Genomic DNA, 57671 nt, shown 5'->3' with positions numbered 1-57671 from the left:
AAACGATAGAACAGACATCTGGAGTAGAGTTAGCAATTACTCCAGCAGAAAGTATAGAAGTATTTAAAAGAATATTTTCTCTAGAAAAAGGAACTCAAATTGTTGTTTCTACAGTAGATATAGAGGCTCGGCATAATTATGCATTTAACCTTGATTATTTAGCAAATTCACAATCTTCTAATCAATTAAATTTATCCTTGCGCTATTGCAGACCTCAACTGAGTAATCCCTATGTTGCTCCGACAAATGAATTGGAAAAACAAATTACAGAAATATGGCAAGAGGTACTTGGGATTGCAGAAGTTGGCATTTACGACAACTTCTATGAGTTAGGAGGAGACTCTCTCATTGCAACTCAACTGGTTTCTCGATTACGAGCAAAATTTCCCGTAGATTTACCACTACGTGACCTTTTATTGCAAGCAATGATACCAGCCAAACAAGCAGAAATGATTGAGCAACTTCTGTTGGAAAAAATAGAAGAATTATCCGAAGAAGAGGTAGAAGCTCTTTTGGTTAACAGATATTGACTTACATTCTTAACTAAATCGGCGCAATTAAAGCTAACTGGCTAAGGCTGTCATTTGTCATTTGTCCTTCATTATTTACAAGGGTTTTAAGCCTATTTATGTTTCGTAACATATTTAGTTTTTTTCGCGCTAACTTACTTATCCAACTTATAAACATACTAAAGAAATAGTACCAAAACTATTTGATTGAAAACCTTCATTTTACAACAGGAAAAATAGTCTATGTCTCTGCTAAACAATCTTCCCAACTATGAACCCATCGCTCGTTTACAGAACGAATTCAAGAATACACCTGAAGATTTGCTAGCAGGCATAATACCTGCTTTAGAGCAAATTTTCTTATCACAACTTCCTGCGGGAGCGCATATTCTTGAACTTGGTTGTGGTTCTGGATATTTAGCGCAACAGCTTAACACTAGGGGATATAAAGTTACTGGAATAGACGCTTCTGAAGCGCTGCTAAACTACGCTAGAAAAAACGCACCTGAAAGTGAATTTATCCTTAGTGATATACGTAACTTTGAGTTCCCATCCATCTTTGATGCAGCTCTGGGAAATGATGTTCTCCATTTTATTCAAAACAATGAAGAGTTGAAAATGGTATTCAAAAACGTATATGCTACACTGAAAGATGGGGGCATTTTTGTGTTCAACATCCCAATAACAGATTGGCTACATGAAGCTGCTCAGAAAAACAATTTTAATATTGTCAGTGTCAATGATGAATGCTCATTGATAGAGTTATTCTACTACAAACCAGAAGAGAGAATGTGGGAAATCAAAGTCACAGGATTTGAATTAGTAGAAAAGGCTTGGAAGCGCTCAGATACTATTTGGTTAAGAAAAGACCATTTTTTAGAAGAAGTTGAGTCAGCCTTAAAAGATGCAGGTTTTACACAATTTAATTATTATAATACCAGAGACTTTGGAGAGAGCGAAGACATAGCTTGTTTTGTTTGTCAGAAAGCTTCTCTTCAGTAATATAAAAATCCTATTTTTTTTTGTGAACGCTCAAGATTTATCTGATCTCTCCTTTCTGCGGCTTTGCGTAAAATTAAATATTTTTTTATTTCAGGTAGGGACGCAGAGAAAGAGTTTCAAAGCATAAATAAATTTTGTAAAATTCTCCTGTTACCTGTATTTAACAGTACGTTCATAAATTAAATAGGATTGCGATCGCAACTAACAATTTTTAATTACATATTAACAATGGATAAACCTCGTTCTAATTTATCACCTGCAAAAAAAGCTCTCTTGGAAAAATGGAAGGGAGGAAAGTTTCTAGCTGATACTATTGCCAAACGACAAAAATTGAATAATATTCCCTTATCTTTCTCTCAACAAAGATTATGGTTTATTGACCAACTTTACCACGGCAGTTCTTTCTACAATATCCCTATTGCTTTTCATATAAAAGGACAACTGAATATTACAGCACTTCAACAAAGTCTGAATGAAATTCTCAAGCGCCACGAAATCTGGCGCACAAATTTTACACTTGTTAATGGAGAGCCAGTACAGGAAATTTCACCAAACTTAACTTGGGATTTACCTATTATTAATATTGAGCATTTGTCTGGTAAAAATTGGGAAGGAGAAGTTCAACAACTTGTAGCCGAATCAGCAACAAAACCCTTTAATTTAGCTAAAGGACTTTTAGTTAGAGCAACTTTACTACGCTTGAGTGAAGAAGAACACGTTTTGCTTGTTACCATGCACCACATCATTACGGATGGATGGTCTTGTAGTGTGTTCTTGCGGGAATTGTCAACACTATATGCGGCTTTCTCTACAAATCAGCCTTCTTCCTTACCTGAACTCCCGATTCAGTATGCAGATTTTGCAATTTGGCAACGCGATCGCATCCAAGGTGAATTCCTCGCGACCAAATTAAATTACTGGAAGCAACAACTAAGTGGTGAGCTTCCTGTACTACAATTACCCACAGACCGTCCGCGACCTAGCGTTACAACTTTTGCTGGTGCCAAGCAATATTTTACATTCTCAAAAGTGCTAACTGATGCGCTCAAACAATTCAGCCAGCGAGAAGATGCCACTTTATTTATGAGTTTGCTGGCAGCATTTAACATACTATTATATCGCTACACAAACCAAGAAGATATTGTGATTGGTTCTCCAATTGCCAACCGCAACCGAGCCGAATTAGAAGGAATGTTAGGATTATTTGTTAATACTTTGGTATTGCGTAATAACCTCAGTGGTAATCCCAATTTTCGCCAACTTTTACATCAAGTTCGTGAGATGACTCTCAATGCTTATGCACATCAAGATTTGCCTTTTGAGATGCTTGTAGAAGAATTACAGCCTGAACGAAATTTAAGCCGAAATCCACTTTATGAAGTCATGTTTGTCCTGCAAAATACTCCAACATCTGTGCAGGAAGTATCTGGATTAAGCTTACGTGCTTTAGATTTTGATAGTGGTACATCTCAACTTGATATTTTTCTGTCAATGTTTGAATCCCAAGAGGGATTAACAGGGTGTTTGGAGTACAATACAGATATTTTTGATTCAACAACAATTATCCAATTTATTAACAATTTCCAGACTTTATTAGAAAATATCCTTACTAATCCAGAGCAACACATCTGTGAATTATCGCTACTAACTGCTTCTGATCAAGAACAATTATTATTTAAATTTAATCAAACTCATGCAGATTATCAAGATGCACCTCTGCATCAATTATTTGAGCAACAAGTTGAACTAACACCTGACTCTTTAGCATTAATTAGCCAGACAGAAAAAGTTTCCTATCGTCAACTTAACTATAAAGTGAATCAGCTGGCACATTATTTGCAAAAACAGGGTGTTACAAAAGAAACACTGGTTGCTTTATGTCTTGAACGTTCTGAAGACATGGTGATAGGAATTTTAGCTATTCTCAAAGCTGGGGGTGTATACATTCCACTTGATCCAAGTTATCCAGTTGAGCGTCTGAATTTTATGCTCTCTGATTCTCAAGCTTCAGTATTAATTAGTCACCAAGAAATATCAGAAAAACTATCATTATCTTCCGCTAAAACTGTTTGCTTGGATATCTACAAAGACGAAATTGCTCAAGAAAGTCCAGAAAATCTCATTAATATCTCAAAAGCTGATAATCTTGCCTATATTATTTACACTTCTGGCTCAACTGGAACTCCTAAAGGTGTTCTTGGCACTCATCGGGGTACAGTCAATGGGTTACACTGGCTATGGAAAACTTATCCTTTCACCCCAGGAGAAGTTTGTTGTCAGAAAACAGCTATTAGCTTTGTAGATTCTGTATGGGAAATTTTTGCTCCTTTACTCAAAGGAATTCCTACTGTAATTATTAGCAATGCAACTGTATTAGATCCGCAGCTATTTATAGAAGCTTTGGCGCATTACAAAGTTACCCGTATTATACTTGTGCCGTCACTACTGCGTTTACTTCTAGATAATTACAGTCATTTGACCAAAAAACTATCGCCAGTAAAACTTTGGATAACTAGCGGAGAAGCACTATCTATTAAGTTAGCTAAAAATTTCCAAGAGTTAATGCCATTTGCAAAATTAATCAACCTCTACGGTTCATCAGAAGTTTCCGCCAACGCCACTTACTACGACACCAGTTTATTATCAGACCAAGCAAACAGCGTACCTATCGGTCGTCCTATTGATAATAGTCAAGTTTATGTGTTGAATCACGATTTACAACCAACACCTATAGGAGTTTTTGGCGAACTTTATATTGGTGGTGACGGATTGGCAAAGGGTTATTTACATCGTCTTGAATTAACTCAAGAAAGATTTATTGATAATCCCTTTGTCTACCAAACAAAGATTTACAAAACAGGGGATTTAGGGCGTTATCTTAATGATGGTAATATTGAATATTTGGGGCGCTATGATGAACAAGTAAAAATCAGGGGTTTTCGCGTCGAATTAAGTGAAATTACTACAGCTATTACACAACATTCAGATGTGCAAGAATCAGTTGTAATTGCCAACAATGATACCCAAGAAAATCAATCTTTAATTGCCTATATTGTCACAGATAAACACGACATCACTGCACAATTGTGGACTTATTTGCAACAAAAATTACCTACTTATATGCTACCATCTGCATTTGTGGTATTAAATGCACTCCCACTTACACCTAATGGTAAAGTAGACAAGCGTTCTCTTTGCACAGATGAAGTTATTCAGACAAATACTACTAAATCCTTAATTGCTCCTCGGAATTTTGCAGAATTATCATTAGTAAAGTTGTGGGAAAATCTCCTAAAGACTAACCACATTGGGGTGACAGAGAACTTTTTTGACTTAGGTGGTCACTCATTTTTAGCTGTACGCTTAATGGCTCAAATCCAAGATAAATTCGGGCATAATCTTAGCTTATCTACTCTTTTTGAAAATCCTACAATTGAGAAACTAGCTGTTATTGTCAGTCAGCGATCGCACGAAATTTACAATTCACCTATTGTAGCAATTAACTCTTCTGGTTCCAAGACACCTTTCTTTTGTATGCATGGTGCTGGTGGAGGCATTAATAATTACTTTAAGTTATCCAGAAGGCTTGGTGAAGATTATCCATTTTATGCCCTAGAACATACCCCTGACAAAGAAAACACTAAAATTCTCTCATTAGAAGAGACAGCAAATAATTACCTCCAAGAAATTCGGAAAGTGCAACCAAATGGCCCTTATCTTTTAGGTGGACATTGTTACGGCGGTGTACTTGCTTTTGAAATGGCGCAGCAATTACAAAGACAGGGTGAAACGGTAGATCTGCTAGTTGTTATCGATGCCATACTCTCAGAAACACGCATTGAATCGACAAAAGATGATGATGCAAAATTTTTACTCCGCATGGCTGAATCGATAAAAACCGATAATAATATAGATTTTTCAATTCCTTTTGAAGAACTTCGAGATTTGTCACTAAATGAGCAACTCGATTTGATTAATCAAAAAGCAAACTTCATCTTTAGCGATACAGAAATTAAAGATTTTATCAACTATTACAAACTTTTTAAAGCTGATGTTCAAGCCATGCGAGATTATGTTCCGCGACTTTATCCTGAGCCTATAACTCTATTTCGAGCCAAAGAAGAGATTATTCATGACTTTGACAATCCAGAATGGAATACTGATGATCCCTTACTAGGTTGGGGTAAATATTCTAATCAACCCATTCAAGTAATTGAAGTTCCTGGCGATCATTTCTCGATTTTCATTGAGCCTCATATTCAAGAATTAGCTAAACATCTGAGAAATTGTATCGATCATGCTGCGTGCAATGTCATAAATAATGGGAGTAAAAAATCATAATGAAACTTCCCCCAGAACTGAAAACACCCTTGTGGTTCCTAGGTCTACAATTCGAGCTTAATCCCTTTAGTTATTTAGATACTATTTCCAAACGTTATGGTGACATAGTTACTGTAATGTCTGGTTCTACACCAATTGTTTATATCAGCAATCCTTCAGGGATAAAAGAAGTTTTTACAAATACCAAAGAAATTACAGCTAGCGGTGCATTAAACCAAGATTTCGCCTTCATAACCGGAGATAAAGGAGTCTTGCAACTTGATGGTTTAATTCATAAAAATCGCCGTAAGCTCCTAATGCAGGCTTTTCATGGAGCGCGGATGCAAGCCTGTGGTCGAGGTATCTGTGAACTCACAGAAAAGATGATGAATAAACAGGTGATTGGAAAACCTTTTCTTGCATACCCGGTGATTGAAGAGATTACCTTTCAAGTGGGTATAGAAAGGGTAATTGGTTTGGATGGAGGAGAACGCCATGAAAAAATTAAGCATTTATTTGCATCTTTGCTTAAACTCGATAGACAATCTCTTATAGTTAAGATTTTTAGCAAGATTTTCCTAGAAAAAGATTTAGGCCGATGGAGTCCACAGGGATATCTCCTTCACCTCCGGCGAGAACTTTTTCAATTGCTATCTACCGAGGTTAAAGAACGTCGCCAGCAAACAGATTTATCACACACTGATATACTTAGCGATTTGATATTTGCTTGTGATGAAACAGGTGAAACATTAAGCAATGAAGAGGTGCGTGACCTGCTACTATCACCTATATTTGCAGCTGGTGATGCTTCCGGAACTGCGATTAGTTGGTCTTTATATTGGATTCATCGGTTAAAAAATGTTCGAGAGAAACTACTGGAAGAACTTGATAGTCTTGGTCAAAATCCAGACCCAATTAGCATTGTTGCACTCCCTTATCTAAGTGCTGTTTGTAACGAAGTTTTGCGAATTTACCCAACTCAGTTGTTTACATTTCCCAGGTTGGTAGAATCGCCAATTGAATTAATGGGCTATAAACTAAATCCCGGTACGATACTTATTGGTAATATTTATTCGACCCATCAACGTGATGATTTATATCCAAATCCAAAAGAATTTCAGCCAGAACGCTTTTTAGAAAAACAATTTTCTCCCTACGAATTTCTGCCATTTGGTGGCGGTTCTCGTGTATGCATTGGTGCGACTTTTGCCCTCTTTGAAATGAAACTTATATTAGCAACCATTCTTTCACACTATCAATTAGAGTTGGTCAGTCAGCGCCCAGAACGTCCCAAATTTGCAGGTTTAATTTCTTCTCCTGCAAGTGGCGTGAAAATGGTTATGCGTGGTCAGCGTCAAGATCAAGGAAAGTCGCAGCCATTAGCTGTTGGTCTAGTTTAGCCAGTGAATTTGATGTTTGATTCTGTTGATATATTTTTCTGAAAAATTTGATTGATGAGTTTGTTTTTTTCTAGCTAAATATCTATAAATCATCGGAGTGAATCAGATTTATGACACTACCACCAGGGCCGAAAATCCCATTATGGCTACTAAGTCAGCAACTAGACACTAATCCCCTTGGCTGCTTGGATGCTATTTACCAACGCTATGGCGATATTATCACCATAATGGCTGGTTCTACACCAATAGTTTACGTCAGCAATCCATCAGGAATAAAGCAGTATTTAACTAATACTAAAGAAATTACAATCTCTACTATTCCCCCAGGAGATTCCCCGATTACAGTCGGACAGATGGGACAGCAAGGAATCCTTCATATTGATGGCTTAGTTCACAAACATCGTCGTCCTCTGTTAATGAAGGCTTACCACGGGGAGCGGATGAACGCTACTGGAAAAAGTATTTGTGAACTCACAGAAAAAATTATTAGTCAACAGACGATCGCAAAAACTTTCATTGCCAATGAAATGTTATCAAAAATCACCTTACAAGTAGCTATAGAAGTTGTGATTGGATTACGAGAAGGAGAGCGCTATGAAAAAATCAAACATCTATATACCTCTTGCATGAAATATGAAAAATCTCCCCTGTTTGAGATCATAAAGAAATTGCCTTTTGCACAATTGGATTTAGGTCGGCTAAGTCCGTGGGGATACCATAAATATCTGCTGAAAGAAATTTTCCAATTTTTATATGATGAAGTCAAAGAACGCCGTAAACAAGCAGATTCTTCACGCACTGATATGCTCAACGATCTGATATTTGCTTGTGATGAAACAGGTAAACCGCTAAGTGATGAAGAGGTGCGCGATCTTTTGTTTTTGCCTATATCAGCAAGTAATAATGGTGCAACAGATTCTCTTACCTGGCTATTATACTGGGTTCACAGTTTAACAGATGTGCGTGAGCAACTACTTGATGAACTCGATAGCCTTGGTGAAAACCCAGATCCGATGAAGATTGTAGCATTGCCTTACCTTAATGCTGTTTGCAACGAGGCTTTACGAATTTACCCAAGTTCGATGTTCTCGCTGGCAAGGGTGGTAGTTTCTCCAGTGGAAATCATGGGGTATGAATTAATTCCAGGTACGATCCTCTTTACTAATATTTATTCAACACATCAACGTGAAGATGTGTATCCAGAACCGAAACAATTTAAACCAGAGCGCTTTCTAGAAAACAAATTCTCTCCCTATGAATTTATTCCCTTCGGTGGCGGCGCTCGTAGTTGTATTGCAGGAGCTTTTTCGAGCTTTCAAATGAAGCTTGTGTTAGCAACAATTCTTTCAAACTATAAATTAACGCTGGTTAATAAGCGACCAGAACAAGCAAAGCATTCCAATGATCAATGTTACGCCAAGAGTGGCGTGAAAATGGTTATGCATGGTCGGCGTCAGCATCAAGGAAAGTCAAGACCACTTGTTTCTGACTTTGTTTAAATATTGGATTTAGTTGATATACGCCATATTTTTAGTTTTACCCTTTTCAAGTATAAAAATACATTTCATCTTGGAGACAATAAGTATGAATCAGAGTAATAAAGGCGCAGTTGTCATCACAGGAACATCCACCGGCTTAGGTCGAGTAACTGCGCTTTCACTTGCCAAGGAAGGATATCGAGTTTTTGCTGGAGTCCGCACTGAGAAAGATTCACAGTCGCTAAAACAGGCGGCATCTGGTAATTTAACACCTATTATTATGGACATCACCAAAGCGGAAGAAATTAAATCTGCTTTAGAATTTGTCTCACTAGCGGTTCGAGAAGAAGGATTATTCGCATTAATTAATAATGCAGTTGTAGCAGTAGATGGCCCACTAGAATGTCTTAAAATAGATGATATCAGATGGAATTTTGAAGTAAATGTTATTGGGCAAATTACAGTTACCCAAGCATTCTTGCCATTGATTCGGAAAGCTAAAGGTCGAATCATCAATATCAGTGCAATTTGTGGGAGATTAGCTCTACCTTATAGAAGTCTTTTGTGTGCTTCTAAATTTGCGATCGAGGCAATTACAGATTGTTTAAGAATGGAATTATGCTCTAGTGGCATTGAGGTTATTTCCATCTTGCCAGGAGGAATAGTAACTCCAGAACAGGCTGACAAAGTAGAAGTTAGTTATCAGGAAACATTAGCTAATATGTCTCCCGAAACTAAAGCTATATATGGCAATAATTACAAAATATATATGCAAGGAGCAGTAGAAGACAATCGCAGCACAGGGTTACCACCTGAAAAAGTGGCAAGTACGATTTTGAAAGCTCTGCACGCTAGAAAGCCTAAAAGACAATATTTTGTCACACAATCATCATGGGAACTTAATCTATATGCCTTGTATAAAAGATTGGTGCCACATCAATATTTTTATGACACCTTGTATAAGGGTATGCAAAAAGGAATGGGATTTGATTAATCATTTATCACTATTTCATTCTTTTTGAATAACAGCTACAGAGATAGTAAATATGCCAACTCAACATACTCACCAAGTTATCACAAGTGACTGTCGTTTTTGTTCCTTAGTTTCTAAAACCAATGGAGAAGATCCTATTGGGACAGCAGGTACTTGCGAACATTGGTTGATTATGGAAGTTCCGCAACCTTGGCCGCAAGAAATATTTCAAGAAAATCCAACGATTAAATCATTGATGGGTTTATTTGAAGAGTTAATTTTTAAGCATGGGGTCAAGTTGAAACCGATGCTAATTGCTCCTGATGGCGAGTATTCTCATCCTGGCTTTACCCGCGTGTTCTACTACTATCGTCCTGCAAGGCTTTTTTCTCAGTTTGAGAAACAAGAATTTGTTGTTCCAGAAAGCGAAACTGCTGCTTTGGTGACAGCAATATTCAAGCAATTAATGCAACAACCCAACGATTTATCGGAATTTCAGCAATATCTACAACAAACGAGTCACATTCGTGAACTCATGGTTTGTACCCATGCTCAAGTTGACCTTGCTTGTGGCAGATTTGGGACTTCCATCTACCGACAATTACGTAAAGCTTATGCTCCTGCTTCTAATGGAAAATTAAGAGTCTGGCAAACAACTCATTTTGGTGGTCATCAATTTGCTCCTACCTTAGTTGATTTACCCCAAGGCTGCTTATGGGGACATTTAGAGCCAGATGTATTGGATTTATTGGTGCAGCGAAATGGTTCAGTTTCTGGTTTGCGTCAACACTATCGAGGATGGACTGGTTTAAGCAAATTTGAGCAAAGTGCTGAACGCGAAATTTGGATGCAGTGTGGTTGGAGTTGGCTAGATTACTTGAAAGCAGGCAAAGTGCTGGCGATGGAAGAGGTTGCTGAAGGAGAGGATGCTGAGTGGGCAGAAGTTCGTATTGATTTTGTAGTTCCAGATGGTAGTACATCAGGGGCCTATGAAGCCAGAGTAGAAGTTTGTGGTGAGGTCATGAGTGCATTTAACTCAGCAAAAGAGATGGAGTTAGAAGCAGTGAGGCAGTATCGCGTTAGCCGTTTGATTAAGGTTGAGTCAACAGAAATGAGCCAAAAATGAAAAAATGATTTCACAAAAACAATCTCAAATTACACATGAAATACTTCAAGGTAATCTTGTTAAGCTGATGTTCAAGTTATCAATTCCCAGTACTCTGGGAATACTGATGTTTAGCTTGAATAATTTTCTTGATGCTTTATTTGCAGGGCAATTTCTTGGTGAAACAGATCTGGCTGGTATTACCCTTGCACTACCGCTCACTGGTATAGCTGAGGGATTTTCTGCCTTAGTTGGGGTCGGTTCTGGTTCTGCTCTGAGTCAAGCCATTGGTTCTGGAAATATCAAAATTCAGTCGAAAATATTTGGTAACTTAGTGGTTATGGGTGTAGCGATCGCTTTTGTGATCACAACCCTTGGCTATAGCTTTAGTGAAAAATTAATTGTGTTCATGGGAGGAAGTGGCGAAGTAGCCTCTGCTGGTGTGGCATATTTTAAGACTTATATACTGGGTTCAGTATTTTATATACTAGCGGGAGCTTCTAGCCAGATCATTAAATCAGAAGGCAAAATTAGACTATCAACTATATTTGACTTAATTTTTATTATCCTTAATATTGTCTTAAATTTAATATTTATAAGTGTCTTTCGTTGGGGTATTCAAGGAATTGCCCTGGCTACAGTTATTGCAATGGCTGTTTCTACTTTTATCAACTTAACTTATTTCCTTTCTGGCAAAAGTTCTATTCTAGTCAATCTTAAAAAAATAGCGATCGCAATAGATTTATTACGTACAATCTTATCCGTCGGCATATCACAATTATTTTATCCAATTACGATATTAATTCAAGACTTTGTGATTTTCAATTTAATTTCTTACTACGGCACAGATAGCGATATTGCTTTTTTTGGAGCAACAGTCAAAGTCTCTTCATTTGTATTTATCCCTATCATTGGTTTCGCACAAGCATTACAACCTATAATCGGCATAAATTATGGCGCACAAAATTATGAAAGGATAAAAAAAGCCTACTTAACTTTTGCCATCATTGGCACTATTTTAGCAATATTAATTTGGCTGCCTTTACAATTATTCCCGAAGTCATTTTTAGGGATAATTCTCCCAGGTGCTAATTTTACAGAAGGTGATATATTTAATTTTATAATTCTCAGTATATTAATACCAGTATGGCCTTTAGCATACTTTAGCAATACTCTTTTTCTATCTATAGGCAAAGGTAAAACTGTGTTAGTAGTAATTTTATTAAGAAGTATAATTTTAACAGTGCCAATGATCCTCTTCTTTTCAAGAATATCAGGTGTAAGGGGCATATATTATGGAATGTTGTTTGCAGACATTTTATTTATGTTAATTGTATTTCTATTAACAGTTTGGGAATTTAAATATTTAAGTTTACTCAAAGCTGAAGTGAGTAAATAGGGAGAGATAACTATTAAAATACTGGAGTTTTTCTGCACAAATTAACTAAATTGTTACCAAATTGTGAGACATATTTAATCAAATATCAAGAGGTAAGTTATGTATCAAAATGACAAAGAAGACACAACAATTTACAAAGTTGTAGTTAATCACGAAGAACAGTATTCGATTTGGCCATCTGAGCGGGAAAACCCCGTTGGTTGGCAGGATGCTGGAAAAAATGGTTTAAAGCAAGAATGTCTGGATTACATCAAAGAAGTCTGGACTGATATGAGGCCGCTTAGTCTGCGGAAAAAGATGCAGGAAACGTTTGGCAATATTTAGGCAGATGGGCATTTAAATTGCCTTCCTTGATAAACCTGATCTAAGTTGAGAACCGTAGTTTTCGCCCTCACCCTAAATCCCTTTCCCAGATATGAGAGCTACGGTGTATACACAAGTATGAAATAGTTTTAAATTTGGGTTTGAACTCTGGTTTTACCCCACCCTAACCCTCCCCTTATAAAGGGTCTACGGTGTACACAGAAGTCCCAAAAGCCTCTACCCACGTTTTTGTGAGAGTGAAACTGTTACACTCACCGACATCCCGCCCAGAAATAAATTTCTGGGCTGATAGGGAAAGTCCACTGAAAGTGGACTGACATTAATTATTTAGTCCACTTTCAGTGGACTTGGGCTATGAGACTCGGAATTGATTCCGAGGCGGGATAGAACACACAGCGAGATTCATTGGCTGCGGCAAAAATTGTGTGTACCCCGTAGCCGATATATTGGGGAGGGAACAAGATAGACGTGGTTTATATGCATTCTTCTACTGCTGAAATTTCAACTTTCTTTACCTTAGTAACGCTTGTTAAAAATGGAGAGTTTATATGATCAATTCCTCAGCTTCTCAGACACGGATATGGTTTATTACTGGTTGCTCAAAAGGTTTAGGTCGAGCATTAGCAGAAACAGTGCTTGAGCGGGGTGAAACTGTGGTGCTAACAGCACGGAATCTACAGCAGATAGAAGATTTAGTAACAAAATTTCCGAATCGGACATTAGCGGTGCAACTTGATGTCACGAAACCCAAAGAAATTCAGGAAGCAGTGAAACAGGCAATTGCCAAGTTTGGACGCATTGATGTACTTGTGAATAATGCTGGATATGGGGTTTTAGGAGCAATAGAAGAAGTCAGCAATGAAGAAGTTCGTCGTCAGTTTGAAACCAACTTTTTTGGTGTCTTGGAAGTGCTACGGAATGTATTACCTCAGATGCGACAACAACGCAGTGGACACATTCTTAATATTTCATCAGTGGGTGGCTTTGTGTCTTATGCTGGTACGGGAATCTATAATGGGGCAAAATTTGCGATCGAAGGAATTTCTGAAGCATTAGCTCAAGAAGTTACACCTCTCGGTATCAAAATCACAATAGTTGAACCTGGCGCATTTCGGACAAATTTTGTTACACGTTCTCTTGTCATCACTGATAGCGAAATCAATGACTATGAATCAGTGATTGGTGAGATGCGTCAAGGTGCGCGAGATATTCTGGATATGAAATTGGAATTTTTGGAACCAGGTGATCCGAAGAAAGCAGCTTTGGCGATGATTCAAGTAGTTGATAGCGAAAATCCGCCACTGAGATTGCTGCTAGGAGAAGATGCAATTTATGCTATTAATGCCAAGCTGGAGGCGGTCAAAACAGAACTAGATGCTTGGAGAGAAGTTTCTCTAAATACTGCGTTTGATGAGGTTCTAGTAACCAAATAGCGTGATTTTTTGCGGTTTACTATAACAGCTGTACGTTCGCTCATTTTTGAAGGTAAGAGGAATTAATACCTTACCTCAGATCTTGCAACAGTCACGAAGCGTGACGCGAACAAGATTGGTAGTGCAATTCGACACCATTGGGGAATCGAAAACTCTGTTCATTGGACATTGGATGTCACATTCGGTGAGGATGAATGTCGGATTCGTTCTCTGCACAGTCCACAGAATAATGCTAAAGCTAGGTCGTATTGCTCTCAATGCCTTAGAGCGAGAATCATCTTTTCGTCGCAGTATTCGACAAAAGTCACGCCGAGCCGCTATGAATGATCAGTATATGATTTCTGTGTTGGCGGCGGCTCTTCCAAACTCAACACTCTCCTAGAATCCACTTGTCAATAGGGTTTGAGACGCGCTAACCCTGGTTTACCCTTGTCTTCAAAACTAAGTATTTAGCTAAATTTGATGCTCAAAATTCTCGTTGATTTATCGCTTAATTACTGTTGACAAAAATATTTTTCCCTTAACTTGTCACGAATGGAGCGCGATGGAGTGTGGCGTACATTTTGGTTCCAATGCCACTCGCACGCGGCTTCCGGCTTCCGGCTTTTTGAGAATCAACTGAGCAAATTACGTAATTATCTTGAGGCTTTTTCCCTAGCTAACAATTATATTTGAATCTCTAGCTCAAAGTTTCCAAAATCTTGAGCAATTTTTATCATTTTTTAGTAATATTCATTTTTTGAGCTTACTATGTACACTGCCATTCAAAATGTTTATTCCAAAACCTTTAATTACTTTCATAAAACACACGCATATTTAACCAAGAATCCCAGATTGTTTTTGGTACGTAAGTTAGCTCGTTTTGAGGTATTACGTAATGGGATTCATTATTTATTTAAAAATCAAAAAGAATCGGAAGAAATTAGCCAATTTAATCATTATTTTTTTGAAAATATTGATTTAGATATAATCAACTCATCTTTAAAAGAGAATGGTTATTACTCAGGTCTTAATTTGCCTCAATATATTGTACAAGAAATATTAGAATTTGCTGAGTCTAATATTTGTTATGGGAACAGAGATCCGAAACTTTACTTTTATTTAAGTAATAAAAAACAAGCAGAAATCTCCAATGGTAAGCAATTTATTGTAGGTAGTTACTTACACAATATTGAAAAGTGTCCAGCTATTAATAAGATGAAAACTGAGCCAGGATTATTAGCGATCGCAGCTAAATTTTTAGAGGCTCGACCTGTACATATAGCTAGTGAGCTAGTTTGGAGTTTTCCAGTTTCAACAGAATGGATTGAGCAACTGAACTTAGCTCAAGTATTTCACTATGATATAGATGACTATAAATTTCTGAAATTCTTTTTTTATTTAACAAATGTAGATATGTTTAACGGCCCTCATGTTTGTATTCGTGGAAGTCACAAAAATAAAAAGTTTTTACACCAGTTGATAGGTTTACGCTGCGCTAATTTAGATGATAAAAAAATTGTTGATTACTATGGTGCTGAGAATTTAGTCAATTTTTATGGCCCAGCAGGTTTTGGGTTTGTAGAAGATCCATTCTGTTTCCACAAAGGTACTCCACCCACCGATAAAGCGCGCTTGTTTCTTCAGCTAGAATTTGCCATCAATAACTATAAAGATATTAGAAGTTTCAAATAGCGAATTGCCCTCAGACTAGAAATCCTTTGAATCTTTTTTAAGTAGTTTTTAAAGATAGCGATCGCATTAATCTTTCTCATCGAACCCTAAAATTCCATTTACCTTTCTACCAAGCCCACCTGTCCGCCAATTAGCCCTAAAAATCCTGTTTCCGAGTGCTGAATCTCCAAAAAACTTGCTTGCTCCGGTGAGGTTTTATAAATTCGGAATGTCTTCATTATTCCCAAAGTAGCAGCACTTTCTAGAGGCCCAACAAAACTAATATCCCGGTCAAGAAAATAAGTTTGATTAGCCCAATGAATCATCTGATTTGAATTTAAAAAGTAGCAGCCGGAGTGGGGATTCAGGGCGCGACGAAAGGTAATTGGTGTATTCATAATTGTACCTTTGAGTTCTTGTTGCTCTTGCACATTTTGAAAGGGAGCAGTTACTCGCAAAGCCAAGTCTCCATCAATGTAAGCTTTATTAACCAAACCATAAAGAGAGACTTCATAACGATTTGGCTGGAGTAAATTTAAATCACCAGCTTGTTGGGTAAACCAGTCTAATTTGATAAAAAACCAAGGGTCATAGATAATTAGATCATCTTCAAGAAAGCAGTAGTAATCATACTGACCGAGACAATTTTGTAGAACAGCTTGGCACTCAAACCCTAAAAGCAGAGGTTCTACATTAGTAGAATGATGCTTATATAAATGTGATGGTAAGGCAAGCTGATTCAGAAGATGATTATCTTGGGTTGTACAAATAACAATATCTATTTCATGAGACTGAGGTTGATTAGCAGGGTAAGCTAGTCGTTGAGCAATATTGATGATACTTTGAGATTTGCCAAATAATTGGTGTAAGGCGGTAAGGCTTTGAGTTAACGCCTGTAAGCGGGGTTGCGGGTCTTTGCGTTGGGAAGCATGACGACCCTCACTGCTAGGTTTGAAATAATGGGCAATGGTAAGAATAATTCGCATTTTAAATATCGTTTTTATTTGTCATTGGTCATTGGGGAGTGACAAGAAATAAATTACTCAAATAAACGAACCACAGAGGCACAAAGAGCGCAGAGGAATCAGGAGAAGAGAGTTTTTTGGGTATTTTTTTATTCGCGGCTTTGTTTGAGACAAAAAATATTTATTCATGATGCTAATGATCAATGACAATAGTTACTTAATTTCTGCCAAATCCTTTAGAATTTGGGGTTTTTTTCAAACTATTAGAACTTTTACCAGCGAACATCCATTGCAAATGCTGTGGTAACAGTTTCGCCAAATCATAACGCTTCAGAATTGTCTCTCGCGCATTGGCACGAATTTCATTCATCTCTTGAGGATTATTTAGTGCTTCTTCAACCCTATCAGCAATATTCTGGGGAGAAAAGAAGTCTACCAGCAGTCCATTTACCCCATCCTGTACAACTTCCAAGACTGGCGCAGTCTTAGAAGCTACTAATAAACACCCTGCTGCCATTACTTCTAACATTGACCAGGATAAAACAAAAGGACGGGTTAAATAAATATGAGCAGAAGAAGCTTGCAAAACCTGAAGGTACTCATTGTAAGGTAGCCTATCTGTAAAGTGCAGCCTCGATAAATCCAAAGATAATTTTTCTAACATTAATTGTTTATAAGTCTGGTCATCGGGGAGATTTTTCCCATAAGCAACTCTATCTTCTCCCACAACTACCACATGACACTTAGGTCTTCGCTGCTGAATTAGCGCCACCGTTTCCATAAACTGCGGAAAACCTCTATAAGGTTCCATCCCCCGTCCCACATAAGTTATCAACTCTTCCACATGAGAAAGATCAAGATTTATTCTTGGTAAAACTAACTTTGCGCCTGGTTTGGGAACAAAATATTTGGTATCAATACCATCGTGAAGTACAGTAATTTTGCTATGATATTCTTTGGGAAACTGCTGGCGCTGCCAATTCGTTGGAGAAAGACCGCGATCGCAAGTATATAAATCAGTCAAAATCGGGGTATTTTTGACGCGGATGCGGCATTCATCATCAGCAGTCAGTGGATCATCGGGATCAAAATCTGCATCGGAACCGTGAGCATGGTAAAACCACTCGAAATAACACAATAATTCTGCTTTCGGGAAAACATCTTTCATGAATAAAGTCGGCCCCCAACCAGAATGACCATAAACTATATCAGGAACGAAACCCTCGGCTTTTAATTTTTCTGCTACCCGATAGACAGCCTGAGCAGTGAGAACAGCGTTTTCTAGGTTGCGAACATAGTGGTGGGTTTGGGGAGCAGCTTCACGAGAAGGAGTATAAATAGCTTTATAAACGCCAGGTATTTCCCCTTCACGTCGATTTGTCCCAAAAACGACTTTGTAATTAGCATTTTTACCTAAAACTGTTACTAGGTTGCGAAATTGCGAGGGAAAATTGGGATGTAAAAATAAAATTTTCATTGGAACAATCTTGATTAATTTATTGCCAGATAAAATAAATTAAGGCAAGCTGCTTAAGATTATAAGATTATTTATCACGATTTTTAGCAAGTAAATTTAGGTAAATGGTTGCCCGAAAATGCGAAAATAATCGCAAATTCGTGTTATGACCATGAAATTTATTGGCATTGATTTAGGCTGGCGATCGCAACCAAGTGGACTGTGCTGCTTAAAATGGATAAATGGAGAACTGCAACTACTTGATTTAGACCGCAAAGAAGCGATCGCAGACATCCTCACCTGGATCGATCAGAGCGTACAACCAGACGAACCAGCCATCATCGCCGTCGATGCACCTACCCTCATACCCAACGCTACTGGGAGTCGCCTCGCCGACAAACTCAGCCACAAGTACTTTGGCAAATATCATGCGGGATGTTACCCAGCTAATCAAAACCTATCCTTCGCAGAACGCACCATCAACTTTGGACTACAATTAGAATCACGCGGTTTTGCACACGCACCCACCATCGAACCGCAAAAACTTGGCAGATATCAAATAGAAGTCTTTCCCCACCCAGCAATCGTTAATCTATTCAACCTAGAACGCATCCTCAAATACAAAAAGGGACGTATCAATGAGCGCCGCCTAGAACTAATCAAACTCCAAAATTATCTTCTCGATATCCTCCCCTCTCTTTCTCCTCCTCTGCGTTCTCTGCGCCTCTGCGGTTCCTTCCCTTCCGAAATCCCCACCACAGGCGCAGCCCTCAAAGCAGTTGAAGATAAACTAGATAGCCTAGTTTGCGCTTATGTTGCTGCTTATTGGTGGTATTGGGGAGAACAACGTAATTTAGTACTAGGCGATGTCTACGACGGGCATAGCTGCGACACCACTGGCTACATTATCATCCCCCACAGAATATTATCCTAAAATTGTAATATCCTAAGATTTAAGTCGAGGATATTTTATGGAAGGAGTTAGTTCTAACTTAAGTTTAAAAGAGCTTTACGAAATTGATGATCATCTCTGGTTAGAGGAAACAATCAAACTATTGAAAGCTAACAACTTAGAACAATTAGATTTAGAAAATTTAATTGAGGAGTTAGAAAATTTGGGTCGGAGAGACAAAGCCAAGGTTGCTAGTTTATTAGAACAAATTATTAGACATCTTTTGTTGCTGCAATATTGGACAGAAGAATCTCAGTATAATTCTGGACATTGTAAAGCAGAAATTAGAGGTTTTAGATATCAATTAAAACGTAATTTTACAACGAATCTATCTCAATTTTTAGAAAATGAATTAGCATCAATTTATGATGGTGCTTTAGGATATGTAATTGATAAAACCGAAGGCAAACTAGATAACTTACCTCAATTTTGTCCTTACACTTTAGAACAGCTACTAAATATTAATTATCTACCTGAAAATGTTTAGTACCAATTCTTTGTGAAGTTGCATAGAATTCGATCCCCCCTAGCCCATGCCAGTCGCTCATGGGGGAAACCCCCATCGCCCTTGGCGTCTCCCCTTGGGAGAAGACCGCGCTGGCTCCCCTTAATAAGGGGGGAACCGGAATCAAAGTCCCCCTTTTTAAGGGGGATTTAGTGGGATCAAAAACTTTTTGCTACCGACCAGAGGACTTTTCAAACATCCTCTTAGGCTTCAGATATTTTGATGTTAATCTGGTTCTTGGCCAAATAGTGTTCATCAAGAGCGCGTCTTAGCATCATTTTAATCACAGCTTCACGGCTAATTTTGTTCTCTTTCTTCTCTTTCTTTGCGTCCTTTGCGTCCTTTGCGGTTCGTTAAAAAAATTGACTTTGGCAAAGAGTTTTAGCCTTAACTGAACTGTATTGAAATATATTCTCCTTCACCATCATAACGAAATGGCACAATAAAAGGCGTTGCTAAACTTAAATCAGCAACGCCTATTTTTGAGTATTCAATAAATACTCACTACTCTTATTCTGCCCAAGCAATCAACCTTGGTTCATAGGGATTAGCTAGGTATTGATTTTTTGGCAATACACGCAAAGACAAGCCTTGTAAACCAGAAGCAGTATAAGTGATATTACTCGTGTAGATACTCAATTGCTGTCCATCCTCTCCTTGGTAATCCATCACCACTGGCACAGCATTGACAATATCACCATTGGCATCGATCGCACCTTGATATAGCTCTACCTGCACATCATCATTGGTCAAAGTTGCCAAGTCAACCTTAGCTTTGACAGCAACGGTTTGGTTAACCTCAATGTCTGAAGCAGCCGATACGTCAATATCTTTGATTCTGATATTAAACCAGTGTTCGGCCAGTTTTTGTTTCCAAGCAGCTAGTTCTTTAGCTGGGGCATAGTTATCAACAGTCAGGGTATGATAGCGATCGCTAGCCGGGAAATAAGCTCTCTGTGCATATTCTCCCACCATCCGCGCTGTATTAAAGAAGGGACAATTCAACCGAATTGCATCCTTCATTTTCGCAACCCACGGACGGGGCAAACCATCACTATCCCGTTGCTCATAAAATAGCGGTACAACTTCCTTCTCTAACAACTCATAGAGAGCATTTGCTTCTACTTCATCTTGGTAGTTGGGATCATCGTAATTCTCTCCATGTCCAATGGCCCAGCCTGTGCGGACGTAATCAGCTTCATCCCACCAGCCATCTAGTACACTTAAATTCGGCAAGCCATTCATTGCGGCTTTCATCCCACTAGTACCAGAGGCTTCCCGTGGACGACGCGGTGTATTTAACCAGATATCGCAACCCGCAACCATCAACCGGGCAATATGAATGTCGTAATTGGGAACAAACACTACCTGTTTCTCTAAATGGTGTTCGCGGATAAAGTGATTGATATCGCGGATGAGTTCTTTACCTGGTATATCCTTGGGATGTGCCTTACCAGCAATTACAAATTGCACTTTCCGGTCTTTGTTAGCCAGCAGAAGCCGCTTAATCCTTTCCAAATCGCGCATCCAGAGGGTAGCACGTTTGTAGGTGGCAAAGCGACGGGCAAAGCCAATGGTGAAAGCGTAAGGATCTAAAACTTCTTGAGCTTGGACAATTTCGGAAACGGAAGCGCCGCGATCGCCCAGATGTTTGACCAAATGCTCTCGCACATACAAAACCATATCTAAGCGACAGCGTTCGTGATTGCGCCACAATTCCTCATCGGGTATAGCATCCATCCGCTCCCATAATGGGCTATCGGGTGGTGCTGATGACCAGTTTGGCCCCAGGTAGCGATCGTATAACTCTTGAGTCGATTTCGCTACACAACTCCGAGCATGGACACCATTAGTAATTGCGGCGATCGGCACTTCTTCTACTGGTACTTTCTGCCATAAGCCTTGGAACATTTGCCGCGACACCACACCGTGTAATTGCGCAACACCGTTAGAAAATGTTGCCATCTTCAGCGCCAGCACTGCCATACTGAAAGGCCCAGATAAATCGCCTGTATTCTCGCGCCCCAGTCCTAAAAATTGTTCTTTTGGTAAGCCAAATATCTCTGCATAGTACCCCAGGTAGTACAACATTTTGTCGGGAGCGAACAAGTCAATTCCTGCTGGTACTGGTGTGTGGGTGGTAAAGATGTTGCTGGAAGCTACCACCTGTCTTGCTTGGACATAATTCAGTCCCTCTTCCTGAATCAGCAAGCGGATGCGTTCTAAGGCAGAGAAGGCGGCGTGTCCTTCATTCATGTGGTAGGCGGTAACCTTCAGCCCCAAAGCTTTCAGCATTTGCACACCACCGATCCCCAGCATGATTTCCTGGTGGATACGCATATCGATGTCGCCACCATACAGCTGATCTGTGATGTCTTGGTCGTAAGTGTTGTTGGGTTCAATGTTGCTGTCCAACAGATACAGGGGCACCGTTCCTACCTGTACGCGCCAAACTCTGGCATATACCTTGCGTCCTGGATAATCCACCGCAATCCGCAGTTCTGAACCATCAGCATTGCGCTCCAGGTGCAAGGGCATATTATAGAAATCGTTGAGCAGGTAGCGTTCTTGCTGCCAGCCATCGGCATTGAGATACTGGGCAAAGTAGCCCTGCTGATATAGTAAACCGACGCCTACAAGGGGTAGACCCAAGTCACTGGCAGATTTGAGGTGATCTCCCGCCAGAACGCCCAAGCCGCCAGAATAGACGGGCAAACAATCTACAAGCCCAAATTCCGCCGAAAAATAGGCGTAGCATTCTTTTGGTTTTTGCTCCCGTTGTTTTTGATACCAAGTGCGCTCTTGCAAATAATCTTCTAACTGCCGATCAGCTCGATCCATTTGGGCTAGAAAGCCTTCATCTTCGACAACTTCCAGAAGCCGCGATTGAGAAATAGTACCCAACATCAACACCGGGTTATGATGGCTAGACTCCCATAGGTCGGAGTCTAAGCGACGAAATAAATCTTTAGTTTCAACGTTCCAATCCCAGTGCAAGTTATATGCTAGCCGCCGCAGTGGCTCTAGTCGCGGCGGTAGTGAAGGGGATACGTTAAATGTGCGAATTGGCTGCATAGGTTGGCAAAACTCCAAGTTTAGTTATGGTTATTGTTTACTGTCTTTACCAATGTTGCCAATTCTTTATACTCTAGTTTGTGAAAAAGCGATGACTTTGTTAAGCATTGAGAATTCTTTTTAACCTCGCTGCTAAAGTTTACATCAAGGTGTTTCAAATTCTATGCGTTACTCTGGGCCATGTACTTGGTATATTAAGATTTAACCATTTACTGGCATCTATCACTTAAAAAAATCTTGTTTTGAATAAATAATTTATATTTATTTTAGTATTGATTCCGGGGATCAATTCTAGGGTGTTGGCTGAGGGTGAAAATTCCCCATAATTGTTTCCAGGAAAGTTTAATTTTTAATTATTTTTTCATAAAATTGCGCTGGCAAAGAAGCATTACATCGCTGACGGGGCGCACACCTGTTAAAAGGCGGTTAGAAACCGCGTCTACACAGACGAAACCCGCCTGCGCGGGTTAAGAAACCTTAATTTTCTTTGAGTCCGCGTAGGCGGACTTCGTTTGTATAGCCGCGAATTATATTCGCCCTGGCTCTAAGTTGACACCAATTATTAAATATAGACATTAATTCCGAAAAATGGCTTAGGAATGTGTGATTTTATGCACCTAATGAAGGCTGATCTTTAGTATTTTTAGTCATCGACAGAGCTATAGCTGCTGCATAAGCAATCTCGGCTGCCATTTGATAAGCAAGTTTGATACTCGATGAAGCGTCCTTGGCTTTAGGAGAGAGAGAAGCTTTTTTTCGGCGTGACTCTTGTTTGATATCACCTGCTGCAATAGCTCGCTGTAAAATGATCCAGGCATCTAAGTCTTCTGAGTCATAATTACTTTGAAGCTGCGATCGCAGTTTATCTTCGGCTAAAATACTCAGATAGCCGATAGTTAGAGCTTCTTGGACAATTTCTTTAATTAAAGCCATAATTGGAACCAAGTATGTGAGTTAAAACCGATACCTCAATCCGGGCATTTGATATTTTTTCTGGACTTCTCCTGCAAACTAAGCTACTTTTTAGCTTTCTTTCAATAAAATTTATAATAACTAGTGCTAAGAACGCATCACCCTTTTGGCTCACCCGAATGGGTGATTTACAAATCTTTAGATACAAGTAATAGGGAAGAGGAAAATTTTTAGCTTTTTAACGAAGAGGGGGATCTAAAAGTCCCTAAAGTCACAGCGAAACACTTTTCAAACAACCTCTAAAACCCAAAATTCAAAATGGTATAACCTGTTCACTTTTTTGGGAAACCTTTGCCGTCAGTCAACGTCACAAGAGTAAACTGTCTGTGAGTTATTTCTTAAGGGCATCTACAAAGTCAGACAACTGACATCTGGCGCCATTCTCAATAACCGTAGGATCGGCACTGTCAGTCCTCAGCCCCCAATCCCCAGAGTCCTCTAAAAAAGGGACGAGATTTAGGTAATATAAAGGAGCTATCTTTTCTGCATGGTAGATCCTGAAAGAAAAGCCCTCTTTGTCTTACCCCTTGGAGATATTTCTATGCTGACTTTAAAAATCGCTGTTTATATTGTTGTTGCCTTCTTCGTAACTATCTTCATCTTCGGATTTTTATCGAACGATCCCGCTCGTAACCCCGGCCGTCGGGACTTAGAGTAAGAGAGCGATCAATCATCCGCGACTTTGGAAGGCGGAAAATACTAAACGCCACGGAAGCTTACTAAACGAAAATTAGTAAGTTTCTTCCTCCAGGTAGCTTGCTGTAGGTAGCAGAAGGCGACAGTCGGAAGGCAAAATGTAATTTATCCTTCCGTCCGTCATTTGGCTGTTTGTTAGCCCGATTTTGCTCAAATATGCTTCATCCAGTTCTGCCACCCGATCCGCCTTTGATCGTCGAATCTTTACAACCTGTAAATCCCACCTCATCTGCTAATCATACAAAGTTTCTTCCAGGTGTAGATACTGGAATACACGAAAACACAGACAAATCCAAGCAGCCCAAGGCTTTGGCTAATTTGGCAATTACAGGTAACACCAAAAGTGATCTGCCATTGCCAGTTGTGATCAACTCAACTGAAGATGATTTGGTAATTGCCGAAAGATCCTCTGTACCTGATTCACCAGCAGTTTCGCCCCATACTGACTCTAGAAGTGCTGCGCTTTTAAAGCAGTCCTTTGTCGTTGATTCTGACAATTCAGGTCATCTGGAAAACCTCTCTCTAAATCTCTCTCCTAAAAGGAGAGAGACTTTAAATTTTCCCCCTTCCCGCATCGGGAAGGGGGTTAGGGGATTAGGTCAATCGTTAGCTTTTCCAGATGACGGGAAAATTCAGGTCGTTGGTTATCCCACGCAGGAGGTTTCAACCTCTAATCGCCAAGCTGAAGGTAAACCTTCTGAAAAACTCGATCAGCGATCGCTAAATCCAAACTCTAGTGGTGGAAAAAAACAAACCTTTTTCGACTCTGGTCGCTTTAGCTATAGAGTTTCCCCAAGTCCCCTTGTCACTCAATCTCCGCGTCCTCTTCAAATTGCCCCAACTCTCACAAATAGCCACAAGTTAGTTAAGTCCAAGGCGGAAATTTTCGCCGAGAAGTTAACCCACCAAACACAGCAACGTGATATTACTGCACAACAGTCTCCAAAAGCAGACAATATCTCTGTATCTGCTACCGATCTTGCACCAAGTTCTCAATCAGTAGAAAATTTTATCACATTCAAGTCTCGTAACCCCACAAACCAACTCTCAACGCCCATCACTGTAGAATTTAAGTCCCAAAGCCAGCAACAAAGCCAAGCACCAACGCCTACACCAGAGTTAAATTCCACCAATCAGCCACAAGGTCAACCATCTGACACAACTGCACCAGCTAGCACACCGCCAGCCAGACCGAGAATTGTGGAAGTCACTTCAGATCGGCAAGAGTATGACGAGCAACGGCGAATTATTACAGCTGTAGGTAATGTAGTTGTGCGATTTGATGGGGCCGTGGTGGATGCCGATCGCCTGCAAGTTAATTTAGACAACTTGATTGCGGCGGGTGAAGGCAATGTAACTTTAACAAGGGGCGATCAAGTACTGCGCGGACAGCGCTTTACCTATAACTTTGTTCAAGATAGTGGGGAACTGGAAAATGGTAGAGGAGAAATTTACGTACCCTCAGCCCAAACAGATTTTGCTTTTTCACCCACCGATATAACTGCTGGTGGAGTCCCAAAACGTCCGCCCAGCGATCGCATTAGAGCCAATCAACCCGTTTCTGGTGTCAGCAGCCCTGGAGGAATTGATCTGACATTTGGTGGTCAGGCAAATGCTAGCAACATCGCCCCACCGAAAACAGGGGGTGTAGTTAATCGACTCAGGTTTGAAGCCCAACACATTGACTTTTATCCCCAAGGCTGGAAAGCAAGGGATGTCCGCATTACCAATGATCCTTTTTCGCCCCCAGAACTAGAGTTGCGTGCAAATCAAGTCACTCTGACGCGAGAGACACCTTTGGTAGACCGCATCAGGACACAGGGGCAACGTTTGGTATTGGATCAAACGGTTTCCTTACCAATTCCGGTGAATCAGCAGACTCTTGACCGTCGGCAGCGCGAGGTTACACCAGCAATAGTCTCCCTCGGCTTTGATGGAGATCGGCGGGGTGGTTTATATATTGAGCGTGGCTTTCCAGTGTTGGATACAGACCAGACTAGCTGGACGATCACACCTCAGTTATTAGTACAGAGAGGCGTGCAAGAAGGGACGGGTGACTTAGGCGCACTGTTGGCTGTGAAGACAAAGATAAATTCTGTTTTGAGTCCACGAGCAGTAGTTGAGGGGACTGGGGAGTTAACTAGTTTTGACTTGAATCAGGTGGAAGAAAATTTGCGGGTGAATTTGGGGTTGCGCCAGACATTAGGCACTTCCCTTCCTCATATCTTGAATCTGCAATATAACTACCGCGATCGTCTTTACAACGGTACCCTCGGCTTTCAAACTGTCCAGAGTAGTTTTGGCGGCGTGATCACCTCTCCTGTGATTCCTTTAGGAAAAAGTGGCATCAACCTCAGCTATCAGGCAGGCGCTCAGTATATCAATGCCAACACCGATCGCCAAGACTTACTAAAACCATTGCGGGAAAACGATCGCATCTCACTAGGTCGTTTACAAAGTAGTGCTTTCCTCAGTAGTGGGGTGTTGCTGTGGCAAGGAAAACCATTACCACCCACTGCCACCGAGGGATTACGATACACGGCTACCCCTGTAGTTCCTTACTTGCAGGCGATCGCTGGACTCACGGGCACTACCAGTTATTATACCAATGGTGATAACCAAAGCACCCTAACTGGTACAATTGGACTACAAGGGCAAATTGGTCATTTTTCTCGACCTTTTTTCGACTATACCGCCTTTAATATTAGTTACTCTCAAGGCTTAAATAACGGATTATCACCCTTTTTGTTTGACCGCTCCGTTGATAACAAAGTGTTGAGCGCTGGGATATCACAGCAAATCTACGGCCCTTTTCGCTTAGGCTTTCAAACATCTGTTAACTTGGATACTGGTAAAGAAACTAGCACCGACTACATTTTAGAATATAGCCGTCGCACCTATGGCATCACCTTACGTTACAATCCGGTGCTGGAGTTAGGCGGCTTCAGCGTCCGAATTAGTGATTTCAACTGGGGTGGTGGCAGTGATCCATTTTCGGAAATTAAGCCAGTAGTAGGCGGTGTGCAACAGGATAATTAGGTTGGCGCAATTAAAGTTAACTGGCTAAGGCTGTCATTTGTCATTTGTCATTGGTCATTTGTCATTTGTCATTTGTCATTCGTCATTCGTCATTCGTCATTCGTCATTTGTCATTCGTCATTTGTCATTAGTAAGGGTTTTAAGCTTATTTAACGTGAGTTCGACAAGTCTTATTTGACCTCTCCCCCAGCCCCTCTCCGAAGCGGAGAGGGGAGCAAAAAGCTTAATTTTTCGTTGCTCCTCCCTTTCCGTTTCCCAGAGGGAGGCTGGGAGGGAGAGGTTCATCGAACTCACGTTTATTTACGTTTCGTAACATACTTGAGTTTTTTCCCAGCAACGTACTTAAGCTCTTCGGTTGGGTTTCGTTCCTCAACCCAACCTACACATTTTTTATTTTTTTGCCAAAACCTACACATTTTTTATTTTTTTGCCAAAACCTGCGCAGTATTGGCTTGGGTGTATCAAATAACAGTTATTTCTTCAAAAAGCGCTGACGCAAGCGAGATATAAATATATTCACCTCTGGTATTTTCATCCATGAAGCGATCGCAGCAAACACCGCAATCCCCACGAAGCCTGATATACACAACTCCAACACTAGAATCAGTAAACCCGTTTTACCTAACAATCGCTGAGAACCAAGCAGTGTTCCATAGCTAGCAACACCACCGACAACGCTACCCGCAGTCAAACCCAAAATTGGCAAACTCCACTCACGCCAAGGTAAACCATTGAGTTTGCGATCAAGTAACCATAACAGCATTAACATTGAGCTGCAATTTACACCCGCTGTTGCCAACACTAAACCGGGAGCGCCAAAAGGTTTAACGAAAAGCCAATCTAATAAGACGTTGAGCAAGATGTTAAAAATACTGATGCGAAAAGGTGTCTGCCCATCCCCCAAGGCATAAAATACCCGCACTAAAACATCACGCCCCAAATAGACAAACATCCCAATTCCATAAGCCACTAGCAATGATGAAACTAGCTGTGTGGCTTCTGGCTTGAAAGCACCGCGCTCATATACCACCTGTACAATGGGTGCAGATAGCGCCACCATCAGCGCCCCTAGCGGTAGCATGGTAAAAGCAGTGAGTAGAAGTCCTTGGCGAATGCGTGATTTTAACTCCTGCCAATTTTCGGGGCCGGCAAGTTTGGCAAATATCGGTAATAGCGGTAGCAAAATAATATTAGAAATAATCCCTAAAGGAGTTTGTACTAATAGATTCGCATAGTTAAATCCTGCCGCCGCACCAGGGATAGGACTAGCAAAATAGAGGTCAGTGGCGACATTAATTGGCATCATTCCAGAGGAAATTGTTGCTGGGGTCATGATTTTAATGACTTCTTGAACGCCTGGGGATTTAAACTCAAATCGCAAGCGTAATGTGCCTAATCCTAACCGCCACTGGACAATTAGCTGCACTAACCACTGGAGAATTGCTCCTGCCAAAGTTCCCCAAGCTAAGACCATTCCCCCGATTAAAGCGTACTCCGGCTTAATAATGTCTTTGCCCAGTTCCATAGCCAAGATACCAAGGCCAGCAACAACGGTAATACTAGATAATAAGGGACTAATGGAGAGTAACCAATATTGATTGGCTGTATTGAGAGTACCAAAGCCAATGCCAATTAATCCCGAAAATAAAGCCATCGGTGCCATAATGCGGAGTTGTTGAATGGCGATCGCTCTGGTTGTCTCTTCCAAACCATGACCGACTAAATCAACGATCGCATCCGCAAATAAAATCTGAGCCACTGTCACCAGTAACAACAATCCAGCCACCAACGTCGTCACAGTTTCCACTAGGGGAGCCGCTTCTTCTCGCCGCCGCTTGGCTAAAACGCTGACAACTGCACTGTGTAATGGCCCATTTACACCACCGAGCAAGATTAATAGAAAGCCAGGGATAATATAGGCATAACTATAGGCAGTGGCAGCAGCACCAACACCAAAAACGGCAGCGATCGCTTGCTGCCGCACTAAACCGAAGATTTTACTAATTAATGTGGCTGCGGCAACAATGCCAGCAATTCCAGCGAATGAACGAGAAGGTTTTTGGTCTTGTTGTGTCACGAATAATACCCGACAACTCTTGCAGAGTGCATATCTTAAAACATTTAACCTTAAATCCGGCAGTCTGTCAGGTAAATTTTGACCAGTTATTCATTTTACAGCTATTTTCGGGTAAATAGACCACGGGGTAGGGAACAATGCTCATTGGTGTCTACTTTTGCTAGAAACGCCTATCTATTGGCTTCGTCACCCGCCTTGAACTAAAGTTCTTTGGCTAATAGCTAAAGTCTACTGAAGTAGACTAAAGATTTTTCCGATCATGTTAAGTAGAGCGACGCAAATAAAGCTAACTGGCTAAGGCTGTCATTTTTCATTTGTCATTCGTCATTTGTATGGGTTTAAGGTGTATTTACGTTTCGTAACATAGTTTGGTTTATTCTTGCCGACTTACTTAGTCATCTTTTAGATGACTTTCGCTATTAGCAAGGAACTTCAGTTCCTTGCGGGACATAACTTCCACCTTAAGTTGACACCCACGAGCAATATTCCGATCGCAAACCACCTACCGACAACCCAGACTCTCTCGCGTTGACACACCCGTAACTGGATTTACCCCATCGGCTCTTTTACACAATAGCGACACTTGATAGCGGTCAATCAATGCGTCTGTAAAATCAGCGCCAGTGATGTCAGCATCGTAAAAACGGCTGCTCGTCAAAGTTGCTTCTCTAAAAATGGTATTTTTTAGGTTAGCACTATCCATAGTGACGCGATCAACTAAAGCGCCTGTTAAATTCGCACCTTCCAAATTTGCCTTTAACAAAACTCCTTTAGTCAGAATTGCGTTGGTTAAATTCGCTCCTTGAAAATTCGCCCCTCGCATTTCTGCTGCTACAAAAGTCACACGTGCCAAATCAGCATGAGAAAAGTCACGATTTTCTAAATTTATATTGTTGTAGTTAATTGTGTTTACTTGAGCAAAAGCCGGTTTGGGATTAAGTATTATCCAGAAAAATGCTAGTGTCAAAATCAAAATTAAACCAAAAAACCGGAGTAAAATCTTTTTCATAATTTTATTATTTGTCATTAGTTCTTTGTCCTTTGTCATTAGTCCTTTGTCCTTTGTCCTTTGACTAATGACTAATGACTAATGACCAATGACCAATGACTATTTCCAATCTTTACCAATACGAATTGTCAGATCAGATTCTAAATCACCAATGGCCGACACCTCAATTTGACCCAAGCCTAAGACTTTTTGCAAATCAACTCCAACTCGCCGGTTGCCTTTTTGGACAACAATCTGAGTTTGACGTTGGGTATCTGGCCAATCAGGCACTTTGTAAATATTAGTAAAGCCTTTCTGTTTGAGATAAGCAATAACTTTTTCAGTTAGCTGGGGTTGATTGGAAGCATTTTGAATAGCAATTTTGAGGTTAGGAACCTGACGCATATCTGGTTTCAGACCAGGTACATTGACCCCAACATAATCATTCAACAGGCTCTGTTGTCCGGTCATATTTAGCCAATAGCTATCAGGGTCTTTGCTAAAACGGCTAAATGCACCAGGCAAAACAGTCATTTGGAAATTATCCCGATCTAGGTTGAGACCGAAGTTCACCAACGCCATCATTTCTTCCATCTTCAGGTTGGTATCAAAGTATTTTCGCATCAAGCGAGTTAATTGAGGCAACCTGGGTAAGACGGTAGGACTATTGAGGCGTTGCAGCAAGGCTGCGATCAGTGCTTGCTGACGCTGCACTCTTGGCAAATCTCCCAAACCTGGTTCGCGGAATCGGGCAAATTGTTCTGCTTGTTCGCCGTTGAGGGTTTGCCAGCCACTGACCAAATTAATCGACAGCCGGCTGCTGGAGTCTTTATATTCCATTGATTGGGGAACAAAGACTTCTACTCCGCCTAACTGATCAACTAACTGCCGTAACCCGCTAGTAGAAATGCGGATATAGCGATCAATTGGAGCATTGTTTAAGGTACGACTAACTACCCGTGCTGCCAAGACTGGGCCGCCTTGGGCATTGGCATCAGATACCTTAGTTAATCCCTCTTCTCCCTTTTCTGGGATGGCGATCATCGTATCTCTGGGAATAGTAAGCACCCGTACAGATTTTTCACTAGGGTTGAGCCGTACCAGCAGCATGGTGTCGCTTTTGCCAGCAAAGCTTTCTGGTGAACCATCAACAGTATTGCCGACTGGTTCAATCCCCATAATTAAAATATTCATCGGTCGTGAAAGCTGGTACTGGGAGAGTTTGCTCCATAACTCCCCTGGTAGTGGTATTTTTACCTCATCTTTACCAGCAGTTCCTAAATCTTCATCTGTTCGATCTAAATTGCTCCACAACGGAGTCCAAAGCGCTAACGTTGATACTAGCAGTCCAGATAAGATAATGCCGATGACAACGGTCATAATCCACAACAGCCATCGAGGCATGGTCAAGCCCAGTCTCTCGTAAAGCTGATTGGGAATTGCACCCACTGATTCGACGACAGTACGGTTGGGATTCGTTGGCGGGTTTAGTTCCACCTCCTCCTCCAAGTCGGCGACTGGTGTAAGCGTTACTTGATTTTCCGTTCGTTGAAGTTGCTGCGATCGCACCTCAGTTTCAAATTCTGCTACTTGTTGTTGAGATGTAACCGGATTTTCCGACCATTCGACTTGTTTTATCACAATTATCTCCCCACTCAACCACTCCCTAAAAGTATGTTAATCCAAGCTACAAATATTGCCAGTGGAAAAGCTCACTGTAAACTTGTAATGTTCTTCGGTAGGCGTGTATGACAACATGAATACTTTATTGTTCCCCGTAATCCTTGCTGGTGGTAAAGGTGAACGTTTTTGGCCCTTGAGTCGCAAAGACCGACCCAAGCAATTTTTAAGTCTTGATGGTAGCTCTAGAAGTTTATTACAAGCAACCGCCGATCGATTGATTGAACTCGGTGGCGGTGAGTCCAGCGCTGCGCGAGGGTTTCCAACGCCAGTCGCTCATGGGGGAAACCCCCAAGACCGCGCTGGCTCCTCCGCAGGCGACTGGCGAACCCGAAAGGGGTGGGATTCCTTGTGGGTGATCACTTCTAGTCAGATAGCTGAAGGGGTACGCCAACAATTACCTGATCTACCAGTTGAAAACTTGCTGATTGAGTCGGAAGGAAGAGACACTGCCGCAGCCGTTGCTTGGACAAGTTTAAAAATCAAACAGCGCTATGGAGAAGACGCTGTGATTGGCTTTTTCCCTGCTGACCACTGGATTGCTGACCAAGAGGCCTTTGCACACACATTAAGTGCGGCTACGGAACTGGCAGCAAGCACAGCAGCGATCGTTACACTGGGGATCAAGCCTACTTTTCCATCAACCGGTTACGGCTACATTGAACAAGGTGAAAAAATAGGTAGCTTTAATGAGTTGCCAGCTTATCACGTCAACCGTTTTACCGAAAAGCCCAACCGGGAAACGGCAGAAACTTTTTTATCTACGGGACGTTTTAGCTGGAATAGTGGAATGTTCGTTTTTCGGGCAGGGGTTGTCCTCAAGGAACTGCATACCCATGCTCCAGAAATTATCGAACCTTTAGAACAACATGGCCCTGATATCTATCCCCAGTTGCCTAAGAAGAGTATAGACTATGCGTTAATGGAAAAGACCACTCTAGCATACGTTTTGCCAGTTGATTTTGGTTGGGATGATTTAGGAGATTGGAATGCGATCGAACGCTTACTGAAAACGGAAGATACTCCCAATGTGGAACTCGGTACTCATGTAGGGTTAGATACGCAGGGGGCGATTATTTACGCCTCAAATCCAGAGGATGTAGTTGTTACAATTGGTTTAGAGGACGTGGTGATTGTGCGCGATCGCAATGTCACCCTCGTTGTCAAAAAAGAACGTACCCAGGAAATCAAGCAGATCCTCAAAATCCTCCAAAGCGATTCCCGATTTACCGACCTGCTATAAAAGTTAAAACCCTTGGCAGAGGCGAAAAAGCCTATTTCTCTATTATAACTTGACTTTGGGCATTGGGCATTGGGAATTGGGCATAGGGCATAGGGCATGGGGCACTGAGAAAATTCTTTCTTTGCCGCCCCATCCCCCTCATCCCCCCCATCTCCCTCATCCCCCTCATCCCCCTCATCCCCCTTATCCCCCTCATCTCCCTCATCCCCAACTTCTCAAAATGTTCCTCACTCAAACTGTTCCCCGTCAACGAGAAATCCTTGAAGTCTTCCTTCGCAATGGCTGGGACTATATGCGAAGGTTACTTACTGGTGGCAAAGCTGATGAACCGCAGCTACCTACACCTGCGGTTTTAAAAAATATCCTAGTAGACTTGGGGCCAGTTTACGTTAAACTTGGTCAGCTACTTTCTACCCGTCCAGATTTACTCAACGCCGCCTATATTGAGGAACTATCAACTCTACAAGACGAAGTACCGCCAGTTCCTTGGTCAGAGATAGAAATAATCCTCCGTAAAGAATTAAAACTTTCACTAGCAGAAACCTTCAGCACAGTTAACCCGATCCCAGTAGCCGCCGGCTCAATTGCTCAGACACATCGAGCTACATTAATAGATGGTCGAGAAGTTGCTCTGAAAGTGCAACGTCCGGGAATTGATATTACGATCGCCCAAGATATTGCTTTAATTCAAGGTATTGCCGATTTAGTGGCGCGGACTGAGTTTGGGCAAACCTACGAGATCAAATCCATCGCCGAAGAATTTACCAAAGCCTTAGAAGCCGAGTTAGATTTTACACGGGAAGCGGGTTTTACAGACCAACTGCGGCGGAACTTATCTAAAAGTCGCTGGTTCGATCCCACGCAAATAGTGGTTGCACAAATTAACTGGGAATTGACCACAGCAAAATTACTGGTGATGGAATGGCTGGATGGCGTGCCGTTTCTGTCGGCGGATTTGAACAACAACACTAATGGTAAAGACCCGGCTGTAGAGCGTAAAGAAATAACTACTTTATTATTTCGGGTATTTTTTCAACAACTATATATTGATGGGTTTTTTCACGCTGATCCCCATCCAGGAAACTTATTCTATCTCAAAGATGGTCGTGTTGCCCTCTTAGACTGTGGCATGGTGGGAAGACTTGATCCCCGTACACAGCAGATTTTAACAGAGATGTTGTTAGCGATCGTTGATTTAGATGCTCAAAGATGCGCTCAATTAACTTTGCAGCTATCAGATTCTGCTCAACCAGTGATTTTATCACGGTTAGAAAATGATTACGATCGCATGTTGCGAAAGTATCACAATGTCAGCCTAACCCAAATAAACTTCAGTCAGATAATTTATGAAGTATTACAAGTTGCCCGCAACAACAAAATTAGGTTGCCTAGTAATATGGGTTTGTATGCCAAAACCCTGGCGAATTTAGAGGGTGTAGCACGGACATTCAACCCAGAGCTTAATTTTTTCGATGAAGTCAAACCATTAATTACAGACTTGTTTCGTCGGCAATTACTCGGTGATAATCCGGTGCGATCGCTATTACGCACAGCTTTAGATATCAAAAGTCTGTCTCTCCAATCTCCCCGCCAAATTGAACTATTATTAGACCGAGTTACCTCGGAAACCTTACAGTGGAATCTATCACTACGAGGTTTAGATGGTGTACGGCGCACTATGGACGATGCTGCTAACCGACTATCTTTTAGTATATTAGTGGGTTCCCTGATTATGGGTGCAGCAATTATTTCCACCAGAGCGCAGACAACACAGCTATCTTTTTTAAGCACCACCCTGTTTGCAGTCGCTAGTTTATTGGGTTTGTGGTTAATTATTAGCACATTGCGATCGGGGCGTTTACGGTAAAACCATTTTACATTTTGAGTCGCACCAAAGGTGTGCTGGAAGCGCAACTTGGATTTTCGATTGAAGAAAAATCTCAAATCTAAAATCGGTTCTAATATAAAAAATATGTCAATCATCATTGCTGAAAATCTGAGTAAATATTATCCAGTGGCAGTTAAAAGTCCGGGAATTAAAGGTACAATCAAGCATTTTTTTCGCCGCACTTACCGCTCAATTAAAGCAGTTCAGAATGTTTCTTTTGAAATTGCCCCTGGTGAAATAGTGGGGTTTTTAGGCCCAAATGGTGCTGGTAAAACTACCACACTCAAAATGCTCACAGGGTTGATTCATCCCTCTAGCGGTACAGTCAGAGTCGCTGGACAAGTTCCCTTTGATCGTAAAGAAGCATTTTTACAAAAAATTACCTTGGTAATGGGGCAAAAGCAGCAGTTAATTTGGGACTTACCAGCGCTCGATTCTTTGAAAATTAATGCTGCTGTATACAACATTTCTGATAAAGAATTCCAACGGCGGGTAGGAGAATTAACAGAGATGCTTTCCCTGGAAGGCAAACTTACCCAACCAGTGCGGAAGCTGTCTTTGGGTGAGCGAATGAAGGCAGAATTATTGGCAGCACTTTTGCATCGTCCCCACGTATTGTTCTTAGATGAACCGACGCTGGGATTGGATGTAAATGCTCAAGCAGCAGTGCGCGAGTTCTTGCGCGAGTACAATCAGCGTTATCAGGCTACAGTGCTTTTGACCAGTCATTACATGGCTGACATCACAGCTTTATGTCAACGGGTACTGTTGATTCACCAGGGAAGGCTGATGTATGACGGAAGCTTAGATGGACTGCTGGAAAGTTTTGCTCCTTACCGAGAAGTCTATATAGAGTTAGCCCAACCTTTACCAATAGAAAAACTTATGACCTATGGTGATGTGAAACTCTTAGAAGGGCGAGCAGTGCGTTTTATGGTACAGCGAGAAGCGCTCACGCGCACCGTATCTCAGATTTTAGCGGATTTGGAGGTAATTGATTTAACTGTCACCGAACCGTCTGTGGAAGAAGTAATTGGACGAGTTTTTCAGGCAGGTGTTGTGTAGGGAGTGGTGAAGGTGAGTAATTTTTGTAGTGGGAAGTGAAGAAATGAAGCAGATAATCAGAAAAGCCGTAACTTTACTGTTAATATACTACGCCTATATGGTTGAGTATCGAGCAGAACTAATATTATGGGTTTTAGCTGGGTCTTTGCCAATTATCCTCATGGGTGTCTGGATACAGGCAGCACAAGGAGGACAATTTGGGCTATCACCTGTGGATTTTGCCCGTTACTTCATCACGGTTTTCATTGTCAGACAACTCACAGTTGTTTGGGTAATTTGGGAGTTTGAAAGGGAGATTGTGCAAGGCAAGCTTTCACCCAAGTTACTACAACCCCTCGACCCAGTATGGCATCACGTTGCATCCCATATTTCTGAAAGATTTGCTCGTTTAAACTTTGCTTTTTTATTAGTAGGATTATTTTTTGTTCTCTATCCTCAGGCTTTTTGGATACCAAGCTGGGATAGATTTTTGCTCTTTATATTGGCGGCGGGACTAGCTTTTACTTTGCGGTTTTTGATTCAGTACACCTTTGCCATGTTTGCCTTTTGGACAGAAAGGGCTAGCGCTTTAGAAAATTTAATTGAAGAGATTGAAAGTATGGGAAGAAGTGATAAAAATGCTTTAAGGAGTCATCTTAGAGTGCTTTTAATGCACCTTCTCAAATACAAATTTCAACCCCAAAACCGATCTAATAGCTGGTTATATACAATCTATGAACATCGTCAAAGATTACAAGAAGCATTTGTAGATAGTCCTAGCTTAAAATACTATTACACGGAAGTTTTTGACAGTTGTTACCAACACGCTAGAAAAGAAGCATCTATTGAAACAGGTCTTCCTCTGTCTATTTTTCCCAAAGACTATCCTTTTTCTGTTGATGAAACCTTAGATTCTGATTTTTTTCCAAATTAATCATAATCGAGGCAAAAGACTTTTGCTATTATCCAGATGAAGACTTCTACAATTTAGGGACTTAGGAGACAAGAAATGACTATACGGTTACAACTGAAACCAGAAATAGAAGCTCGTCTCATTGCTGAAGCTACTGCACAAGGTTTATCGGTAGAAGCTTATCTTGCATCTCTGATTGAAAACAGTTTAACCAGCCACGAAGAAAAAAAATTTTATCAAGTATCAACTCAGGAAGAATGGGAAGCTATATTAACAGATTTAATAAATAGTCCTGCTTTTTCTTTAGCACTAGCACTTTCAGATGCAGCGATTAGTCGAGAGAGTATTTACACCAGAGAAGATGAAATGTTATGAGCTATTTGGTGGATACTAATATTTTGCTGCGTTTGGTACAGAAGAATAGCCCAATGCACTTTGATACTCAAAGAGCGATATTGATGCTCAAGAGACAAGGAGAATTATTATATATAATTCCACAGAATCTCATTGAGTTTTGGGCTGTTGCTACAAGACCAATTAATAGTAATGGTTTAGGGTTATCCACGGCTCAAGCATTAGAAGAAACTGATAAACTCAAGAAGATATTTATACTACACCTTGATACACCTGCTATTTTTGGTGAGTGGGAATCTCTAATTGTTAAATACCAAGTTATGGGAAAACAAGTGCATGATACACGTTTAGTTGCGGCGATGACAACATACAATATTACACACCTACTTACATTTAACATTGATGACTTTAAACGTTTTTCTGCGATTGTAGTTGTTGATCCGCGCAGTGTTACACCGCAGTCTTAATTATATTGCAGAGCGATCGCACACTAGAGATTTTGCAGGCGATGCCAACTCTTAGAGACGCTACGCGAACGGCGGGCTTCGCCTACGCTCTTTTTAACGAACCACAGAGGCGCAGAGAACACAGAGTCAGAAGATGATGATCCTATTGTGGTGGTTGAGTTGCGATCGCGGGAGTTTCGGATATCACTTTTTTGTTTCGCGCAAAGTTGCAGCGAAGCGATCGCCTACTCAAAATCTTCTATACTTGTACTATGTAAAGGTAATCAAATTCTCTATGATTACAAGCACTAATACCCAAATGAAAATCGATCAATACCCATTTGCTCAAGAATTAATCACAGATACTCAAGGTAACATTCGTAAAGTAATTATAGATTTTCCAGACTATCTACGCTTATTAGAAGTAATTGAAGATGAAGGATTGATATTAGCAATCAAGGAAGTACAACAAGAAACACCATTAAATATTAATGAGGCGTTAGCGGAATTAGAAAGAGAGTGAATACCCAGTATCTATCCAGCTTTATTAAAGATTTAAAAGCACTAAAAAGTACACCTTACTATGAGACTATTAAAGTACTTGCTTTTGAAGAAATACCACAAATAGCTAACTTTGACGAAATTACTAACATTAAAAAGCTGCAAGGATATGATGATATTTATCGTATTCGTATAGGTGATTATCGGATCGGGATTATATTTGACGCTGAAACACTAATATTTCAGCGTGTGCTACATCGTAAAGATATTTATCGATATTTTCCAAAGTGAGTCAAATTAGTTACTTTGTGGAATTGTGCGATCGCTCTTTTTAACGAACCGCAGAGAACACAGAGTCAGAAGAGAGCGATCGCACGCTGGATATCTAGCGATCGCTCTTTTTAACGAACCACAGAGGCGCAGAGAACACAGAGGAAGGAGAAAAGAGGGGATACCTGCGGTAAGTTATGCTAACGCACACTGTAAACGCCATATTTTGATTAGGATCAATAATAGCTCGACTCTATAAACTTATATGCAAATCAAAGAAATTCTCCAAGCACTTCCAAGTTTGAGCATAAGCGATCAGCTAAAGATAGCTGAATCAGCCCTGCAATTGGTTCTTCAAGAAAAACACTCACTTACCAAAGATGAGCAAAAACGCCAATTAACACGCTTCCGCAATGACAGCTATTCCAGATTATGCACCTGGTAGTGAATTAGATATATTCTCTGACTTAGAGGGAGAAGACTTTTGCTACTATCGAGATGAAGACTTCCACAATTCAGATAATTATGTACAGAGGTGAAGTCTGGTTAGTTAATTTAGATCCAACAGTAGGGACAGAAATTAGCAAAAAACGTCCTTGTATCATAGTTAATGATAATGCTATTGGGATTTTGCCTTTGAAGGTTATTGTCCCAGTCACAGATTGGAAAGAAACTAAAATAGCCATTCACGCTAAAATATAATATAACTACCAGTGCTAAAACTGATTAATATCTACTCGTGTTTTTAAATTATCTACTTGCAAGGTATTTATGAACAATAATCAACCGCTCACAGCACAATCATCAACTACACCCCGCGCTGAACTATTATTAGAAATTCAACAAACTCCAGAAGAATATCTACCAGAGTTATTGCAATTTGTACGTCTATTTCGTAAAAGCGTGACGATGAAACAAACATCATTAAATAACTGGGAAAATGCTCTTAATGAAATTAATCATAGCGATGCCGTCAAACAACAAGAAAGGAAAACAAACATCAAAAAAATATTTGAGTTATGGAATGAGTTAGATGAACAAGAAGAACAACAAGAAACCTTAGAAATTATTGAATCTATGAAAGGTATTTCTATTTAAAATAGGATGAGCAAGGTTATTATCTTAGATTCTGCACCTGTGGGATTAATTACTAATCCAAAAGCAACGCCTCTAGCTGTCCAATGTCAAGAATGGTTTTATACGCTATTTGAGAGAGGATTTGAAGTTATTTTACCAGAAATTATAGATTATGAAATTAGACGGGAATTGTTAAGGGCAAATAAATTATCAGGAATTAGAAAACTTAATCAACTCAAGTCAGAAATTATCTATCTTCCTATTACAACAGAAGTTATGTTGAAAGCAGCAGAGTTATGGGCCAAAGTCCGAAATCAAGGTAAATCTACAGCAGATAATAAAGCTTTAGATGGTGATGTAATTTTGGCATCTCAATCTATTTTAGTTGCTAATTATGGGCATGAGGTTATTATTGCCATAAGTAATAAAAAACATCTATCTATTTTTATTGATGCTAGAGAATGGCAAAAAATTTAGAAAATGAACCGAGCGATCGCTTTTTTAACGAACCACTCCAGGCGCAGAGAACACAGAGGATGAAGAGAGCGATCGCACTGTGGAGATTTGGCAATGCCAACTCTTGGAGAGGCTACGCGAACGCCAACGCTTTTTTTAACGAACCACTTCAGGCGCAGAGAAAACAGAGTCAGAAGATAGCATTTTTAAAATACTCTTCATTTTCAGTAACAGACTAAAAAATACTAAAAACGGTACTTTTTGGGATCAAAGACAAACGAGTCTTCAACAAATAGTTCTTCGATAGCCTTCATTTCCTTGACAAAATTCCGAAATAGCGACCAGTATGGGCTGTCTCGATTGACATCATACCAAAAATACTCGCTTTCCCAACAACGGAGAGCATAATACCCAAACATATAGAAAGGAACATGACGTTTTATAATCCCGGAATTTACCATTAAGGCAATATCCTCATAAAACCCCAGTAATTCAACTTTTTCCGACCATGAAACTTCTGCTAAATTTGAGTCATCTGTCTCAAGCATACCAATTAGTTTGGGTATGACTTCACTTTCCCTAAAACGCTTCCGCATTTCGGCGTACTGTTCGCTTCGTTTTTGGGCTAGTTGACGCGTATATTCGTAAATACCTTTCATCAAGGTAACTAGAGCAACAAATGTTCCTATGATGATAGCTATATTTCGCCAATCGTCTAATGTAATTAAACTCATTTAATATCTTAATAGTTCATTTATAATAGAAATTATGCACTGTACAAACAAATCATCTTATATATCAACGTAAAGACGTTATTTCAGGGTTTGATAAAACCCTTTTGTTGGTTGCGATCGCTTGGTGAGGAATAGAAAAATCAAGTTAGAAGCGCTGAAAATTATATCTTCTATTTTGACTTTTATATCAATGCGTAAGTCCTAGCCCTATATAATAAACCACTTTTTTTCATGAGGTAATTCCTCAACAAAAAACTTGCCCTGAGAATATCAACCCCCAAGGCAAGCCAACTCTCTAATTCTTCCTTTACTCTGCGCCCTCTGCGCCTCTGCGGTTCGTTAAAGTTGCTTCACTTCCGAAACCAACTTCGCCACCATATCCTTCGCGCTACCAAAAAGCATCGTAGTTTTATCCTTGTAGAACAACTCATTATCTACACCAGCAAAACCCGTACTCATACCGCGCTTAATGACAATCGTCTGCTTCGCCCGATCAACTTCCAAAATCGGCATACCATAAATCGGGCTATTTGTATCACTCCGCGCCGCCGGATTTACTACATCATTTGCCCCAATTACTAAAGCCACATCCGCTTGCTCAAACTGGGGATTAATATCATCCATATCGTACAGCTGCGTATAAGGCACATTTGCCTCCGCCAGCAACACATTCATGTGTCCCGGCATTCTCCCAGCAACAGGGTGAATGGCATACTTGACATCAACGCCCATTTTTTCTAATTGATCTGACAATTCCCGGACGCTATGTTGCGCTTGAGCAACTGCCATACCATAACCAGGCACAATTACCACAGAACGGGCATAACCCAACATCATCGCTCCTTCTTCAGGATCGATGCTGCGGACAGTTTGATCACTTGCACCACCACTAGCAGCAGCACCACCAGAACTAGAACCTGTACCAAAAGCGCTGAACAGCACACTAAATAACGAACGGTTCATCGCCTTACACATAATTTCGGTGAGGATTAAGCCGGATGCTCCTACCAAAGCACCAGCGATGATTAACATATTGTTCATCACCACGAATCCAGCCGCCGCCGCCGCCACACCTGACAAGGAGTTCAACAGTGAGATTACCACTGGCATATCGCCCCCGCCAATGGGGATGACAAACATCACGCCCAGCACTAAAGAAACGCCAACCACTCCCAAGAATATGGGTAAGCTATCTGGTGTGATGATTAAATAGGCACTACCTACTATATAAGCACCCAGAAGCAACAGGTTAAATGGTTGCTGGAAAGGAAATGTAATCGGGGAACCGCTAATTAAACCTTGCAATTTCGCAAAGGCGAGAAAACTACCTGTGAAGGTAACACCACCGATTAACACGTCCAACAGCATGGAAATGTTCACATCTAGGGGTATCGCCTGAGAACTATCTAATAACCGCCAAAATTCGGCAACAGCGACTAATGCCGAAGCTGCACCGCCCAAACCGTTTAGTAAACCCACCATTTGAGGCATTTCGGTCATTTGGACTTTGTAGGCAACGATCGCACCAATTGCCGATCCAATGGCCAAGCCCAACAATATCATCTCGTAGTTCAACACGTGCTGATCAAGCATTGTCGCGGCGATCGCCAGTAACATCCCCACAGCCGCTATGATATTACCGTTCCTCGCTGTAGCAGGTGATCCCAGCTTTTTCAAGCCGAGAATGAATAACGATGCAGCGACTAAGTACGTCAGCTGAATCCCAGTTGGTAAAAAGTCGCTCACGCCTTAATCTCCTTCTTCTTGAACATTTGCAGCATTCTGTCTGTCACTAAAAAACCACCGACAACGTTGACTGTTGCCAATACCACAGCAATCAAACCAAGAATTACGGACACATTCGTTTCTCTCGCACCAGCAGCAACTATTGCTCCCAGTACCGCAATGCCCGAAATCGCGTTTGAGCCTGACATTAAAGGCGTGTGTAAAGTCGGTGGGATTTTGTTGATGACTTCAAAGCCGATAAAAGATGCCAAAACAAATACAAACAAAGCAGCAAGTAATGCCTCTGTCATGAAATCAAAACTCCTTGTGTAAGTGGGAATGGGGCATTGGGCATTGGGCATCGAGCATTGGGCATTGGGCATTGGGCATCGAGCATTGGTTATTAATTCTTCTCCCTCACTCCCTCACTCCCTCATCTCCCTCATCTCCCTCATCTCCCTCATCTCCCTCATCTCCCTCATCTCCCTAATTAACCGCCGGTTCTTGAGCATTCAAAGCTTGTAGCGCATCCCGCACTCGTTGATTGCGAATTTCACCAGCGTGGGTAACGCAAGCTGCATCAACGATGTCGTCGCTAAAATCTACCTGCAAAGCTTTGTCTTTAATTAGCAGTTGTATCAACGATGTTACGTTCTTGGCATACAATTGGCTGGCATGAATTGGCATCGATGATGGCAGATTGATGGGGCCGATAATTGTCACACCGTTCCACACAATATCTTTACCGGGTTCAGTACAGGCGCAGTTACCACCCTGTTCAGCAGCCAAGTCTACAATTACTGAACCCGGTTTCATTTGTGCCACCATTTCTTCTGTAACAAGCCGTGGTGCTTGTCTCCCAGGTACTTGAGCAGTAGTAATCACCACATCAGAATTTTTGATGTGTTCGGCAACAACTTCTTGAGTACGTTGTTTGCTAGCTTCAGAAATTTCCTTGGCGTAACCACCAGCAGCGACGGTTTCTTCGTCTAATTTGACTTCAACGAATTTTGCCCCTAAGCTTTGCACTTCTTCTTTGACGGCGGGACGGATATCAAAGGCTTCTACCACTGCTCCCAAACGTCTGGCGGTAGCGATCGCTTGCAATCCGGCGACACCAGCGCCCATAATGAATACTTTCGCTGGAGCGATCGTCCCTGCGGCTGTGGTTAACATCGGAAAATATTTCGGTAACGCAGCTGCGGCAATTAATACAGCCTTGTAACCTGCTAATGAAGCTTGCGAGGACAAAGCATCCATACTTTGCGCCCTGGTGGTACGGGGAATCATCTCCATACTTAAAGCTGTGACTTTCCGATTTGCCAGTTGCTGTGCCACAACCGGATTGCCTAAAGGATTGAGGAAGCTAACTAAAATAGCCCCTTCCTTTAACAAGTCAATTTCTGAGCGTCCATCTTCTCGCTCTTGCGGTGGGCTAACTTTCAACAGAATATCTGTTTCGCCCCATAATTTGGCAGCATCGCTGATTATCGTGGCTCCTGCGGCTTCATAAGCAGGATCGCTGAAAAAAGCTCGCTCTCCCGCACCTGCTTCTACCCATACTTCTAAACCTTGTTTTACCAATCGGGTAACGGCGTCAGGAATCAATGCCACGCGACGTTCACAAACTTCAATTTCTTTAGCAACTGCTATTCTCATGAAATCTCCTGAAGATAAATACCTAATCTCTGCTAAGTAAGCGATTGTCTAGATGAGAGTATGCCGCACTCATAACACTTACGCAGCAATATCACCCATGACTTTTAGTTGTAGATTGAACCTTGAATTTTTCCTCTCCCACTCTTAGCTTTCCAGGCAAAGCCTGACTTTGCTGCTCGCAGATGTCATATTTTCAGATAGTTGCAAACAGGGTTACGTATTGCACATCCTAAATTGATTCCCAAATTTTGCATCTTTATCTTCAGCTTATTTTCGGGATTGAGAAATTTTGGTATTCCTTTCTTATAGAGTAATATTGACCAGTTTTTGAAAGCTTTATAATTTCCCAATCAAATTTTAATGATTACGACTTGTTTTAATCAATTTAGCCTAACTTAACTGGCGATCGCTCATGGCACGGCTCAAGTTTTATAACAAAATTCTCAAATTTAGATACACTTATACATATTTGGAAACACAATCCAATCCCGACTGTGTTTCTATTTAGTTCAAAATTTGACCAACATAGTCATCAAATCAGCACTCTGTAAGGGTAATCAAGTAAATTGGACGCCAGCTAAATCTAGCACTAAGTGATTTTACCGTCACATCGACTTTAGGGAATGTGGCACTTTTTATTCCAATTAAACGTCCATTGTCAGGAAGTCAGTAGTAAAGTTTAGTAAAGAATACTAACACACAGTTATTTTAGATAAAAGATTTATATTTTAGTAGAGGAAGCCTGATTATGCGACGTTTACTTTCGGCTTTAGCCGTGACTAGCTTTTTGGTTACTGCATTACCAGCCTTAACTTGGGCGCAAAGTTTGCCTGGATTTACGCTGTTTAGCGGCGTCAAAAGCGAAAATCAGCTGCCCTTTCGGTTAGATTTTGGTGGACAAGCTAATGCTTGGGATCGATACATATTGAGGATTCCTGGCAAAAGAATGAAATTGGCAGTTGGTCAATTTGCCATTACCTACCCTGATTATTACAAAGGGACTTTTGACCAAAAAAACATTGAAGTTCGAGTCAAAGGCAAAGCAGTTCCCCTTTCTGAGGTGAAGTGGGACAAAGAAGGTAAGCTCATTAATATTTTTCCCCAAGAGCCGGTGCCAGCAGGTAGCCCAGTTGAAGTAGTTTTATCTAACGTGAAAAATCCAGCCTTCGGCGGAGTTTACTATTTTAACTGTCAAGTCCTCTCTCCTGGCGATGTGCCACTACTGCGCTACATGGGAACATGGATTTTGAGCATCAATTAAACCACGTCGATCTTGAAACCTGTAGTTCAACTCTAATGAATAAGGATTTGCCCTCATCCCCCGACCCCTTCTCCCAGATTTGGGCTACCGTTTATACACAACTTGGCAGACCTCTCCCCAAACCCCTCTCCGACGCACAGAGGGGCTTTGAAGATTGGCTTCCCTTCCCTCCAAGAGTTGGGGCTGTTCTTGTTAGGTTTGAGAGCGCTTTGACCAAAATAAGTCACTTGTGTATACACCGTAACCCATATCTGAGAGAGGGATTTAGGGTGAGGTCGAAAACTATGGTTCTCAACTTAGATGAGGTTTAAGAATTTTAGATTTTGGATTTTAGATTTAATCCCAAATCCAAAACGGAATTGTCTAATGTCCAATTACCTAATAAAGTGATATAGTAGGAGATTGTGAGTTTTTATAAAAGCCAGCTAAGAGGAGAACAGTATGAAAAGAACACTGGGCGGCACTAGCCGTAAGAGAAAAAGAACCTCTGGTTTTCGGGCCAGAATGCGGACACCAGACGGCAGAAACGTGATTAGGGCTAGGAGAAAAAAGGGACGTCACCGTCTGAGCGTTTAGGGCATATTAAGCTAAAAGAGCATCTGTGGCTTTGCCCAAAGCAAATCGGTTAAAATCCCGTAAGGATTTCCAGGCAGTTTTTCGGGAAGGAATTCGGCGTCATGGCTCTTATCTAACATTGAGAGCCTTAAAGCCTTTATGTTCAACAAAACCTTCATTGGAAACTGTCACCCAGACTACACAAGCAACTGAATCACTACGTCTTGCCAGCACGCGGATTGGTATTTCCATAAGCACAAAAGTCAGCAAAAGGGCTGTGGTTCGCAACCGAATCAAACGGCAAATCACTGCTGTTTTATCTAATTTGCTGCCCAAATTATCACCAGGATGGCGGCTAGTGTTCATTGTCAAACCCACAGCAACAGAATCTAAGTGCGCAAGCCCACAATTTCTGCAAGAATTAGAGCAGTTGTTGGCACAAGCTGAGGTGTTCGATGGGAATTCGTGAAGACGTATATTATGAAGGTGGCCCCCATCGTGGGGATTTAATTGTCAACCTGCTGATTGGGCTAACCATTGTCGGGATACCGTTGACAGTTGGGGCAATTGTCAGAGCCTTGTGGCTGCGTTTCCGCATCACCGATCGCCGAATTACTGTAATCGGAGGTTGGCAGGGACGCGATCGCACTGACGTAATTTACTCAGAAATTGTCAAAGTCGTCAAAGTTCCCCGTGGCATTGGCTTTTGGGGAGATATGGTGTTAACGCTAAAAAACGGCAGTCGTTTAGAATTGCGGGCAATTCCCAAGTTTCGGGAAGTCTATGACTACATTAACGAAAGAATTGCTGCGAAAAATCCCGAATATAGTGGCGCTGCTAGCAAGTGATGAGGGAGATGAGGGAGTGAGGGAGTGAGGGAAAAGAATTAATAACCAATTCTCGATGCTCAATGCTCAATGCCTCTTTTAAATGTGCGGCTATCCGTAGCGAAAGATAGTCGCCCATAAATCATGTATTTAGATAAATTAGATTCAGTTTACAGTACCTCAGGTTGAATTCAGAATAATGGATTTTGGTATCGGCTTTCTCTCGAACAACGTGATGCTGCCAATCATAGATTTTTTCTATGGTATAGTGCCTAGCTACGGATTGGCGATCGTTGCTTTGACCCTGATAGTCCGCTTCGCGCTCTATCCCCTGAGTGCTGGCTCAATTCGCAATATGCGGAAGATGCGAATTGTACAACCTCTGATGCAAAAGCGAATGGCAGAAGTCAAAGAACGCTATAAGGATGATCCGCAAAAGCAGCAGGAGGAAATGGTCAATGTCCAAAAAGAATTTGGCAACCCTTTAGCAGGCTGTTTTCCATTACTAGTACAAATGCCGGTCTTATTAGCTCTGTTTGCCACTTTGCGGGGTTCGCCTTTCGCAGGTGTGAACTACAGCGTTAACCTGCAAATTGTTCCCACAGAACAAATCGAACAAATTCAACCTCAAGCCTTTGCCACTGCTCCTCAAAATATTTACGTTGCGGATGGGGAACACGTTAAGGTGGCTGCAATCCTTCCCAGTGGTAACAAATTAGCTGTGGGAGAACAAACTAAGATACAGTATCAGACTCTTGAGGGTAAACCATTTCAGGTACTCTTAGCAGAACACCCAGAAAATAAACTGATTCCTGATTGGAAAGTCACCAAAGGGGAAGATAAGATAAAAATTGATGCTCAGGGCAATGTGGAAGCCTTACAGCCGGGAGAAGTTACCATTCAAGGAACAATTCCAGGACTAGCAGCAGACAAAGGCTTTCTATTCATTGATGCTTTAGGTAGGGTTGGCGCGACTGATCCAGATGGCACAATCCACTGGGATATCGTCGCCATGATCGTTTTCTTTGGGATCAGCCTTTATGTTAGCCAAATGCTTTCTGGGCAAAATTCTAGCGGTGGCAATCCCCAGCAGGATACAGTAAACAAAATCACCCCTGTGATCTTTTCTGGGATGTTTTTGTTTTTCCCCCTACCAGCTGGGGTGCTGATGTATATGGTGATTGGTAATATTTTCCAAACTGCACAAACTTATCTTCTCTCCCGCGAACCTCTACCAGAAGAACTGCAAAAAATCGTAGAAACTCAGGAAAAAGAAGCAGCAGTCACAGAACAAAAGGCACTGCCCTTTGAACCAAAAAGTGCTAAGAAAAAGGCCACAGGGGGATAATGAGCAACATTCCAATGCAGCGAGGTCAGCAGTGGTTAAAAACACTGCTGGAACTCACTGGAATACCTGCTGAGATTCAGGGTCATTTAGAAACTACCCAATCTCAAGAGGGCGATTCTCCAGAACCAGATAACTACTGGTTGACAATTGACCAAACCAACTTGACTTCAGAACAAATCCAGATATTAATTGGTGCTGATGGTTCTGTGTTAGATGCAGTTCAATATCTAGCAAATTCAGTTCTAAACCTCAGCCAACTCCCCGAAGAACAAGCCTCTTACACCATTGAGTTAAATGGCTACCGGGTCAAAAGAGAAGCCGAAATTCGCGCATTAGCAGAAGCAGCAGCCGATGAAGTGCGTTTTTCTGGTAGAGAAGTGGAAATCAAATCCCTCAGTTCTGCTGAACGGCGTCAAGTCCATACCTTTTTGAAGGAATTTGGAGATTTAGAAACCTTCAGTCGCGGTAAAGAACCGCATCGTCATCTGGTTGTCCGTCCAGCTTCGTTGGAAGGAGTTAGGAGTTAGGAGTTAGGAGTTAGGAGTTAGGAGTTAGGAGTTAGGAGTTAGGAGTTAGGAGTTAGGAGTTTGAAGTTTGGAGTTAATTGAAAACTCATAACCATATATAATTTCAAAATTTCTCTTGTTCTTAAGGGATAAAATAAAGATTCAACACCAGTATAATTACTCCTAATCAAGATAAATGTTAGTGAGTATGTCTCACAAATCCTATGGACGCAATTTATATTCCGCAGCTCACTAAAGCCCCGGAGCGGACAGAGGAAGTTCAGGTTAGTGAATTTCTGCCTGGTCTGGAAACTTTGACACCTGTTCGCGGTCATGTGCGCGTGCAGCATCATGGCAGTTACCTGGAAGTATCCGCTCAGGCAGAAACTATTATTACTTGTACCTGCAACAGATGTTTGCAGCAATACAATCGACGGTTAGGGCTTGATACGAAGGAAATCATCTGGTTGGACGAAACCGCAAATCAGCTAAATGACTTGCCTTTAGAAAGAGAAGTGATTATGGAAGATTTGCTTGAAAGCTTACCGCCCGATGGTTATTTTTATCCCAACGAATGGCTGTATGAGCAGATGTGCTTGGCAGTACCCCAACGCCAATTGTGCGATCGCAATTGTTCAGGTATTCCTGTAAGTAGCACGGTTGATACTTATGATAATCCTAAAACTCCAGTTGATAAGCGTTGGGCTTCTCTGGAAGCACTGAAAAAGCAACTTCCGGGACAGTAAGGTATGTAGTAGTTTAGTTAGTTAATTTATCAGATTTATATAGAACCCGATTTCTTGAAGAAGTCGGGTTTCTAGTGTGAACTACCCCAACCTAAGACGGACGTGGCTTCCCAATTCATCGGGAATAGCCAAGAGAACTGCGTAATTCTATTGGTCTGACATTCCCTCCAAGGGCAGGAGTCCTGGTTCCCAAGACCCAAATCTTCTTGCAACATATACCTATTAGCTTGGTTTTCGCTTACGGCATTGATGGTCAAGACCAAATAATCCTATCAGAAAATTTTGCGGATTTCCGCGACACGTTAAAAGAGCGATCGCACTGGCAACCGCTATGAACTGGTAGATGTTGGTTTTTTAGTTGTGAGAGGCGATACAAACCTGAACAATGAGAGAAGAATAAATACCACAGCCAAATATGAACTTCCGTGAAGAGTTTAAACTGTTGCTACGCGCCCGCTACCCCTTGATTTATATTCCCACCTATGAGGAAGAACGGGTTGAAGCAGCTATCCGAGAAGAAGCAACTAACCAGGGTAATCGCCCAGTGTATACTTGGGATTTTGTCGATGGCTATCAAGGAAACCCCAATGATGTTGGTTTTGGGCGACGTAACCCGTTACAAGCTTTAGAATTTATCGAAAAATTACCAGCCTCCGCACCTGCGGTATTGATTCTCCGAGATTATCATCGCTTTTTAGATGATGTAGCGATCGCTCGCAAACTCCGCAATCTCGCCCGACTCCTCAAGTCGCAACCAAAAAATATTGTCCTACTGTCACCACGCATCGCCATTCCTGATGACTTAACCGAAGTTTTGACAGTCGTCGAGTTCCCCTTACCCGCCGCCCCAGAAATTAAAACTGAGGTGGAACGCTTACTGCAAAGTACTAGTAACTCCCTTTCTGGCAAAGTTTTAGATGATTTGGTGCGCTCTTGTCAAGGACTTTCGATGGAACGGATTCGCCGAGTTTTGGCAAAAGCGATCGCTACCCACGGCGAATTGCAGCCAGAAGACGTGGATCTGGTTTTGGAAGAAAAGCGCCAAACTATCCGCCAAACCCAAATCCTGGACTTCTACCCCGCCACTGAGCAGATTTCTGATATAGGTGGACTCGATAACTTGAAAGATTGGCTGATTCGTCGGGGAGGTTCATTTACTGATAAGGCGCGACAGTACGGATTACCGCACCCCCGTGGTTTAATGTTGGTGGGTATTCAAGGAACTGGTAAATCGTTAACAGCAAAAGCGATCGCTCACCACTGGCATTTACCTCTGCTACGTCTGGATGTGGGCAGGTTATTTGGTGGTTTGGTGGGTGAATCAGAATCTCGCACTCGCCAAATGATCCAAGTAGCTGAAGCCCTCGCTCCCTGTATTTTGTGGATTGATGAAATAGATAAAGCCTTTGCTGGACTTGGTAGCAAAGGTGATGCAGGAACAGCCAGCCGTGTGTTTGGCACTTTTATTAACTGGCTAGCCGAAAAAAGCTCACCCGTGTTTGTCGTCGCCACCGCCAACGACATCCAAGCTTTACCGCCGGAAATGCTGCGTAAGGGGCGATTTGATGAAATTTTCTTTGTGGGTTTGCCCACCCAAGAAGAGAGAAAAGCAATTTATGATGTTCATTTATCCCGACTGCGCCCCCATAACTTAGAAAGTTATGACATCGACAGGCTAGCATACGAAACGCCTGATTTTTCTGGGGCAGAGATTGAGCAAACTTTAATTGAAGCGATGCATATAGGATTTAGCCAAAATCGAGATTTTGCTAATGACGACATTTTAGAAGCAGCCAGTCAGATCATACCCTTGGCGCGAACTGCTGTAGAGCAAATTCAGCAACTCCAAGAATGGGCGGCGGCGGGGAGAGCGCGTTTAGCATCGAAACACACTCCTTTAAGCGATCGCCTCCGACGGACTACGTAAACGCATTAGAAAAGAATGTAGAGACGTAGCACTGCTACGTCTCTTTATAAGGGTTCTGGATAATGCATATTTAAATTCGGTCGGTGTCTATTCAGCAGTAGCTACAATAATTAGTTGGTCAAAAATCCATAGTCAATAGTTAATTATGTTGTCTGGCTTAACAAAGTTTATACTGGGGTTTTTCTTAGCGATCGCTGTGTTAATCGGTAGCGGCGTTGCAGTTGCACTCTATTTCATGAATCGCACCGGCATACCCCCCGCCAAACCAGTTTTTTCTAACGATAGCCCTTCGGTGAAAGCCCAAGCCCCAAAAGCAACCGAGCCTGGAGGAGGTAAACCCGTCCTTACATCTGGGACAAAGACTGAATCTTCTCCAAGCTCAACCTCTAATCCCATAGAATCGCCGAAAGCTACTCCATCATCAAAGCCATTACCATCGGGAGCTTACCGAGGACGTGTTAGTTGGGCTGAAGGCTTGAGTTTGCGATCGCAACCAAATCAAGAAGCTGAACGTATTGGTGGGGTTGGTTTTAATCAAAAAATTATTGTTTTGTCAGAAAGCGAAGATAAAGCTTGGCAAAAGATTCGTTTGGAAGATAGCCAACAAGAAGGTTGGGTCAAAGCAGGTAATACTGAAAAACTTGATGAACAATAATCTAAATAGGACTTCAACGGAAAACGAACCACAGAGGACGCAGAGGCCACAGAGGAATCAGAGTTTGAGAGGGTTTTTGCGTAAGTCCTACTAAAAAATCAGAGAATACAGAAGGACTACACACTTTTAGCTTCCTTAAAACCCCCCTTGCTGAGTCACCCATCGACTGATCCCGAAGTTGCTACCACTGGATAGGTGAGCATCAATACTGGCTAGTCCATTGTCATTAAAGATGTTACTCAAGTCATCTTTACCATCTCCATTGAAATCGCCACTACCCCACTTTTGGGCATCCCAGAACCCCCCCTGTTGAGTCGCCCATCTACCGATTCCGAAGTAAGTAAGTTGGCGCGAAAAAACATAAATATGTTACGAAACGTAAATAGGCTTAAAACCCTTGTAAATGACGAAGGACAAATGACAGCCTTAGCCAGTTAGCTTTAATTGTGCCGACCTACTTAGCTGCTACTGGATAGGTGAGCATCAATACTGGCTAGTCCATTGTCATTAAAGATGTTGCCCAAGTCATCTTTACCATCTCCATTGAAATCGCCACTGACCCACTTTTGTCCATCCCAGAACCCCCCTTGCGTAAGGGGTTGGGGGTTAGGTCTGTATTGCACTTAAGTGAGAAGCGCTATATTTGTAAATAAATAATTATACAAAAAATCTTATACATAAAAAATGGTATACTCTGCTATAGTCATAACTTGAAAAAACTAAGATTTATGCAAAACTACGCACACTGTGAGGCAATTCATCAATTGCCCCTATGTGAAAATAAGGCTTTCGGCTATTGTTTGCGTAAGTCCTGAAAACAAGTGAAAACAGGGGTAGATAGCTATTTAACCAAGCCAGCCTCAGTCTACGAGGCATCCGAAAGCGTCAAGGTTGTTGCTACCGTAGCTAATTTCAAATTTTTGAATTGGAAAAAGTTATCTGGCGGTGCAGCGATGCGTCTTTTGTCTGTGGCGCTGATTATGGGGCTTTTGAGTATTGCTGGGCAAGTTTTGGCACTCCAGAAAATAGGAAGCAATGGGTCTGAAGTTAGCAGTAGCCAGAGATGTTTAAAAAAGTTAGGCTACTTTAACGGCCCCGTGAGTGGTAAGTTTGCTAGCTTGACTCAAAATGCTGTAATCAAATTCCAGCTAGCCAATAGAATAACTGCTGATGGAGTTGTGGGTGCTAGTACTCAACGAGCCTTGCAACGAGCGTGTCAAAACAGAACTTCTAGTAGGAGTACCAGTTCGACAAGTGGTCAATATCCTGTTCTCTCTCAAGGCAAAACCGGTGCATCTGTAACAAGGTTGCAACAGCGTTTGCAGCAGTTAGGCTACTTGAATGCTAATCCCACTGGGAATTTTGGCCCAATGACCAGAGATGCTGTAATTGCATTCCAACGAAATTATCGCATCACTACTAACGGGATTGTGAATCGACAAACTTGGAACGCACTAATGGGTTCCTCTCCAACTCCAGCCAGATCAAGTCTCTCGACTCCACAAGTGAGAGAACTCCAAGTGCGTTTGCGGCAGTTAGGTTATTTTAATACTAATCCGACTGGAAATATTGGCCCAATGACCAGGGAAGCTGTCATCCAATTCCAGCGAAATTACCGCTTACCTGTTGATGGCATCGCTAATGCCCAAGTTTTGGACTCAGTGCGTAGAGTCTCTACAAGTGGATACGCTAACCAACAACCAGGCAGAAATTATCTAACTGTAGGCGATCGCGGAGAAAATGTCAGATTAGTTCAAGAGCGTTTGTCGCAGATGGGTTTCTCTAATACCAATCCTGATGGCTATTTTAACGATTACACTAGACAATCGGTGATTGCATTCCAGCAATATTCTCAAATTAATTCAACTGGAAATGTCGATTGGCAAACTTGGGAAGCATTAGGGTTGAATAATTCGACTGGGGGCACTTACAGGGAGACTAATCCCTATGTATTAACTCCTACTAATGACTATATAGCACCTCAAACTAATCGCTATGTATTACCTCCTACTAATAACGTAGTGCCTATTACCAATGGCAACACATTAGTTACTAATAATCCTTACAGAGTAATAGTGCCAATTTCTAGTAATGATACTCTGACTAAAGTGCAGCAATATATACCCAATGCTGTCACAGAGCAATCCAACCTAGGTGATTATGTGAATGCTGGGGCATTTAGCGATCGCGCCCAAGCAGAAACGCTAACGAAAATGCTCCGCTCCTATGGTCTTGATGCACGGGTAAAATACAATTGAAGAAGAATTCAAAATTGAGAAAAAGAAGCTGCCTATATCATCCTAGAGGTAATTAAAATGAGATAGATTTTGGGAACACTATATCTAACGTTTCTTTAGAATAGTGTACTTAATTATGAATATGCAGGTAGATATATTAGAACACTTCAGTCAGTTTAGCCAACTACCACAAGAAAAGGTAAAACAGCTTATAGATTGGCTTTCTCAAACGTTCAGTTATGAGCCAAAAGTTGGTATTCTCGGCAAGACAGGTGTAGGAAAGTCAAGCCTCTGTAACGCCCTTTTTGGAAAAAATGTTGCACCTGTCAGTGATATTGAGAGTTGTACACGAAAGCTTCAGGAAATTTCTGTAAGAGTGGGTTCAGGGAATATCAAACTAGTTGATTTGCCTGGTATCGGTGAAAGTCGAGAAAGGGATCTTGAATATAAAGACTTGTACTCTAAACATTTACCAGAATTTGATTTAGTTCTATGGGTTCTCAAAGCAGATGATAAAGCTTTTAGCTCTGATGAAGAATTTTATCACAACATCGTTAAGCCTCACTTGAAACAAGGTAAGCCTTTTATCATTGTGCTGAATCAGGTTGATAAAGTTGAACCCTTTAGAGAATGGGACATAGCTAATTGTGTTCCTGGGCATCAGCAGCAAAAAAACATTGATGCTAAAAGTAAGAGCGTTGCTGAAAAGTTCGGTATTGATAGTACAGCCCTTATTCCTGTATCTGCTAATGAAAACTATAACTTGATAACACTCGTGGAGACAATTACTTATGCACTCCCAAAGGATAAAAAGGTAACTTTTGTGAATGCTCTGAAAGAAAAAAATCGTTCAGAGGAGGCTAAGAAGGAAGCAAAGCGGGGTTGTTTCGAGGCACTCGGAGAAGAAATTGGAACTGCTCTATTAGGAGTAGGAGATTTAGGAAAAAATATCGGAAAAACTTTCGGTCAAGCAGTCGATAAAACTAGTTTTGGTAAAGTAGTCAATTGCATTCCCGATAACAGTGTCAAAAAAATTTTTAGTTGGTGGTAATCCTGACTCTTGAATTCTTCCTGTTAAATTGACAAACTCAATTGCGAACCTTCTTGAGTTTTATTCACCTCAATCCTGGCTTGGAAAGCTTCTTTAAGGTGGGGCATATGGGTTACAGTGAGGATGCAGGCAAAATCGGAAGCGATCGCATTAATTGCGGCAATCAAGCGATCGCATCCTTCGGCATCCTGTGTACCAAAACCTTCATCCACAATCAACAATTGCAACGCCGCTCCCGCCCGTTGCGCTAATAATTTCGCCAAAGCCAAACGGATGGCAAAGTTAATTCTAAAGGCTTCCCCACCAGAGTAAGTTTCATAAGATCGCGTTCCTCTAGAATCGGCGATTAAAATATCTAAGGTGTCTATCAGCTTGGCATTTTTCTTGGTTGATTTGGCACTGCGTCCAGCTTTTTGAGTAATAAATTGTACATGAAACTGATTACCACTCAACCGCGAAAGTAGTTTATTTGTCTCGGCTTCCAGTTGCGGCAACACATTCTCAATCATCAGTGCTTGGATACCATTTTTACCAAAAGCTTGCGCCAATTCCTGATAAACACGATATTCCTGCTTACAAGATTGTAATTGCTGCTGCTGTTGTTCATACTGAATTTGCAGGGTTTCCAGTTGATGCGCTAGCTGTTCTAAACGCCCCAACTTAGCTATTTGCTCATCGAGTTGCCGTCTGCGTATTGCTAGCTGCTGCTCTAGAGCTTGAATTTGGGCAGATGGGTTAGCTGTTGCTTGTAGTTGCTGGATAATGCTTTCAATTTGTCCGCCGAGTTTCTGCCGCTCCGTTACTCTGGCGCTTCTAGACTCCTCTAACTCTTGCAATCTCGTCTGGAGTTGCGGATACTGCTGCTCGGCTGATAGCAGTTGTTGATACCGCAAATGCCAAGATTGAGCTTTTTTTACAGCTATACGCAGGTTGTTGTGCTGCTCCGAACTGTAGCCAATTTCGGTAATGTGACGTTCAAGAGCCGCAATTTGTTTAGCACATTCAGAATCAGTCTGATCCTGCTGGATTCTGGCTTGTAATTGAGCAATTTGGGATTGTAATTCAGGTTTCCGGGCTAATAGTTGCCCTTGTCGCTTAGTAGCATCTTTAATCTGCTGGAGTTTAATTTCTGCCCATCGCCACCGTTCAACTTCGCTGCGAGCTAAGGCGTGATCTTGTTCATTATAATTAGCTTGTTGCAGATATTGGTCTAGCTGCCGGAGTTCGGCTTGTTTATCGGGAGCGTAATCACCAGCTTGGAGCGATCGCTCTAAATGCTGTTTTTCAGCAGCAATTTGTTGTAACTGTTGTTGCACATCAGTTGTCGCTTCTAACTGGGCTGCCAACTGTCCTCGCTGTTCGCGTAAACCATCATAACCAGCCAATTGCTGCGAAATTTCGCGATATTCCTGCCTAAGTACCTGAATTTCTCGATCAGACACAGCCATTTGTTCACGCACTACCCAAAACTGCCCTTGAGTATCCTCCAACTCAGCCTGGGTTTTTTCTACCACCCGACTCCAGTGATGTTCATCTAAAGGACGCTCGCATAATGGACAAAGTGCTTCAGGATTTTGGAGCATTTGTAATTTCTGCTCTAATTCTCCCAGCAGTTTTTCATAATCCCGTTGGTGAGCTTGCAGACGTTCGATAAAATGCCGCCTTTCTTGCCCTTTTTCTTGGACTCGTTGCAGATAAACCCGCTTTTTCTCCAGTTCCTCAATCTGGATTCCCACATCCATCACAGCTTGTTGCAGTTGCGGTTGGCGGTGCTGCTGGCGTTGCAATTGGTTCTCAGTACTTTGGAGTTGCTCAAGTCGCGCTACTAAACCTGCATGAGTGCGATCGAGTTGGCTTTGTAAAGTTGCTCGTTGTTGCAACAACGGAGTCACTTGCATTTGCAGTTGATCTAAACGAGCAACATGGTGACGGGCTGCGGTTAGTTGTGACAAAGCAGCTTCTACTTCACCTGATTTAGTCAGAGTTTGCTGAATTTCTCGCTCTTGTTGCTGCAAAGCTTCTAACTGCCCTTGGGCTTGTTGCAGTTGCCGTTCGATTTCGTGAATTTGTTTGGTAAGCTGTTGTTGCTTTTGTTGGCGAGTCTGCCCAGCGCGGGTGTGTTCTTCAAATTTGACAACAAAAGCTTCTTCTTGAGATTGTAGACTTTGATATTGGGCGTATCCAGCTTTAATCTCAGCTTCTTGATGCAATATTTTTTCTAAATCTAACAGCTGAGAGGCAATAGCT

Annotated in this window: 52 protein-coding genes and 2 pseudogenes (1 of these 54 running past the window's edge); 42 read left to right on the top strand and 12 right to left on the bottom strand. The window is 41.5% G+C overall.

Annotated features, from left to right (window positions below; genetic code table 11):
* The 12 genes and pseudogenes from LC605_RS08090 to LC605_RS08035 all read left to right on the top strand — a co-directional run.
* On the top strand, positions 1–530 hold part of the coding region annotated (locus LC605_RS08090; protein ID WP_229547052.1) for a KR domain-containing protein (this coding region is incomplete at its 5' end). 1183 nt of the annotated region lie to the left of the window's left edge; 530 of 1713 annotated nt are visible.
* 222 nt (positions 531–752) lie between these two features.
* Positions 753–1511, top strand: a complete 759-nt coding sequence (locus LC605_RS08085) for a bifunctional 2-polyprenyl-6-hydroxyphenol methylase/3-demethylubiquinol 3-O-methyltransferase UbiG (protein ID WP_229547051.1) — start codon at positions 753–755, stop codon at positions 1509–1511.
* Positions 1512–1739: 228 nt separating this feature from the next.
* The gene (locus tag LC605_RS08080; RefSeq protein WP_229547050.1) at positions 1740–5852 is read left to right on the top strand and encodes a non-ribosomal peptide synthetase; all 4113 of its coding nucleotides are present in this window, start codon (positions 1740–1742) and stop codon (positions 5850–5852) included.
* Positions 5852–7231: a cytochrome P450 gene (locus tag LC605_RS08075; protein WP_229547049.1), complete on the top strand. Its 1380-nt coding sequence runs from the start codon at positions 5852–5854 to the stop codon at positions 7229–7231. Before LC605_RS08080 ends, LC605_RS08075 begins: the two co-directional genes overlap by 1 nt.
* A 110-nt stretch (positions 7232–7341) precedes the next feature.
* Positions 7342–8730 (top strand): cytochrome P450, encoded by a 1389-nt coding sequence (locus LC605_RS08070; RefSeq protein WP_229547048.1) that lies wholly within the window; start codon positions 7342–7344, stop codon positions 8728–8730.
* An 85-nt stretch (positions 8731–8815) separates the two neighbouring features.
* Entirely contained in the window at positions 8816–9703 is an 888-nt protein-coding gene (locus LC605_RS08065; RefSeq protein WP_229547047.1) for an SDR family oxidoreductase, read from the top strand.
* A gap of 52 nt (positions 9704–9755) precedes the next feature.
* A complete protein-coding gene (locus tag LC605_RS08060) occupies positions 9756–10808 on the top strand; it encodes a sucrase ferredoxin (RefSeq protein WP_229547046.1) in 1053 nt (350 codons plus the stop codon).
* 4 nt (positions 10809–10812) lie between these two features.
* Positions 10813–12186: an MATE family efflux transporter gene (locus tag LC605_RS08055; protein ID WP_229547045.1), complete on the top strand. Its 1374-nt coding sequence runs from the start codon at positions 10813–10815 to the stop codon at positions 12184–12186.
* Between the two features lie 99 nt (positions 12187–12285).
* A complete protein-coding gene (locus LC605_RS08050) occupies positions 12286–12510 on the top strand; it encodes an MbtH family protein (protein ID WP_229547044.1) in 225 nt (74 codons plus the stop codon).
* A gap of 548 nt (positions 12511–13058) precedes the next feature.
* Entirely contained in the window at positions 13059–13943 is an 885-nt protein-coding gene (locus tag LC605_RS08045) for an oxidoreductase (protein ID WP_229547043.1), read from the top strand.
* 123 nt (positions 13944–14066) lie between these two features.
* Positions 14067–14325: pseudogene (locus tag LC605_RS08040) on the top strand (transposase); the annotation flags it as partial.
* Between the two features lie 458 nt (positions 14326–14783).
* Complete coding sequence (locus LC605_RS08035) at positions 14784–15617, top strand: hypothetical protein (RefSeq protein ID WP_229547042.1); 834 nt, start codon at positions 14784–14786, stop codon at positions 15615–15617.
* Between the two features lie 98 nt (positions 15618–15715).
* On the opposite strand, the gene LC605_RS08030 is transcribed toward LC605_RS08035, so the two are convergent.
* Both LC605_RS08030 and LC605_RS08025 read right to left on the bottom strand, forming a co-directional pair.
* Entirely contained in the window at positions 15716–16582 is an 867-nt protein-coding gene (locus LC605_RS08030; protein ID WP_229547041.1) for a calcium-binding protein, read from the bottom strand.
* Positions 16583–16778: 196 nt separating this feature from the next.
* Positions 16779–18038, bottom strand: a complete 1260-nt coding sequence (locus LC605_RS08025; RefSeq protein ID WP_229547040.1) for a glycosyltransferase family 4 protein — start codon at positions 18036–18038, stop codon at positions 16779–16781.
* Positions 18039–18189: 151 nt separating this feature from the next.
* Here LC605_RS08025 and LC605_RS08020 point away from each other — a divergent pair, with 151 nt between their 5' ends.
* Positions 18190–18951: a DUF429 domain-containing protein gene (locus tag LC605_RS08020; protein WP_229547054.1), complete on the top strand. Its 762-nt coding sequence runs from the start codon at positions 18190–18192 to the stop codon at positions 18949–18951.
* Between the two features lie 37 nt (positions 18952–18988).
* Entirely contained in the window at positions 18989–19456 is a 468-nt protein-coding gene (locus tag LC605_RS08015) for a DUF29 domain-containing protein (protein ID WP_229547039.1), read from the top strand.
* Positions 19457–19984: 528 nt separating this feature from the next.
* Here LC605_RS08015 and glgP read toward each other — a convergent pair.
* The gene (glgP, locus tag LC605_RS08010; protein ID WP_229547038.1) at positions 19985–22549 is read right to left on the bottom strand and encodes an alpha-glucan family phosphorylase; all 2565 of its coding nucleotides are present in this window, start codon (positions 22547–22549) and stop codon (positions 19985–19987) included.
* Positions 22550–23158: 609 nt separating this feature from the next.
* On the bottom strand, positions 23159–23482 hold the full coding sequence (locus tag LC605_RS08005) for a hypothetical protein (RefSeq protein WP_229547037.1): 324 nt from the start codon (positions 23480–23482) through the stop codon (positions 23159–23161).
* Positions 23483–24062: 580 nt separating this feature from the next.
* Between LC605_RS08005 and LC605_RS08000 the strand changes: the two genes are divergently transcribed.
* Together LC605_RS08000 and LC605_RS07995 are read left to right on the top strand one after the other, a co-directional pair.
* Positions 24063–24179 carry a photosystem II reaction center protein I gene (locus LC605_RS08000; RefSeq protein WP_041566417.1) on the top strand — a complete coding sequence of 39 codons (117 nt, stop codon included), beginning with the start codon at positions 24063–24065 and terminating at the stop codon, positions 24177–24179.
* 194 nt (positions 24180–24373) lie between these two features.
* Positions 24374–27256, top strand: a complete 2883-nt coding sequence (locus tag LC605_RS07995) for a DUF3769 domain-containing protein (RefSeq protein WP_229547036.1) — start codon at positions 24374–24376, stop codon at positions 27254–27256.
* 472 nt (positions 27257–27728) lie between these two features.
* Here the strand turns inward: LC605_RS07995 and murJ are convergent, their stop codons facing one another.
* The 3 genes from murJ to LC605_RS07980 form a co-directional block, all read right to left on the bottom strand.
* Positions 27729–29333, bottom strand: coding sequence for a murein biosynthesis integral membrane protein MurJ (murJ, locus tag LC605_RS07990; protein ID WP_229547035.1), 1605 nt, complete (start codon positions 29331–29333; stop codon positions 27729–27731).
* Between the two features lie 502 nt (positions 29334–29835).
* Positions 29836–30342, bottom strand: coding sequence for a pentapeptide repeat-containing protein (locus LC605_RS07985; RefSeq protein WP_229547053.1), 507 nt, complete (start codon positions 30340–30342; stop codon positions 29836–29838).
* A gap of 99 nt (positions 30343–30441) precedes the next feature.
* Positions 30442–31962, bottom strand: a complete 1521-nt coding sequence (locus LC605_RS07980) for an LCP family protein (RefSeq protein ID WP_229547034.1) — start codon at positions 31960–31962, stop codon at positions 30442–30444.
* Between the two features lie 115 nt (positions 31963–32077).
* On the opposite strand from LC605_RS07980, the gene LC605_RS07975 reads away from it, so the two are divergent.
* The 13 genes and pseudogenes from LC605_RS07975 (at position 32078) to LC605_RS07920 (ending at position 40432) form a co-directional block, all read left to right on the top strand.
* A complete protein-coding gene (locus LC605_RS07975) occupies positions 32078–33244 on the top strand; it encodes a mannose-1-phosphate guanylyltransferase (RefSeq protein WP_229547033.1) in 1167 nt (388 codons plus the stop codon).
* 220 nt (positions 33245–33464) lie between these two features.
* Positions 33465–35111, top strand: a complete 1647-nt coding sequence (locus LC605_RS07970) for an AarF/ABC1/UbiB kinase family protein (protein WP_229547032.1) — start codon at positions 33465–33467, stop codon at positions 35109–35111.
* Between the two features lie 105 nt (positions 35112–35216).
* Entirely contained in the window at positions 35217–36197 is a 981-nt protein-coding gene (locus tag LC605_RS07965) for an ATP-binding cassette domain-containing protein (RefSeq protein WP_229547031.1), read from the top strand.
* Positions 36198–36240: 43 nt separating this feature from the next.
* Positions 36241–37110: a DUF29 family protein gene (locus LC605_RS07960; RefSeq protein WP_229547030.1), complete on the top strand. Its 870-nt coding sequence runs from the start codon at positions 36241–36243 to the stop codon at positions 37108–37110.
* Between the two features lie 75 nt (positions 37111–37185).
* Positions 37186–37464, top strand: coding sequence for a hypothetical protein (locus LC605_RS07955; RefSeq protein WP_229547029.1), 279 nt, complete (start codon positions 37186–37188; stop codon positions 37462–37464).
* Complete coding sequence (locus tag LC605_RS07950; RefSeq protein WP_229547028.1) at positions 37461–37910, top strand: PIN domain-containing protein; 450 nt, start codon at positions 37461–37463, stop codon at positions 37908–37910. The genes LC605_RS07955 and LC605_RS07950 overlap by 4 nt, the downstream gene beginning before the upstream one ends.
* A 133-nt stretch (positions 37911–38043) precedes the next feature.
* Complete coding sequence (locus LC605_RS07945) at positions 38044–38412, top strand: hypothetical protein (protein ID WP_229547027.1); 369 nt, start codon at positions 38044–38046, stop codon at positions 38410–38412.
* Positions 38409–38681, top strand: coding sequence for a type II toxin-antitoxin system RelE/ParE family toxin (locus LC605_RS07940; RefSeq protein ID WP_229547026.1), 273 nt, complete (start codon positions 38409–38411; stop codon positions 38679–38681). Before LC605_RS07945 ends, LC605_RS07940 begins: the two co-directional genes overlap by 4 nt.
* Positions 38682–39073: 392 nt before the next feature.
* Positions 39074–39199: a hypothetical protein gene (locus tag LC605_RS32855; RefSeq protein WP_267868462.1), complete on the top strand. Its 126-nt coding sequence runs from the start codon at positions 39074–39076 to the stop codon at positions 39197–39199.
* Positions 39186–39332: pseudogene (locus tag LC605_RS07935) on the top strand (type II toxin-antitoxin system PemK/MazF family toxin); the annotation flags it as partial. The gene LC605_RS32855 and the pseudogene LC605_RS07935, both read left to right, overlap by 14 nt.
* A 99-nt stretch (positions 39333–39431) precedes the next feature.
* Positions 39432–39758, top strand: coding sequence for a hypothetical protein (locus LC605_RS07930; protein WP_229547025.1), 327 nt, complete (start codon positions 39432–39434; stop codon positions 39756–39758).
* 6 nt (positions 39759–39764) lie between these two features.
* Positions 39765–40214 (top strand): nucleic acid-binding protein, encoded by a 450-nt coding sequence (locus LC605_RS07925; protein WP_229547024.1) that lies wholly within the window; start codon positions 39765–39767, stop codon positions 40212–40214.
* Positions 40199–40432, top strand: a complete 234-nt coding sequence (locus LC605_RS07920) for a hypothetical protein (protein ID WP_229547023.1) — start codon at positions 40199–40201, stop codon at positions 40430–40432. The genes LC605_RS07925 and LC605_RS07920 overlap by 16 nt, the downstream gene beginning before the upstream one ends.
* A 6-nt stretch (positions 40433–40438) precedes the next feature.
* On the opposite strand, the gene LC605_RS07915 is transcribed toward LC605_RS07920, so the two are convergent.
* From LC605_RS07915 to LC605_RS07905, 3 genes are all read right to left on the bottom strand, one after another.
* A complete protein-coding gene (locus LC605_RS07915; RefSeq protein ID WP_229547021.1) occupies positions 40439–40927 on the bottom strand; it encodes a hypothetical protein in 489 nt (162 codons plus the stop codon).
* A gap of 339 nt (positions 40928–41266) precedes the next feature.
* On the bottom strand, positions 41267–42673 hold the full coding sequence (locus tag LC605_RS07910) for an NAD(P)(+) transhydrogenase (Re/Si-specific) subunit beta (protein WP_229547020.1): 1407 nt from the start codon (positions 42671–42673) through the stop codon (positions 41267–41269).
* The gene (locus LC605_RS07905) at positions 42670–42963 is read right to left on the bottom strand and encodes an NAD(P) transhydrogenase subunit alpha (protein ID WP_229547018.1); all 294 of its coding nucleotides are present in this window, start codon (positions 42961–42963) and stop codon (positions 42670–42672) included. Before LC605_RS07905 ends, LC605_RS07910 begins: the two co-directional genes overlap by 4 nt.
* A gap of 14 nt (positions 42964–42977) precedes the next feature.
* On the opposite strand from LC605_RS07905, the gene LC605_RS07900 reads away from it, so the two are divergent.
* The gene (locus LC605_RS07900; protein ID WP_229547017.1) at positions 42978–43142 is read left to right on the top strand and encodes a hypothetical protein; all 165 of its coding nucleotides are present in this window, start codon (positions 42978–42980) and stop codon (positions 43140–43142) included.
* Here the strand turns inward: LC605_RS07900 and LC605_RS07895 are convergent.
* Positions 43139–44311 carry a Re/Si-specific NAD(P)(+) transhydrogenase subunit alpha gene (locus tag LC605_RS07895; RefSeq protein WP_229547016.1) on the bottom strand — a complete coding sequence of 391 codons (1173 nt, stop codon included), beginning with the start codon at positions 44309–44311 and terminating at the stop codon, positions 43139–43141. The genes LC605_RS07900 and LC605_RS07895 overlap by 4 nt on opposite strands.
* Before the next feature lie 748 nt (positions 44312–45059).
* Here LC605_RS07895 and LC605_RS07890 point away from each other — a divergent pair.
* The 12 genes from LC605_RS07890 (at position 45060) to LC605_RS07840 (ending at position 55424) form a co-directional block, all read left to right on the top strand.
* Positions 45060–45572 (top strand): DUF2808 domain-containing protein, encoded by a 513-nt coding sequence (locus tag LC605_RS07890; protein ID WP_229547015.1) that lies wholly within the window; start codon positions 45060–45062, stop codon positions 45570–45572.
* Between the two features lie 441 nt (positions 45573–46013).
* Complete coding sequence (gene rpmH / locus LC605_RS07885; RefSeq protein WP_012408291.1) at positions 46014–46148, top strand: 50S ribosomal protein L34; 135 nt, start codon at positions 46014–46016, stop codon at positions 46146–46148.
* 25 nt (positions 46149–46173) lie between these two features.
* Positions 46174–46596 carry a ribonuclease P protein component gene (rnpA, locus tag LC605_RS07880; protein WP_229547014.1) on the top strand — a complete coding sequence of 141 codons (423 nt, stop codon included), beginning with the start codon at positions 46174–46176 and terminating at the stop codon, positions 46594–46596.
* Positions 46583–46975, top strand: a complete 393-nt coding sequence (locus LC605_RS07875; protein ID WP_229547013.1) for a PH domain-containing protein — start codon at positions 46583–46585, stop codon at positions 46973–46975. Before rnpA ends, LC605_RS07875 begins: the two co-directional genes overlap by 14 nt.
* Positions 46976–47153: 178 nt before the next feature.
* A complete protein-coding gene (gene yidC, locus LC605_RS07870) occupies positions 47154–48302 on the top strand; it encodes a membrane protein insertase YidC (protein WP_229547012.1) in 1149 nt (382 codons plus the stop codon).
* Positions 48302–48829: a R3H domain-containing nucleic acid-binding protein gene (locus LC605_RS07865; protein ID WP_229547011.1), complete on the top strand. Its 528-nt coding sequence runs from the start codon at positions 48302–48304 to the stop codon at positions 48827–48829. The genes yidC and LC605_RS07865 overlap by 1 nt, the downstream gene beginning before the upstream one ends.
* Positions 48830–49032: 203 nt before the next feature.
* On the top strand, positions 49033–49554 hold the full coding sequence (locus LC605_RS07860) for a DUF177 domain-containing protein (protein WP_229547010.1): 522 nt from the start codon (positions 49033–49035) through the stop codon (positions 49552–49554).
* Between the two features lie 206 nt (positions 49555–49760).
* Positions 49761–49889 carry a hypothetical protein gene (locus tag LC605_RS32850; RefSeq protein ID WP_267868461.1) on the top strand — a complete coding sequence of 43 codons (129 nt, stop codon included), beginning with the start codon at positions 49761–49763 and terminating at the stop codon, positions 49887–49889.
* 80 nt (positions 49890–49969) lie between these two features.
* Positions 49970–51481: an AAA family ATPase gene (locus LC605_RS07855; protein WP_229547009.1), complete on the top strand. Its 1512-nt coding sequence runs from the start codon at positions 49970–49972 to the stop codon at positions 51479–51481.
* A 145-nt stretch (positions 51482–51626) separates the two neighbouring features.
* Positions 51627–52136: an SH3 domain-containing protein gene (locus tag LC605_RS07850; RefSeq protein WP_229547008.1), complete on the top strand. Its 510-nt coding sequence runs from the start codon at positions 51627–51629 to the stop codon at positions 52134–52136.
* 821 nt (positions 52137–52957) lie between these two features.
* On the top strand, positions 52958–54394 hold the full coding sequence (locus LC605_RS07845; RefSeq protein ID WP_229547007.1) for a peptidoglycan-binding protein: 1437 nt from the start codon (positions 52958–52960) through the stop codon (positions 54392–54394).
* Between the two features lie 115 nt (positions 54395–54509).
* Entirely contained in the window at positions 54510–55424 is a 915-nt protein-coding gene (locus LC605_RS07840; protein WP_229547006.1) for a GTPase family protein, read from the top strand.
* Between the two features lie 23 nt (positions 55425–55447).
* On the opposite strand, the gene LC605_RS07835 is transcribed toward LC605_RS07840, so the two are convergent.
* Positions 55448–57671: SMC family ATPase (locus LC605_RS07835; protein WP_229547005.1), on the bottom strand; the 2224-nt coding region annotated here is incomplete at its 5' end.

The sequence above is a fragment of the Nostoc sp. CHAB 5836 genome, assembly GCF_020829445.1.
Classification (GTDB): Bacteria; Cyanobacteriota; Cyanobacteriia; order Cyanobacteriales; family Nostocaceae; genus Nostoc.
The sequence above is the reverse complement of the archived record's forward strand: the minus strand, read 5'-3'. Positions and strand labels throughout refer to the sequence as shown.

Coding starts and splice junctions, on each gene's coding strand:
- LC605_RS08050 (WP_229547044.1), top strand. CDS start 12,286: ATGTATCAAAATGACAAAGAAGACACAACAATTTACAAAGTTGTAGTT.
- LC605_RS07905 (WP_229547018.1), bottom strand. CDS start 42,963: ATGACAGAGGCATTACTTGCTGCTTTGTTTGTATTTGTTTTGGCATCT.
- LC605_RS08020 (WP_229547054.1), top strand. CDS start 18,190: ATGAAATTTATTGGCATTGATTTAGGCTGGCGATCGCAACCAAGTGGA.
- LC605_RS08000 (WP_041566417.1), top strand. CDS start 24,063: ATGCTGACTTTAAAAATCGCTGTTTATATTGTTGTTGCCTTCTTCGTA.
- LC605_RS08070 (WP_229547048.1), top strand. CDS start 7,342: ATGACACTACCACCAGGGCCGAAAATCCCATTATGGCTACTAAGTCAG.
- LC605_RS08055 (WP_229547045.1), top strand. CDS start 10,813: ATGATTTCACAAAAACAATCTCAAATTACACATGAAATACTTCAAGGT.
- LC605_RS08080 (WP_229547050.1), top strand. CDS start 1,740: ATGGATAAACCTCGTTCTAATTTATCACCTGCAAAAAAAGCTCTCTTG.
- LC605_RS07890 (WP_229547015.1), top strand. CDS start 45,060: ATGCGACGTTTACTTTCGGCTTTAGCCGTGACTAGCTTTTTGGTTACT.
- LC605_RS07855 (WP_229547009.1), top strand. CDS start 49,970: ATGAACTTCCGTGAAGAGTTTAAACTGTTGCTACGCGCCCGCTACCCC.
- LC605_RS07950 (WP_229547028.1), top strand. CDS start 37,461: ATGAGCTATTTGGTGGATACTAATATTTTGCTGCGTTTGGTACAGAAG.
- LC605_RS08060 (WP_229547046.1), top strand. CDS start 9,756: ATGCCAACTCAACATACTCACCAAGTTATCACAAGTGACTGTCGTTTT.
- rpmH (WP_012408291.1), top strand. CDS start 46,014: ATGAAAAGAACACTGGGCGGCACTAGCCGTAAGAGAAAAAGAACCTCT.
- LC605_RS07895 (WP_229547016.1), bottom strand. CDS start 44,311: ATGAGAATAGCAGTTGCTAAAGAAATTGAAGTTTGTGAACGTCGCGTG.
- LC605_RS08075 (WP_229547049.1), top strand. CDS start 5,852: ATGAAACTTCCCCCAGAACTGAAAACACCCTTGTGGTTCCTAGGTCTA.
- LC605_RS07975 (WP_229547033.1), top strand. CDS start 32,078: ATGAATACTTTATTGTTCCCCGTAATCCTTGCTGGTGGTAAAGGTGAA.
- LC605_RS08045 (WP_229547043.1), top strand. CDS start 13,059: ATGATCAATTCCTCAGCTTCTCAGACACGGATATGGTTTATTACTGGT.
- LC605_RS07985 (WP_229547053.1), bottom strand. CDS start 30,342: ATGAAAAAGATTTTACTCCGGTTTTTTGGTTTAATTTTGATTTTGACA.
- LC605_RS07955 (WP_229547029.1), top strand. CDS start 37,186: ATGACTATACGGTTACAACTGAAACCAGAAATAGAAGCTCGTCTCATT.
- LC605_RS08030 (WP_229547041.1), bottom strand. CDS start 16,582: ATGCGAATTATTCTTACCATTGCCCATTATTTCAAACCTAGCAGTGAG.
- LC605_RS07840 (WP_229547006.1), top strand. CDS start 54,510: ATGAATATGCAGGTAGATATATTAGAACACTTCAGTCAGTTTAGCCAA.
- LC605_RS07995 (WP_229547036.1), top strand. CDS start 24,374: ATGCTTCATCCAGTTCTGCCACCCGATCCGCCTTTGATCGTCGAATCT.
- LC605_RS08085 (WP_229547051.1), top strand. CDS start 753: ATGTCTCTGCTAAACAATCTTCCCAACTATGAACCCATCGCTCGTTTA.
- LC605_RS32855 (WP_267868462.1), top strand. CDS start 39,074: ATGACAGCTATTCCAGATTATGCACCTGGTAGTGAATTAGATATATTC.
- LC605_RS07850 (WP_229547008.1), top strand. CDS start 51,627: ATGTTGTCTGGCTTAACAAAGTTTATACTGGGGTTTTTCTTAGCGATC.
- LC605_RS08025 (WP_229547040.1), bottom strand. CDS start 18,038: ATGAAAATTTTATTTTTACATCCCAATTTTCCCTCGCAATTTCGCAAC.
- LC605_RS07925 (WP_229547024.1), top strand. CDS start 39,765: ATGAGCAAGGTTATTATCTTAGATTCTGCACCTGTGGGATTAATTACT.
- yidC (WP_229547012.1), top strand. CDS start 47,154: ATGGATTTTGGTATCGGCTTTCTCTCGAACAACGTGATGCTGCCAATC.
- LC605_RS07930 (WP_229547025.1), top strand. CDS start 39,432: ATGAACAATAATCAACCGCTCACAGCACAATCATCAACTACACCCCGC.
- LC605_RS07970 (WP_229547032.1), top strand. CDS start 33,465: ATGTTCCTCACTCAAACTGTTCCCCGTCAACGAGAAATCCTTGAAGTC.
- LC605_RS08005 (WP_229547037.1), bottom strand. CDS start 23,482: ATGGCTTTAATTAAAGAAATTGTCCAAGAAGCTCTAACTATCGGCTAT.
- glgP (WP_229547038.1), bottom strand. CDS start 22,549: ATGCAGCCAATTCGCACATTTAACGTATCCCCTTCACTACCGCCGCGA.
- LC605_RS08065 (WP_229547047.1), top strand. CDS start 8,816: ATGAATCAGAGTAATAAAGGCGCAGTTGTCATCACAGGAACATCCACC.
- LC605_RS07920 (WP_229547023.1), top strand. CDS start 40,199: ATGGCAAAAAATTTAGAAAATGAACCGAGCGATCGCTTTTTTAACGAA.
- LC605_RS07915 (WP_229547021.1), bottom strand. CDS start 40,927: ATGAGTTTAATTACATTAGACGATTGGCGAAATATAGCTATCATCATA.
- LC605_RS07865 (WP_229547011.1), top strand. CDS start 48,302: ATGAGCAACATTCCAATGCAGCGAGGTCAGCAGTGGTTAAAAACACTG.
- LC605_RS07860 (WP_229547010.1), top strand. CDS start 49,033: ATGGACGCAATTTATATTCCGCAGCTCACTAAAGCCCCGGAGCGGACA.
- LC605_RS07965 (WP_229547031.1), top strand. CDS start 35,217: ATGTCAATCATCATTGCTGAAAATCTGAGTAAATATTATCCAGTGGCA.
- LC605_RS07875 (WP_229547013.1), top strand. CDS start 46,583: ATGGGAATTCGTGAAGACGTATATTATGAAGGTGGCCCCCATCGTGGG.
- LC605_RS07945 (WP_229547027.1), top strand. CDS start 38,044: ATGATGATCCTATTGTGGTGGTTGAGTTGCGATCGCGGGAGTTTCGGA.
- LC605_RS08015 (WP_229547039.1), top strand. CDS start 18,989: ATGGAAGGAGTTAGTTCTAACTTAAGTTTAAAAGAGCTTTACGAAATT.
- LC605_RS07960 (WP_229547030.1), top strand. CDS start 36,241: ATGAAGCAGATAATCAGAAAAGCCGTAACTTTACTGTTAATATACTAC.